This is a genomic window from Wujia sp. (assembly GCF_056872695.1).
The window spans coordinates 1-57,671 of sequence record NZ_DBMFCD010000007.1; the positions used below are offsets into that span (position 1 = coordinate 1).

Sequence of the window (57,671 nt, forward strand, 5' to 3'; positions counted from 1 at the left end):
TTTCTTGGAGCGATGTCAAGGGTGGCGTATGGCGTATACAGCCGTACAATGTAACTGACTATTTTTTTATATTTCGTGTCCAAAATTTGTTGACAAGTGCACCACCAATAAAGATGAGAGATAGTTGGGTAAAAAAGTGGTAATCAGCAAAAGTCACCCAACAGCAGTCAACAATATCCCCAAATTCATACAAAAACCACACTGCAACAGTCATCTATATCAACCAATTCATACAAAAACGTACGACATACGAATAAAAAATAAAAAACATTCGTAAAACCTCTTGACAAACGAGTTAGCCAGAACTAACATATATACGAATAAAATAACAAAAATGTTCGCATATAGCAGGGAGGACGCAGAATGTTTATCGAAGGAAAAAATCTGGTAAAGAAATACGGAAAGGGAGAAGCAACGGTGTTCGCGCTCGATCATGCCGAGTTTGGGGTAGAGAAGGGCGAGATCGTCGTAATCTTAGGTCCGAGTGGAAGTGGTAAAAGTACATTGCTGAATATCCTTGGCGGTCTGGATAAGTTGGCCGAGGGAAGCATGCTGGTAGACGGTACCAATCTGGAGAAGATGTCTGCCAAAGAGCTGGAGCTGTATCGGAGGGAGAAGCTTGGATTCGTATTTCAGTCCTACAATCTGACGCCGGATCTGACTGTGCGTGAGAATATTGAGATGACAGCAGAGCTTGTACGGGAACCTCTCAGCACTGACACACTGATCGAGGAACTGGGACTGAAGAAGTATGAAACACATTTCCCAAAGGAGCTTTCCGGTGGTCAGCAGCAGCGTGTCGCCATCGCGCGGGCAATGGTGAAGAAGCCGGATATCCTTCTCTGTGACGAGTTAACCGGTGCGCTTGATACAAAGTCATCAAAGGATGTATTGCAGCGTGTACAGAAAATGAATGATACATATAAGACGACAGTCGTGATTATTACACACAACCTGAATATCGCCGGAATGGCAGACCGGATCATCAAGATCACGGATGGCAAGGTTGTATCCAATCAGAAGAATGCAGATAAGAAACGAGTAGAGGAGATGGAGTTGTAATATGACGATCAATAAGAGAGCTGGGCGCAGCATAAAGAAAAACATCGCGTTTTATATTATCAGTATCATTCTTACGATGCTGACATCTATGGTGATTGTCGCCGCGGTGTCAACCGGACACACACTGACAAAGGTTGTGGATGATTTTGTTAAGGACTATAAGGCGGAGGATGCGGAGTTTGTCACTTATCAGCCGTTGTCCGATGCAGATATGGAGAAGCTCGAACAGGAATATGATGTGATACTGGAACACAGCCGGTATAAGGATGTAAATGTGGAAAGTGGGGATTTAAAAGGTGCTACGATCCGTGTATTCCCGATGCCGGAGAAGCTGAATCTCTGTGAGGTGCGGGATGGACACGAACCGGGCGACGGGGAAGCACTTCTGACACAGGATTTTGCAGATATGCATGACATCCGGGTTGGAGATACGATTTCCCTTGGGGAGTATGCTTATAAAGTATCTGCCTACACGACGAAGGTAGATTATATCTACATGCTTGAGAAGCTGTCCGGCTATATTGACAGTGAGAAATTCGCACTTGCCGTGGTCGATTGCAAGGAATATGACAAGATTGATGCAGATGAGACAAGCTATTATTCTATCAAATACAACAAGGATAATTCCATGGAAGTGCGTGAGAAGTTAAATGAGGATTATGTGATTGCAAGCTATATGGCGGCAACCACGAACACACGAATCTCCATGCCGGTCAATGAGGGCCATGCCGTTACGAATATGGCGACCATGTATGCGCCGGTTATGTTCATCATTATTATCACACTCGTCGTTATGGTACTTGGAAGAAATATCAGACAGGAACAGTATCTGCTTGGAACATTTCTGGCACTCGGATTTTCCAAGAAGCAGATCATAAGACATTATATGCGGTATGGGGTACTGCCGGGCTTCATCGGAAGTGTGCTTGGAGTGATTGTGTCCGTTCCGCTGACAGGAGTACTGTGCAGATTCTATATCGAATATGATTTTGAAAAGCTTACGTATACACCGACCTACGACGTACCATCGATCGTCGCAGCGCTGGTGGTACCGACCATCCTTTATTGTGCGGCTATCGCAATCCAGGCGGCAAAGCTCTTGAAGAAGTCACCGGTCGATCTCTTAAGAAACACAGGAAAAGATACGAAGACAGTTGGCGTGATGAAGAAGAGTCATGCAAAGACACAGACAAAGATGCGGGTGCGGAGCGTGATCGGACATCCGGGAAGAAGCATTGTAACGGCATTTGGTGTGGCTGTCGCTGCATTCTGTATTCTGACAGGATTTATTATGAAAGACAGTCTGGATACGCTGATGCATGGAGGACTTACAAGCTCTATCAAGTACGAATATCTGTACCGGCTGAATTCGTTAGAGGAAGGCACGCCGGAGCAGGGCGAGGCGTTGTTCCAGAATTACTATGAGGTAGAGGGAAACACAGTACAGCTTTCTGCACAGGGAATCAGCAAGGATTCGAAATATTTCCCGGACAAGACGGACGGTGGTGACGCGCTTGATCTGGACAAATATTATCTGACAAGTGCGGCTGCACAGACCTATGGTATAAAGACAGGTGATACGCTTACCTTCAGCAATATTGCAGATCTGAAAGAACATAAGGTAACAATCAGTGGTATCGTGACGGACAACACGCATTGCTATCTGTACACAGGAAGAGAAAATGCAACGGCGCTGGCAGGTGTAGACAGTGACGCCTATAACTGCATTATAAGCAAGGATGCATTGTCACTTGACAAAGACCGCGTGGCAAGTGAGACAACCATGACTGTTACGGCAGACACGATGGAAAATATGATGGGACCGATGCATGCAATCATGGTTATATTTGAGATCGTGGGTGTTGTGCTTGGTGTATTTGTGCTGTATCTGATTATCAACATGATCGTGGCAGAAACAGCAACCAATATCTCGGTTATGAAGGTGCTTGGTTTCAGTCAGAAAGAGATTTCAAACCGGGTATTGAATGTCAATCATATTCTGGTATGCATCGGATATCTGATCGGAATCCCGGCTGCATATAGGTTTGTCAAGGTCGGTTATTCAGATACAATCGAGAATTATGGTATGCTGTTGTCACCGGTTCTCACAGCCAGAACGTTGGTGATCGGTTTCGTACTTACATGGGTAGTCTATGAGATTTCCCTTCTTCTCCAGAAGAAAAAAATGTCAAGGATTGACATGGTGGAAGCTTTGAAGGAAAATAACAGAAACGAGTAGATTTCTTCAGAAGCTTTTTGGGAGGATACAGATGGCAAAACGGGTATTTACGGAGGAAGAACGGGCAGAGTATAGAGAGAAAATGCTGGATGCAGGGTTTGATTTGTTGAAGCAGTATGGAATGACACATATGTCGGTTGCCAAGATCACCGAGGCAGCCGGCATCGGTGTAAGTACGTTTTATAATTTCTTCTCGTCGAAGGAAGAATATGTGTATGAGGTTCTGCAATACCGGAGAAGAAAGATTCCGGAGCTGATCCGGATTGCATTAAATGGCAAGGAAAAGGCTGGTCCGGCAGAGACGCGCACATATCTGAAGATGATGATCGACGAGCGGTACAGTGTATTTCCAAGTCTGACACCGGAGGATGAGAAGCGTCTACTGGAGATGCTTCCGGAACAGGCAAGACCGGATTTGCTGAAAGAGACCGAGACAAGTATTCAATTCTTCCAGTATATGGAAGGTATCCGCCCTGATGTGAATATTCCGCTTGTGGCGAATTTGATCAAGGTCTATGTGCTTGCCGCAGAGGGAAAAGAGATGCTGCACCAGACGGTGTACGAAGTGACGATGGATCGCATGCGGGATCTGATCTTGTATGAGATATTCGGAAGAACGGAATAAAGTTATGAAAAAGGAGCGATGAGCTCCTTTTTTTATGCCCTGAAAATAAGACTGACTTTTCCAGTTTCCCGGTTGTTATATATGAATGACAAAGGAATGAAAGGAAAGGTGCAGTATGAAGAAACAGGCAAGACACAAAAAGAAACAGAGCTACAAAGCGGTAGCGCGTGTACTCGTGACTTTGCTAATATTGATCACTGGTCTGATCGCATACTATTCAATCCGTGGTGGAGATCGCACATTGCTCATGGTATTTCATTCGGAAAAGCAGGTGGCAGATACTTCAGGCGCATGGAATCTAATTCTTGTTGATCGGGATCATTACATTCCTGCCAATTATCAGGTGGAACTGACCGAATTATCCAATGGGGAAAAGGTGGATTCAAGGATCTATCCGGAGCTACAGCAGATGTTTGATGATGCAAGAGCGGCGGGACTTGCGCTGTTTGTGCGGGAAGGGTATCGGACAACAAAGGAGCAGCAACAGATCATGGACGATCGAATCAAAGAATATGAAAATCAGGGCTGCTCGAAGAAAGAGGCGAAGAAGAAAGCGGAGGAGTATGTTGCGATTCCGGGAACGAGCGAGCATCAGTTAGGACTCAGTGTGGATATCAACGCGGATACATCCAAATGTTCATCGGATGCTGTCTATCAGTGGCTGGATGAAAATGCATATAAGTACGGATTTGTGAAACGCTATCCAGAAGATAAGACAGACATTACATCCATCAACAACGAACCGTGGCATTACCGGTATGTGGGAAAGGATGCAGCAAGAACGATGAAGCAGGAAAATCTGTGTCTGGAAGAATATCTGATAAAATATAAATAAAACTGACTTTTCTGACGCGTATGTTGTTATAGTAAGTGGGGATAGAAAAGAGGTGAGAGCGAGAATGGAGTCTACAAGCGATTTTCTGCTGGTGCACTGGGCGAGAGCCGGGGATGAGGAAGCATGTGAGAGACTGGTCAGGAAATATTATCCAAGCATTTATCAGTACTGTTTGCTACATATATATGACACGTATGAAGCGGAGGATCTGACACAGGAAGTGTTTGCCAGAGCCTTTGCAAGCTTAGATCGATACAGGGAATATGGCAAAGTAAAAAATTATCTGTACACAATCGCCGGAAATGTAGTGAAAAATTATTATAAGAAGAAAAAGGATATTCCGCTAGAAGAACTGCCAGAGGCGGAATCCGAAAATCGTGTGGACACGGTTGGTATCCGGCTGGATATCGAACAGGCGGTGCGGAAGCTGCCGGAGGAGCTGCGGGAAGTTGCGATTCTGTCGTTTTTTCAGGAGCTGAAGCAGAGGGAAATCGCAGAACTGCTCCAAATCAAGCTCTCACTGGTGAAATACCGGATTGGACGGGCGAAGGAGCTTTTGATCAAAGAATTGGAGGTGGAAGAATGAAAGCTTACAGACAACGGATACAGGAATATAGAGATTTCGTACAGCAGACATGTATACGGGAAGAAGCGGGGGCATGCACGATAAAGGTGTGTCAGGATATTCTGACAGAACAGGCACTCCAGATGAAATCAAAGAAGACATCGTATTTTGAATTCTTATATGAGCAGTCACGGTTCATCAAAAAAAGATGGTGGGTGTTGCAGGGCGGAGTGCTTCTGTATCTATGGCTGTGGCTGAGCAACAATGCCAACGACATGAAAGAGACAATGCGACTTATGGGAATTTTCGCAACGATGTTTGTGATTTTGATCGTTCCGGAAGTCTGGAAAAACCGAAGAAACGGTGCCGTCGAGGTGGAACAGGCATCGTATTATACGCTTCGCCGGATCTGTGCGGCGAGAGTCCTGTTGTTTGCAGCAGTGGACTTCTTGATTGTCATGATATTTTTGGCGGTAGCATATCGGACAACGGCACTTACCCTGAACAATCTGGTTGTGAACTTCTTACTTCCGGTCAATGTGTCCTGTTGCATCTGCTTCCGCGTGTTGTATAGCAGATGGGAACGGTCAGAATATGTTGCCGTGATGCTATGTCTGCTATGGGTGGCAGTCTGGACGATGATTGTTGTAAATGATGCGGTCTATCAGAGGATTGCATCTCCGGTCTGGAAAGCGATGCTGTTGCTGACATTTGTATATGTTGTGTATTGTGTTCGGAAGTCATTGACTTTCGATGAGAAAATGTTGGAGGATTACACCAATGAAATTAGAATTTAAGCATGTAACAAAACAATATGGAGAGGTAGCCGCCGTCCGGAAAGTAAACTGTGTTATGGAGCAGGGCATCTACGGATTGCTCGGAGTCAATGGAGCCGGAAAAACAACATTGATGCGGATGCTCTGTACGATTATCCAGCCGTCGGAAGGAGAGATTCTGTGGGATGGCAACGAGATCTGGAAACTTGGCAGTGCTTACCGGGAGGTACTTGGGTATCTGCCGCAGGAGTTTGGGTATTATCCCGATCTGAGTGTGTATGATTATATGATGTATATTTCTTCGATAAAAGGACTAAAGCCGGCACTTGCCAACAGGAGAATAAAACAGCTTTTGGAGCAGGTAGGTATGTGGAAGTTCAGAAAACGGAAGATGAAGCATCTGTCTGGCGGCATGGTTCGGCGCGTGGGGATTGCGCAGGCAATGTTGAACGATCCAAAGATTTTAGTGTTAGATGAGCCGACAGCAGGACTTGATCCGAACGAGCGGATACGGTTCCGCAACCTGATCAGTGAGCTGTCCGAGAACCGTCTTGTATTGTTATCTACCCATATCGTGTCGGACATTGAATATATTGCAAATGAAATCATGCTGATGAAGGATGGAATGCTTTGCTATACAGGAACCGCGGAAGAGTTGCTTGCATCCATGCAGGAGCGCGTATGGCTGTGTCAGGTGCCGAGAAATATGGTCGAGAACTATATGCGGAAATATCTGGTCGGAAATATCAAAACATCCGAAAATGGTGCAGAGCTTCGGATCATATCGAAGGAGAAGCCGATGGCGGAAGCTGTGCTGACAGAGAAGAATCTGGAAGATGCATTTTTGCTTTATTTCGGGGAAAAATCGGAGGAACGATAGGATGCTTAAATTAGAGTTGAAACGGATTTTTTCAAAGAAGTTAAATGTGCTTGCCGTTGGACTGATGGTGATATTGGCAGCAGTGTTTAGTGGATTTGCTGCGACTAGCAACCGGTATGTGGATGCACATGGAACGGTCAGCACAGGAATGCTTGCACCGAGAAAGCTTGTAGAAAATAAACAGGAGTATGCAGGTCCCCTGACGGAAGCAGAACTCACGAAGATTGTTGCACAGTATAAAGCGGTGATGGCACAATCCCAAGAGGAGCAGGATGCAAATTATGGGACACTATATCAGCCAATCGATGATATCCTGAATTTCATGATATCCGTGCTGACACCAGATGAGGGATACGATGAGACAGTTTTGGATTCGGTGACGGAGGATTCCGTACAGGATTTCTATACGTGGTATCGGGGAAATATGAAATGGATGGCAGATCAGTATGGAAAGACTCCTGAACAGAAAGATTATCTGGAGAAGAAATACAGTGAGATTATATTGCCGCTCCAATACGAATCCTATGGTGCATGGGATACGATGATTATGTATGCGGAGACATATTCGATCGTGCTGGCAATTCTGGTTGGATTTATCTGTGCAGGAATATTTGCAGATGATTTTCAGACAAAGGCGGATGCGGTATTTTTTGCTTCGAAGTATGGAAGATCCAAAGCAATTAAAAACAAGATACTGGCAGGCGTCGTTGCGACAACGATGATCTACTGGACAGGAATTGTCCTGTTAAGTGCAATTAGCTTTGGCATTATGGGAACCAGTGGCATGCATACACCGTACCAGATGTCGGAAGCATATAGCATCTACATCATGACATATGGACAATATTACGCACTGACAGTAGCATGCGGTTACATTGCAAGTCTGCTTGCAGCGTCTTTAGCCATGCTGGTAGCGGCGAAAATGCATACAATCAGTGTTGCCGTCTGCATTCCGTTTTTCCTGTATTGCTTATTGCCATTTATTGGGCGGGCGTTATCTGGCTATACAGAGGTATTCAACCTGATTCCGACGATCCTTACAAATGTGGAAGCAAGCGTCAGGGTGCCGTTGTTGTATCAGATTGGAACGCATGTGATCCGGCAGGTTCCGCTTGTGATGGTGATGTATACTGTTCTTTCTATCATATTATTGCCGCTCATTTACCGGTGCTCCCGTCGGTATGGGAGAGTGTGAAGGTTACAACGGCATAATGAGTGGAACATCGATATGACGCGAGTATTTTTGATATAAAACAAATGAGAACAGTGAAATTTTCGTTTGACTTTTTCAAAAACAACAAATATAATAATCCCCGAACGAGTAGCAGACCTGCGTAAATCCAGTTTTGCTGCTCGTTTTTATTTTTATATGCCATTAAAAAGTGTGTAGCTGATCAGCGTAAGTCCAACTTACTTAGATAGTTACGCATTATTTTTTTTGCGGAAGAAGCATCAGAAAAAGGAGGATTTAGAAAAATGGCAGAAAGTAACAAGATGAAGGACATGCCGGTCAATAAGCTCATGATCCGGATAGGTATTCCGATGATTTTATCCATGGCATTGCAGGCTGTCTATAATATTGTAGATAGTGCGTTTGTTGGAAATATGAAGGTGGGTAGCGAAGCTGCGCTGAATGCGCTGACGCTGGTATTTCCGGTGCAGATGCTCATGGTTGCAGTTGCAATCGGCACCGGTGTTGGCACGAATGCACTTCTGGCGAGGACGCTTGGACAGGAGAATCCACAGAAAGCGGCGAAGGTAGCGGGAAACAGTTTGTTTCTTGGAGTAATTATCTATGCAGTCTGCCTGTTGTTCGGCGTGTTTGGTGTGAAAGCATACATTTCGTCGCAGACGGTTGATCCACAGGTAATCTCTATGGGAACCGGCTACCTGCGTATCTGCTGTGTGTGTTCGTTCGGAATTATTATCTTTTCGTTATTTGAGAAGCTGCTGCAGGCAACGGGACGTTCCCTTTACTCCACGATTGGTCAGGTCGTAGGTGCTGTGGTAAATATCATTCTTGATCCGGTCATGATCTATGGAATCGGACCGGTTCCGGAAATGGGAGTCGAGGGTGCTGCTTATGCAACGGTGATCGGACAGGTTGCATCGGCAGTGCTATTATTGATCTTCCATAGGAAATTCAACAAGGAATTTGAACATGGAGTATCCTATATGAAGCCGGAGGGCAGGATTATCCGTGAGATTTATTCCATCGGACTTCCGGCGATCATCGCACAGGCACTTATGTCTATTATGGTGTATGTGATGAACCTGATCCTAAAATTCAACGCGGCGGCCCAGACAGCCTATGGTCTCTTCTATAAAGTACAGCAGTTTGTGCTCTTCCTGGCATTTGGGCTTCGTGACGCAATCACGCCGATCATTGCATTTGCTTACGGAAGAGGAAATAAGAAGCGGATCAATGATGGAATTAAGTACGGTCTGATATACACAATCGTTCTGATGGCTGTCGGAATTTTGATTACGGAGCTTTTCCCGGAATTATTTGCCGGATTATTCAATGCAGGGCAGTCGAGGGAATATTTTATTCAGGCGATGCACGTTATCTCGATCAGCTTCCTTTTTGCGGGCATCAACGTCGCATATCAGGGCATCTATCAGGCATTAAACGGCGGTATCGAATCACTCGTGATCTCGCTGCTCCGACAGCTTGTAATCATCCTGCCGCTTGCAAGGGTGTTCTCTATCTTCGTCCGAAATGGGCAGATGGGCGTGTCACTTATCTGGTGGGCATTCCCGATCACAGAGCTTCTTTCATGTCTGGTCGGGTATGTGCTTTTGAAGCGGATTAAGAAAAACAGGGTTGGGGAGATTGCAGGTGAGAAAAGGGGGTAAAATTATAATGCAAATCCCCCCTTTAACTTGATGTAAACGTAATTACATAGTATAGTTATGTCCAAATACAAATGACAGCTATGGTAATTGGAGATAGTTTTGAGCGTGATGGAAGCAGATATTTTATTATGGATTCAAAATAATATACGAAATGATGTGTTGACACCAATATTCAGGTTTATTACGACACTTGGAAATGCGGGGGTGATCTGGATTGTCCTCTCTGTGGGATTGCTGATCCCGAAGAAGACGAGGCGCGTTGGCGTGCTGGCGTTAGTTTCTCTTCTCTTCTCAGCGTTGATCGATAATGTGATCTTAAAGAATGTAGTCGCGCGGACAAGACCGTATGAGGTAATAGATGGACTAACCAGTCTGGTCGGTGCACAGAAGGATTATTCATTCCCATCCGGGCATACCGGTAGTGCCTTTGCAGCGGCGGTTGTGATGTTTCGGGGACTGCCGAAGAAGTATGGCATACCGATTTTAGTTTTTGCCTGTCTGATGGGATTATCCCGGTTGTATGTCGGTGTGCATTATCCATCGGATGTGCTGGGTGGAGCATTGATTGGGACTGGCATCGCGCTGTTCACATATTGGTTCGGCACAGTCCGGATAGAACAAAAGGCATAAAACGAAAGAAGGAATAACGATGTGGATTGCATTTGCATTCGGCTCTGCGCTGTTCGCAGGACTGACCGCAATTCTTGCAAAATGTGGAATTAAAAATACAGATTCCAACGTCGCAACGGCACTTCGGACAATTATAGTCCTGTTTTTTTCATGGATCATGGTATTTGTCGTAGGCGCACAGAACGGGATTACGACATTGACGGGGAAGACGATTGTCTTTCTTATGCTTTCCGGTTTGTCGACCGGTGCGTCGTGGCTTTGTTATTACCGGGCATTGCAGCTTGGAGATGTAAACAAGGTGGCTCCGATTGATAAATCCAGTACGATCCTTACGATGTTGCTTGCGTTTATCTTTTTGAGGGAAAATCTGTCGGTACTGAAAGTGATTGCGATGGTGGCGATTGGAGTGGGTACCTATCTGATGATTCAGAAAAAAGAAGTGGATAAAACGGAAGAAGCATCCGGGAAGAAATGGCTGTTTTACGCACTTGCCTCTGCGGTATTTGCAAGTCTGACGTCGATTCTTGGGAAGGTTGGCATGCAGGACATCAATTCCAACCTCGGTACAGCCATCCGGACGATTGTGGTACTCATCATGGCATGGGTGGTTGTATTCGTGACCGGAAGGCAACATACCGTAAAGCAGATCGACAAATCAAGCTGGTTATTCTTAGTATTATCCGGAGTTGCAACGGGTGCTTCGTGGCTTTGCTATTACCGGGCGCTACAGACCGGACCGGCAAGCGTCGTTGTACCGATCGATAAATTGAGTATATTGGTTACGATTGCATTTTCCTATGTCGTATTTGATGAGAAATTAACGGCAAAGGCGGGTATCGGTCTAGTGTTGATTGTTGCCGGAACGCTGCTGTTGTTGCTCTGGCGAGCTTAATCTTCAGGATATGAAGAAGGCTGCCGAGTTCAGGGGAGTCCAAGACTTATTCTTGATAAAAAGGTAGAATCTGTTTCCATGCGGGGGAATAATCTGTTGGTTGCAGGTGTTTTGTCAGTTTAAATATTTTTTGCGATAGTCACTCGGCGACATGGAGACGTATTTCCGGAAAACACGGGAAAAATGCCCTGGGGAGGAAAAGCCGAGATCCAGACTGATGGCAGTCAAAGGTTTATCTGTGTAGCGGAGGAGGTGTTTTGCCTCCTCTGTTTTCCGGTTAAGTATAAAATCTGTCAGCGTGATATTACTTTCTGCCTTAAAACGTTTTGAGAGATATGATCTGCTCATATAAAATTCTTTTGCCATGGCTTCCACCGTAATCGTTTCTGACATATGATGGTCAATATAGTTTGCTACATCTGAAACAAGCTGTGATTTTGCCCCTGCTTCCTGTAACTGGTTTACACGCCTGGCAAAGTCTATGAGCATACGATAACGAAGATTGATAATCCTTGAATAATCATTTGATGATTCGCATTTCTGTATGTAGCTGTCACTCAGTGTGAATGCATCATCGGGATTCATGCCACCGTGGATAGCCGAACGTGAAACAAGCGTAGTTGTAGCGATAAAGGTATCCTTTAATTGACGAAGCTGATTGTCGGACATCGTACCAATCTTCAGAGCTGTAGATTTCTCAATCACTCCTGTTAAGGCCATATAATCGCCTTTTCGAACCATATTCATCACATTCTGTTCGAGATCATAAGTGTTATGGAGCACTATGCTTTGATTTGTGTCATTGGAGATAAACATTTTAGCTTCATGCTTGTTCATTGATTCTATAAACTGCTTTTGTATGGCATCGTCAATGAAAACATCATGAAGGAAGCGTTTTTCATCGTTCAGTATATAATTTAAAAGACACAGAATCTGCATAAGACTTTCTAATGGTATATGGGTGATATCCTGCATGGCGATTATAAAATCATCGGTATCGTCTCCCGGTATGTCTAATTGCATGGCAAGATCCCGTAGTGTTGGCGTGGAGTTGGGAACCTGACTTGCCGGTCCAATTACAATTTTATAATTATCGGAATTAACAATGCCATAGTAACAAAAATGTGCAGTCATAAAATAACTGATCCGGTCAGTGATTTCTAAAATGTCCGCCTGGTAGATGGACACAGGATCCTTAATTAGATTGACCGTGGAGTAATAAAAAATAAGTGTATTGTTTTTATAAATACGTGTCGGAATCCCGAACACACTGCCGATTATAGTACCAATATAATTGTAATCAATGGATTGCATGGCGAGTTCCTCCTCATGAATATGACACAATTATACTATTGTGAACACATATGTGCAAGAAATACGAAAAAAATAGTGCTAAAATCCAGAAAGATAAAAATATAAGAAAGGAACCTATGAATTATGTACACAAAAAATACAAAAAAGAAAATTGAAAACATGCCATTACAGGAACGAATAGCCTATGGCTACAAAAAAGTAATTATGCTGATGCTTATTTCAGGGCTGCTTTCCATAATAGCGATAGGAGTATTGCTTGCCAACCTTTTGAATTATGTGCAGAAAATCAATGCTTCAGACATAGCAGTGAAAATGTGCAGAGTGAATGTAAATGCTGCTGCAAGAAATATAAGGGAAATGGCATTGGATGACGATGAAGCTTCTTATGATGACTATGAAAAGACAATAACAAAGCTGCTTGCAGATGTTGATGCCCAGCTAAAAATAATAAAAGAAACCGGGGTTGTCTCAGAAGAAAATTATACAGAATATGCTACAGCATTATCGGATTGGGAAGACATAAGCACATCCATTATAGAGGAAATACGACAGGGACAAAACCAAAAAGGCGTAGAGGATATCCTTACCAAATGTACACCTGCGCTGAACAAATTAGTAGATATTGCTTTGAAATTAGATGATATTACAGACACAGCCAGTGATAAGGCAGTCAGAAATACCGTATTATGTGCTGTTTTCGGTGTTGCTTTTATTATATTCTTTATAAGTCTGGCGTGGATAAATTCAAAAAAAACCAGCAAAAAAGTACTTTCGAGCATTTTGGAGCCATTGCATGCCATCGAAGATGTTGCAAAGGAGCTGACAGAAGGAAACTTACACAGCATGTTGGAGTATCGTTCGGAAGATGAAATCGGACGATTGGCACATAGCATGCGTAAATCTATCCGGATCCTGGGCTCTTATGTAGATGATATAGACCGCGCAATGAAGCTGTTTTCAGAGGGGAATTTTGATGTGCAGCCGAATGTGGAGTGGAAGGGAGATTTTGTTGGAATCCTGAATTCCTTTATGGCATTTGAAGAAAGTATGGCGGCTATGGTAAAGGGAATACAGACGGTTTCGGATCAAGTGTCTGGTGGTGCAGAACAGGTGTCATCCGGGGCAACTGAGCTGGCAGATGGAGCAACGAACCAGGCAGCAGCGGTAGAGGAACTGACGGCAACGGTAGAGAATGTTTCGGAACAGGTTCAACAAAACTCACAGGCTGCAAGTAAGATAAGTACAAAGGTAGTGGCACTTGGAGACGATATTTTGGAAAACAATGCCAAGATGCGTGAGATGGTAAAGTCTATGCTTGAAATTAAAGACGCATCCATACAGATAGAAAAAATTATTGAAACCATCAATGATATTGCATCACAGACAAATCTTCTTGCATTAAATGCGTCTATTGAGGCAGCGAGAGCCGGAGAAGCGGGGAAAGGATTTGCGGTTGTTGCCAATCAGGTAAACCAGCTTGCAGATCAGAGTGCACAGGCAGTAAAGGAATCGGCTGCTTTGATCAAAACATCTGTGAATGCGGTCGGAAAAGGGGTTTCATTTGCCGAGGAGACTGCACAGCAGCTGGAGATAATTGCACAAAACTCTAAGATTATTACCGGAGAGGTATCCGATATTGCGGATACGCTTGCAAATCAGACAGTTGAAATACAGCAGATCAATGAAGGAATAGAGCAGATCAATGATGTTGTACAGAGTAATTCTGCAACGTCGGAAGAGTGCGCTGCGGCGAGCATGGAGATGAACGACGAAGCAGATCATTTACGGAATATGATACAGGAAATCAAAGTGGCTGAATTTAATAAATAGGCAGAAGCATGCGTAATATTATATTTAAAGGATAGTTATGCTATGGGAGAATATAAAGATGGAATGCTTTCAAACGTTGATTTTAATAATATAATAGAAATAATCGAAGCATCTAGCCATTCCTTTTGTTTCGTGATAGAATAAGACATTCAATGAAATCGGAGGAATAGATATGAGTAACGAAAGCAAGCGCTGTAAGGTGCACTATACAGGAACATTCAATGATGGAACAAAGTTTGATTCATCTTATGATCGCGGCGAGCCACTCGAGTTTGTATGTGGTGCAGGCATGATGATCAAAGGATTCGATGAAGCAGTGAAGAATATGAATATCGGTGAGATCATCGATATACATCTGATGCCGGAAGAAGCTTACGGTATGCCGGATCCGGCAAATATCATCACAGTTGCATTTGAAGATATGCCGGGGTCTGAGAATTTGGAGGTCGGCAATCAGGTTTATCTGACAACTCCATACGGACAGCAGTTTCCGGTGAAGGTTGTGGATAAAGACAAGGAGACTATCACCTTTGATGCCAACCATGAGATGGCAGGCAAGGAACTGAATTTTAAGATTGAGCTGCTTTCTGCAGAATAAAGATCATAAAAAGCGTGGACACGAAATGTATCCACGCTTTTTTTATGAAATAACGGGAAAGGTAACGCAAAACGATTGAAAAAGGACGGAAAATATGTTACTGTCATCTCGTTCGCTTTTTGCGTTTACTGTGTGGCCTGACTCGATAGCAGCGTGATGTTTACGATGCCGCCATGTATAGTTGCAAAAGGAAAACGACTATGGAAACAAATATGGAAAGGGTAGAGGTTAGGTTACATGAATAGAAAACATCCAGAGAAGCGGGGGGCTTTTTCCGGCAAGCTTGGCTATGTGCTGTCGGCGGCGGGCGCGTCGGTCGGCCTTGGAAATATATGGAGATTTCCGTATCTTGCTGCAAAATATGGCGGAGGTATCTTTCTGCTTGTCTATATTGTGTTGGCACTGACGTTTGGATATACGATGATCGTTGCGGAGTCCGCACTCGGACGCATGACACAGAAAAGTCCGGTTGGCGCGTTTCGGTTCTTTGGTAAGAAGAAATGGATATCCTTCGGCGGCTGGATTAATGCGATTATACCGATTCTGATCGTGCCATATTATTCGGTCATTGGCGGCTGGGTAATCAAATACTTAGCAGAGTATATCCGTGGAAATGGGGCAAAGCTTGCGGAGGATGGCTATTTTGGCTCATTTATATCAAATGGTGTTTCAACGGAGCTTTGTTTTGTCATCTTCTGCCTTGTGACACTTGCGATTATCTATGCCGGTGTACAAAACGGAATTGAACGTGTATCGAAGCTGATGATGCCGGTTCTCGTATTACTTTCCGTGGTGATTGCCATTTATTCTGTGACAAGACCGGGAGCCATTGCGGGTGTGAAATATTTCCTGGTTCCGAATGTAAAGAACTTTTCGTGGATGACAGTCGTAGCTGCGATGGGGCAGATGTTTTATTCACTGTCGATTGCGATGGGTATTCTGATTACGTTTGGCTCTTATATGAAGAAGGATACATCCATCGAGGGTGCAACCAGAAATGTAGAAGTGTTTGATACGGCGATTGCAATCATGGCAGGACTTATGATTATACCGGCAGTCTTTGCATTTTCCGGCGGAGATCCGGATATGCTGCAGGCAGGGCCTTCGCTCATGTTTATCACGATTCCGAAGGTGTTCGCGAACATGGGACTTGGAACAGGCGTCGGAATTTTGTTCTTCCTGCTGGTGTTGTTTGCTGCACTTACAAGCTCGATTGCCCTTACGGAAAGTGCCGTTGCGACATTTGAGGACGAGCTTGGCTGGGGACGGAAGAAGTCAACGATTGTGATTGGGCTGATTATGCTTGCACTCGGAACATTATCGAGTCTTGGATATGGACCGCTTGGGTTTGTGAAGATCCTCGGAATGCAGTTTTTGGACCTGTTTGATTTCCTGACGAATTCCGTGATGATGCCGATTGCTGCATTTGTGACAAGCCTGCTTGTATCACGCGTGGTTGGAATCGACAAGATCGAAGAGGAGATTCGCCATGGAGAAAGTAAGTTCCAAAGAAAGAAGATATTCGTCGTGATGATAAAATATCTGTGCCCGATTTTCGCACTGATCATTTTGCTTAGTTCCGTTGCAAATGCATTTGGCTGGATATCAATGTAAAAAGAAAATACAATGATGAACGTAGCCAAATAGATGATTGCAGAACATGTTTTCGGGTAAATCAGAGGTAATCGGATATGGAACCAAAACAGGAGCAAAAAATGATATCCCGTGCAGATATCCTGCTGATCGTCGGAATTCTGATTCTGGCGATGGCAGGACTTTTTGCGTGGAAGAAGCTGGAAAAGCCAGGTGCGTATGTTGATATCATGATTGATGGTAATTCTGTGAAGACATTGCGGCTTGATCAGGATGCAAGCTACGAGGTAAAGCAGCAGGCGGGGGTTAATACGGTTGTTGTGCAGGATGGCAACGTGACTGTGCAAGATGCAGACTGTCCGGACAAGATCTGTGAGAAGCACCGGGCAATCAACCGAACCGGAGAGACGATTATCTGCCTGCCACATAAGTTGGTTGTAGAAATTAAAGAGTAGATGGATATAGATGGAAAGAGACAGATATCATTGAAGAAAAAAGACAGACCAACCAATGACTATCCACAATTAAACAATAACCATAAGATCGCACTTTGCGGTGTGCTGATTGCGCTTGCCATGATCTTATCGTATCTGGAGAGTCTTGTGCCGATCCATATGGCGGTACCCGGGGTGAAGCTTGGCCTTGCCAATCTGGTTACGATCATCGCACTGCAGAGATTGGATCTGAAATCGACGATTGTAATCTCGACCGGACGTATCATCCTGTCGAACGTTTTGTTCGGAAATATGGCGGTGTTACTATACAGTCTGGCCGGTGCGGCATGCAGCATCCTGATCATGACGGTGCTAAAAAAATGCCGGGTATTCGGTCTTGTGGGAATCAGTGTTGCTGGCGCAGTCTTCCACAATCTGGGACAGATACTGGTCGCAGTCTGTGTGATGGAGAATGTCCGTATCTTTTATTATATGCTTGTTCTTCTGATCACCGGAACAGTAGCAGGCGTGGCAATCGGACTGCTGGCATCGTTTCTGCTCAAAAATATACGGTTTCAGGCATAAAAGTTGTGAAATTAAGAACACATTTGTTGATAAAAATCCCTACTTGTATTAAAATAATAGTAAATATTTTTTAGAGTGGGGTCAGTACGATGAAACTAACTTTTAAAGGAGGCATCCATCCATACGAAGGGAAAGAACTTACGATGGATAAGGATGTAATTGAATATGTCCCAAAGGGAGATATGGTATATCCACTGAGCCAGCATATCGGTGCACCTGCGAAGGCGGTTGTCAAAAAGGGTGACCGTGTTTTGGTAGGGCAGCTGATTGCAGAAGCCGGTGGATTTGTTTCTGCAAACATTCATTCTTCTGTATCCGGAACAGTCAAGGCCGTGGAACCTAGACTGACTGCATCCGGTTCTAAGGTCAATTCGATCGTGATCGAAAATGACAATCAGTTTGAAGAAATTGAATATGTGAAAAATGACAAACCGCTTGCGGAGCTTAACAGGGAGGAAATCCTTGAAGCAATCAAGAACGCAGGTGTTGTCGGTATGGGTGGCGCCGGATTCCCGACGAATGTCAAGCTCTCACCGAAGAATGCTGACGAGATCGATTACATTATCGTGAATGCATCCGAGTGTGAGCCGTATCTGACATCGGATTACCGTCGTCTGCTTGATGAGACGGACAAGGTGATCGAGGGCTTGCGTCTTGCACTTGCAATCTTCCCGAAAGCAAAGGGAATCATCGCGGTCGAGGATAACAAGCCAAAGGCAATCCGGAAGTTGAAGGAAGTGCTTGGAAATGATCCGGACATCAAGGTTAATTCCATGAAGACCAAGTATCCGGAGGGAGCAGAACGCCAGCTCATCTATGCGAATACCGGACGCTATATCAATTCGAAGATGCTTCCGGCAGATGCCGGCTGTATCGTACATAATGTAGACACGGTGTATTCTATCTGTGAAGCTGTGCGGCAGGGCAAACCATTGATTCAGAGATTGGTGACTGTGACCGGTGATGCGATCACAGAACCATGCAACTATCTTGTACGGATAGGTACAAACTTTGCGGAGCTGATCGAGGCAGCAGGTGGATTCCTGCAGGATCCGGAGAAGATCATTGCCGGTGGCCCGATGATGGGAAAAGCCATCTATGATCTGAATATTCCGGTTACGAAGTCCGCATCGGCAATTCTATGTATGACGAAGGATGAGGTCTCGGAATATGAGCCGAGTAACTGTATCCGCTGTGGCAGATGTGTGGAGGTTTGTCCGGGCAGAGTGATGCCGAACAAGCTTGCGACACTGGCAGAACAAGGCGATCTGGAGGAGTTCCAGAAGTTAAATGGTATGGAATGCTGTGAGTGTGGCTGTTGTTCGTATGTATGTCCGGCGAAGCGTCATCTGACACAGACGATTGCAGGCACAAGAAAAGCCATCTTGGCGAATCGCAAGAAATAGGAGGTGCGAGAAAGTGGAACAGGAAAATTTGAAATTAAAGGTCTCTGCTTCCCCGCATGTGAGAAGCAAGGCAACGACATCGGATATCATGTTCGATGTTGTGATTGCGTTAGTTCCGGCAACGGCATTCGGTCTGTACATATTTGGCTGGTATGCGGCATTGCTGGTTGCAGTCTGTATCGGAAGCTGTGTTGGGTTTGAAGCATTATATCAGAAGTGTATGGGCAAGAAGGTAACGGTTGGAGATTTCTCCGCCGTGGTAACCGGATTGCTGCTTGCGCTGAATCTGCCACCAAACCTTCCAATCTGGATGGCGGTTGCAGGCTCCGCATTTGCAATCATTATCGTAAAGCAGCTTTTTGGCGGACTGGGACAGAATTTTATGAACCCGGCACTTGGAGCGAGATGCTTCCTGCTGCTGTCGTTCTCCCGTTATATGACGAATTTTGTATACGATGGTGTGGCAACTGCGACACCGCTTGCAACATTGAAGCTTACCGGCATGGTGAACTTAAGAAGTATGTTCCTTGGATATACCGCAGGAACGATCGGTGAGACATCCGTGGTTGCTCTGCTGATTGGTGCGGTCTATCTGCTTTGCAAGAAGGTGATTAGTCCGAGGATTCCATTGATTTATATCGGAACATTTACAATCGCAGTTGCAATCTATGCTATGACACAGGATTACAATGTTCCTGTTTATGTGGCTGCACATTTGTGTGGTGGCGGACTGATGCTTGGTGCATGGTTCATGGCAACGGATTATGTGACAAGTCCGATTACTTCCTCAGGAAAGGTAATTTATGCAATTGGACTAGGACTTTTGACATTTGTACTCCGTATCTTCGGCAGCAGTACCGAGGGTGTATCTTATTCGATCATCATTATGAACCTGTTAGTTCCTCTGATTGAGCGAGTAACCGTACCGAAGGCATTTGGTGAGGGAGCCGAGATCAAGGATAAGAAGCAGGCGAAGCTTGCCGAAAAAGAGGCAAAGAAGGAAGCAAAGGAAGCTGCGAAGACAGAGGATGCTTTGGACGGGGATGACAAGGAACCTAAGAAGAACAAGATGGATGTCAAAGGTATCGTGGTTGCAATTGTTGCAATCTGCGTGATCACGGTTGTAATGGGTGCAGCGCTTGGCGGAGTCTATAGTGTCACAAAGGATCCGATTGAGAAGGCACAGGAGCAGGCGAAGAACGATGCCTATGCGGAGGTGCTTCCGGAAGCAACACGTATTATGAGTGTGGAAGAAGATGGAGATGTTGTTAAGCAGATCAATCCATTGCTTGAATCGTATGGATTTGAGGATGTTCATATCGACGATATCTGTGTCGGCGGCGATGATGAGAAGAATGAACTGGTTGGTTATGTAATTCTCATCACAAGTACGGCGGGCTATGGCGGAGATATTCAGATGGCAATCGGTATCAATACAGAATATCGGATTACAGGTATTTCCTTCCTGACATTGAACGAGACAGCAGGTCTTGGTATGGAAGCAGATACAGACGAGTTTAAGGAGCAGTTTATCAATAAGACCGTCAATAAGTTTGAATATACAAAGACGGGTTCAACAAAGGACAGTGAGATCGATGCATTGTCTGGCGCGACGATTACCACATCTGCAGTGACAAATTCAGTCAATGCGGCACTTCGTACAATTCGATTCCTGACAACAGGAGGTGCTAAGTAATATGGGAAAGATAACAGAACGTTTAAAGAACGGTATTATCACAGAGAACCCGACCTTCGTCCAGATGCTTGGTATGTGTCCAACACTTGCGGTTACATCCTCAGCAATCAATGGACTTGGCATGGGACTTACAACGATGGTGATTCTGACGATGAGCAACTTTATGATTTCCCTGCTCCGGAAGCTGATTCCGGACAAGGTGCGTATTCCGGCTTACATCGTTATCATCGCTTCCTTTGTAACAATCGTACAGTTTTTGCTGCAGGCATATATTCCAAGCCTGAACGACAGTCTGGGAATCTTTATTCCACTGATTGTTGTAAACTGTATTATTTTAGGTAGAGCAGAGAGCTATGCTTCAAAGAATCCGGTGATCCCATCCATCTTTGATGGTATCGGTATGGGACTTGGATTTACAGTCGGACTTACGACAATCGGTATCATCCGTGAGATTCTTGGTTCCGGCAGTATCTTTGGATTCAGCTTTGTAAAGGCAATTGAATCCTTTGCTGAAGGTCATGCAAGTGAGAAGGTCTTCCAGATTTTATCTGATCAGGGACTGTTCCAACCGGCAAGTATTTTTGTATCGGCACCGGGCGCATTCCTTGTACTGGCATTTATTATTGCCTTTATCAACCGTCGTCATATCAAGAAGGCAAAGAAGACAGGCGGGAAGGCAGAGACATGCAGACTGGCAGATTGCGCAAGCTGTGCAAATGCCATGTGTGCAGGCAAGGGAAAGGAGGAGTAGGATATGAACATTATTTTATTAGCGATATCCGCTGCTCTTGTGAATAACGTTATCCTGAGCCAGTTTATGGGTATCTGTCCGTTTTTAGGAGTATCAAAGAAGGTAAGCACCGCAGCCGGTATGGGTGGTGCGGTTATCTTCGTTATGACGATTGCTTCGGCAGTGACAAGTGTGATCTATCATTTTGTGCTTGTGCCGCTTAAACTATCGTATCTGAACACGATCGTGTTTATCTTAGTCATTGCAGCACTTGTACAGTTTGTGGAGATGTTCTTAAAGAAGACGATTCCATCGCTGTATGAAGCGCTCGGTGTATACCTGCCACTGATCACAACGAACTGTGCTGTGCTTGGTATCGCACTGAAAAATGTGCAGGATGATTTAAACATCGGAGAATCTATCATCAACGGTATGTTCTCCGCAGTCGGATTTGCAATTGCGATTATAGTAATGGCAGGTATTCGGGAGAAGATTGATAAAAACGATATACCGGAAAGCTTTAAAGGAGCGCCAATCGTGCTGATTACAGCTGGTCTTATGGCAATCGCTTTCCTTGGACTGAATGGTTTGATTTAGAGGAGGCGAAGAAATGGGAGCATCGATTTTGTACGCGGCTGCAGTCATTGGGATTGTCGGAATTTTAGCCGGAATCCTCTTAGGTGTAGCGAGCGAGAAGTTTAAAGTAAAAGTAGACGAGAAGGAAATCAAAGTACGTGAGGCATTGCCGGGCAACAACTGTGGAGGCTGTGGATATCCGGGTTGTGATGGTCTTGCGGCAGCAATCGCAAAGGGCGAAGCAAAGCCGGATGCCTGTCCGGTCGGTGGTGAAGCCGTAGCAAAGAAGATTGTAGAGATTGTCGGTGGGGAGATCGACAGTGTCAGACATGTGGCACATGTGAAATGTGCCGGAACCTGTGAGAAGGCAAAGGACGCTTACGACTATGTAGGCCCTGAGGATTGTCAGATTGCAGCAAATGCACCGGGTGGCGGACCAAAGGGCTGTAGCTTCGGTTGCCTCGGTTATGGTTCGTGTAAGCGTGCCTGCCAGTTTGATGCAATTTCCATCGTAGATGGTGTGGCAGTCGTAGACAAGGACAAATGTAAGTCGTGCGGACAGTGTGTACTTGCCTGTCCGAGACATATCATTGAGATGGTACCGGAAGATGCAGGTGCCATTGTCGAGTGTAACTCGAAGGAATTCGGCAAAGATGTAAAGGCAGTCTGCAGCGCAGGCTGTATCGGCTGTGGTCTGTGCCAGAGAAACTGTCCACAGGGAGCAATTACCGTGAAAGATCACCTCGCAGTTGTCGACTACGAGAAATGTACCGGCTGTGGCACATGCAAGGAAAAATGTCCAGTAAAGATTATACGATAGAACATATGGTATTAAAATATTAAAGCGATAGAGTGTATCAAGTTGTACATAATTACAATTCTAACACAGACCGTTGAAGCACGCTGGTACTTAATGAATGGCAAACTTGTTTGCCGTGAATTTAGTACCATTGCGTGATGAACCGAGCGGGAGCGCGTCTGTGTGGAATTCGTAATTATGTACAACTTGTATACCACAGCGTGAATACAATGGGAGAGAATATGGAAAGAGATTACGTTATTATCACAGATTCATCGAATGACCTGCCTGTCGGTTATGCCGAGGAACAGGGCGTTGTGATCATCCCGATCAGCTTTGAGATCGGAGATGAGGTATTCGATGGAAGAGAAAAGACGCTGACAAATAAAGAATTCTATGATCGCATGCGTGCGGGAGAGGGAACAAAGACGGCAGCTCCCAACATCAACGATATCGAAGAGGAGTTTGAAAAGGCCTTAGCTGCAGGAAAAGACGTATTATTCACCTGTCTTTCATCCGGCATCAGCAGTACAATCAATAATGCATTTATATGCAGGGAAGAGATGCAGGAGAAATATCCGGATGCGGATATCTGTGTATTTGATTCAATCTGTGCCTGCGGTGGACATGGTATGCTGATCTATCATGCGATCGAGAACAAGAAGAAGGGCATGTCAGCAAAGGAGAATATGCAGGCACTGGAAGCATTAAAACATCACATTGTTCATAAGTTTACTGTGGATGATCTGACTTATCTGCAGCGAGGAGGACGTATCTCTAAGACGGCTGCGATGATCGGAGGTATGATTCAGTTAAAACCGGTATTGCATGTGGATATAGAGGGCAGGCTTGCTGCAGAAAGCAAGGTACGTGGACGTAAGAAAGCATTAAACCAGCTTGTGTCTGAGATGGAAAACTGTGTGGGAAGTTATGCAGATAAACAGGATATGGTATTGATCTGCCATGCAGATTGCCTGGAAGATGCAGAATATGTTCAGGCGAAGGTAGAGGAAAAATTTCATCCGGACAAGATTATAATCAGTGAGGTTGGACCAATTATTGGGGCTCATGTAGGCCCCGGAACAATGACATTGTTCTTTTTGGGTGACAAGCGGTAATCCGGTGCATATACTAACTATAAAAAGCGAAGGTATTCGATGCGCTTTTTAGAATTAAAAGAAAAAGAAGTTATAAACTGCAAGGATTGCAGACGGCTCGGCTATGTTGCCGACGTTGAGTTTGATTGTGAGACAGGGAAGATACTTGCAATCATCGTACCGGGACCGGGCAAATTATTTTCGTGCTTTGGTTCGGGAACAGAATATTACATCCGGTATTGTAACATTGTGCGTATCGGACCGGACATCGTCCTGGTTGATATCGATGCCTGCGATATACGGAAAATTCAGGGAGGAAAGGAATAAACATATGAAGTGCCCATTTTGCGGAGATGATAATACGCGTGTGATTGACTCAAGACCAGCAGATGACAATGAGGCAATCCGTAGAAGAAGACAGTGTGATGAGTGTGGAAAACGTTTTACCACGTATGAGAAGGTGGAGACGATACCTTTGATTGTCATCAAGCGTGACAAGAATCGTGAGACATATGACCGTTCCAAGATTGAGTCCGGTGTTGTACGTTCCTGTCATAAACGTCCGGTATCCGTAGATCAGATCGAAGCATGCGTCGACGAAATCGAGAACAAGATTTTCAATCTCGGCGTGCGGGAGATCGAGAGTGAGAAGATCGGTGAGATTGTGATGGATCAGATTCGAGATCTGGATCAGGTTGCGTATGTGCGTTTTGCATCCGTTTACCGTCAGTTCAAGGATGCTGATACCTTTATGAGTGAGCTGAAGAAGCTTCTGGACACAAAGTAAGGGAAACGGAAAGGCATGCTATGGACTATATCAAACTGATCGAGGGTGCAGAGGGCGAGATTGTTGAGAAGAAATCCCGTTTTATAGCCCAGGTTGCCCCAGTTGAGACAGAAGAAGAGGCGTATGCTTTTATCGAGAAGATCAAGAAGAAGCATTACGATGCAAGGCATAACTGTTTTGCATTTTCTGTGGGCGCAGAAATGCCGTTGCTTCGTTTTTCGGATGATGGAGAACCGCAGGGAACCGCAGGAAAGCCGATGCTGGAGCTGATTCAGAATTCCGGAATCCATGATATCTGTGTGGTAGTGACACGGTATTTCGGAGGTACATTACTTGGTACGGGCGGACTTGTCCGTGCATACACGCAGGCAACGAAGGAAGCCTTGGAAGCGTGCACGACGAAGTTAATGCAGCAATTACTTCCGGTTTTCATCCGGACGAATTACACGGATATGGGAAAAATACAATATATCCTGAATACGAGACAGGTTGCGATTATCAACACGGAATTTGCAGAGGATGTGGTTTTTACGGTACATATTCCGGTCGGTGATGCAAAAGCAATCTTAAAAGAGATAACCGATGCTACGAATGCAAGAGTGCAGATTGAAGAACAGGACGAGATCTTTGGATGATCCCGTCCTGTTCTTCGTTTGTATCATATTAAATTTATGTTTCAACTATCTGAAAATACGATATCATAGAATATAATTCACGAAGAAATACGCGATGGCAATTAGTAAAAACACCGGAATCCATCTGGCGAGTGCCCGGCTTTTTCTGATGAACACCGAAAGCACAAGCGATAGAAGACAGGCGAGCAGGCTGACAAGTGTTACCTGCAATAGCGTTGCAGTTCCATAGGTAATTATGTTGCACAGCATGCCGATTCCGTAGATTGGAAGGATACCAGCCAGAAGCCCTGCGCATAAAATACTATATCTGCGTCTGCCGGAAAGTGCAATGTAGATGCCACGCTCCTGATCCTGTAAGAACAGCATCAGACTGAATAATGAGGCAAACAGGATGAGCAGACAGGTACATTCGAAGATTGGAAGCTGGATACGGTAGGTATTTTCCTTATAATCATAAGCACCATCTGTGACGGACGACATACGGAAGATCGTATCGCTGTCCATGTATGTCTGCATACGGCTTTTTAAATCTTCGGATAACGCTGCATCGTCAATCGTGTCAACTAAGATCTGTGGGGAAGCAACCTTGAAGATATAATGGAAGAATGTCTCGCTGATGGCAGAGGAAAGTGTGCTTGCGCTTGTCTCGTACAAGGAAATCTTCGGTTCTCCGGAACCATCAATATAGCCGGAGAAAAATCCGTCTGGCAGGACGAAGCCGCATTCCGCATCGCCCGCCTGGACATCCTGGATCACTTCGTTGGACGTGTCAACATAATAAAACTGATAGAGCGAAGCGCTGGCATTTAATTCGTTTTTGAAATGCGTTGTATATGCACTGGTATCCTCCAGATATACGGCAACACGGATCTCTGTGGACCGGCTCTTCGCCGGAAGCAATGCGTAGATTCCGGTTAAAATGAGCAGGACGCCCAGCATGCACCAGTATAATTTTCGGTGTAAAATTCGTTTCCATGCGACAATCAGTCGATTCATAACATAACTCCCAAATGTTTAATAAAGTGCGTGGCAGAAAAGCTGCATTACATACGTTCCCGGCAGATATGGACGGATCTGCTGTATCACCTTTGGCAGCAGGACATCCGGCAGAAGTCCGCCACCACAGTAGGCGAGCACCAGTACGACAAAAAGCAGACAGATATTTGCGGAAAAGGTACTTCTGGAAAAGGTTGCGATTCCGGCGATCAGCAGTGCAATCAAAAGCAGTGCCGGGATGATTGTTAAAAGCCCGGTCGCATTTGCGTGTCCCATCCAGACAGAGATGCCGATATAGCACGGCAGAAACAGGATATACAGAGCAAAAAATGTATGGATCGTGTTTGCTGCCAGTATATGTCCTCGGTTTAGATGATACAGCTTCATGCATTCACGGATGCCATTTCCGGTGCCCTGTAAATAGGGAATCAGAAGAAACGCCAGAAAACAGAGGCTTAATATAATTGCAAATGCGGCATAGTGCTGTGTGAGTGACACACTTCCTGCATCTTCTGCCGATATTGTTTCCATATAATTTGTTTTGTTCATAACACGGTCAAGGTATACGAAGTTCACGCGGTTGGAAAGCTCGTGTACCTGTTCCGGCGTAAATTCGTGGGCACGTGTCGTGTCAAGTCCGCTGTAAATACCAGCCTGTGCAGTTCCAAGCATTCCGGCGTAGGACATGAATAATTCATTGATAATATAAGCGGAGATGGAGCTGTTATCGTAGACGACGATGTCGAGTGGCACATTTGTGCTGTCCATGATTCCGGAGAAAAACTGTTCCGGAACGATGATCAGATACAGGATTTCGTGTGAAGCAAGCTTGTTGTAGCCTTCCTCGACACTGTTTACCTGAACGAGCTGGACAGTTTCCTCCATTCCTTCTAAATCCTGTAACATACCGATACCAAGCTGGTTTAAATCCAGATTGTCGTCCTGTGGCAGATAGTATCCGATGGAAATCGCGGAAAATACATTCTCTTTATACAGATGTCTGGACAGATAAAATCCTGCGGTTCCGGTCAGGAGAAGTAACAGTAACAGAGAGACAAACATAGACGGGATATAGTGTAACAGCCGTTTGCAGTTGGCACGGATGAAATTAAAAAACATATGGATATAAGACATAAGTTCCTCTTAACTAATTTCGTAACAGATCAATATAATTTGAGCCCTCTGGCAGATGTGAGGCGTCACAAAGTCTGCCATTTTTCAGAAGATAGACTGTGTGGCAGAACTGAAAAACGGCTTCCTCATGGGAGGCAATCACAATGGAATTTCCAAGACTTAAATAATAACGCATGAACTGCATGGCATCCTGCTTGGCTGGCAGATCCAACGCCGCAAATGGCTCATCCATCAACAGAATCTGTGGTGCATCGAGCAGGGCACATGCGAGACTGAGCCGTTTTTTCATACCGCCGGACATATTTTTGACCGGAGTATCCAGAAATGTCTGGATTCCAAGCTGTGCAAGCGGTGGCGTCTGCAACGTATGCAGAATCTCTGCTTTTCGTTTGTTTGTCCACATGCGCAGATTGTCTAAAGGCTTTAATTCATCATAAAGCGGATTTTCCTGTGGCACATAACCAATCCGGATATCTGGGGTGCCTGCGTATTTTTTGGCAATGCAGGATAATAATGTAGATTTCCCTGAGCCATTGATACCTAAGATGCCGATGGCGCACCCTTCCGGAATGGGAAAAGATACATCATTTAATATCTGTTTTTTTCCATATGATTTTGTGATATGTTCAACCTGAAACATAATAGCTCCTTTTTGATCCGGAGATGAACGTGTATTGTCTGTCAATAAAATATCAGTATACATCCGGGTATTCCTGTTCTGACAATAAAGATAGCATTTTTAAGTATAATATACAAGTAGAAAGCATGTATAAGTGGATTTTCTCTATGGACTTTATATTATAAATTTGCTATAATTTTAAACATATATGACATGACGTGTATTTACACGTAACGGAAATTTGGTAGAACGAAAGATATGGGGTACATACATTATGAATGGAACGAGATTAGCAAAGAAAAATGATCTGGCGATGAAGTTGATGGTTGCCTTTGCAATCGCGAAGATTGCAGTATTGATTATCAATTATAAAACACAGAAGGGATTTGTGCCGCTGCTGGTATTATTCTCATTGTTTGCGGTTGGAAATGTTGTGTTCCAGTTGATCAATGACCGCAGCGAACTGATGAAATTCACATCCGTTACAGCATTTTCTGTATTGGTGCTTGTGTCAGCATTTGTGTCAGGATCGGTGATGGATGCACTTCCGATCTTCATTGCGATGGGCATGTGTATTATCTACATGGATACATTTCATATACGTGTAACCTGTGGTGCATCAACACTTGGTATTCTGGTTGAGACGATCATCCAGATTGTAAAGCATGGATTTGCTCCATCCGTTACATGGATTGAGATTCTGCTTCTGGCAGTTATTTTCACATTTGGTATTCTGATGGCATGCAGCATTACCCTGCGTGAGCAGGAAACCGATCGTCAGGAGATCGAGTACCATGTTGCATATCAGGAAGAAATCACAGAGAACATGGTAAAGGTTGTAGATAACGGAAATGCACATATTGAACAGCTCCAGTCAAAGCTCGATAACTTCCAGGCGGCGACAGCGGAGGTTACCAAATCTGTGGATGCGATTTCAACCGGCGTTACAGACACCGCAGAGAATATGGAAGTATCGACAACGATGACACAGCAGATTCAGGAGATCATCGACAATCTGATCGATGTCAAGGACAACACTGTACAGTCAACGCACCGTGCAATCGAATCTGTAAAGTCCGGTTTAGATATTATTGAAAGCCTGAAAGACAAATCAGATGATATCAATGTAGCCAATGAAGATGTAACCCGTGTATCGGAAGAACTCTGTGAGAAGATCCAGTCTGCAGAGGAGATTACACAGATTATCTATCAGATTTCCAGCCAGACAAACCTCCTTGCATTAAATGCAAGTATCGAGGCAGCACGTGCAGGAGAGCAGGGACGTGGATTTGCGGTTGTTGCAGATGAAATCCGTAAATTAGCGGATGATACAAGAAGCTCAATCGACAGTATCACACAGCTTCTGAAGGGTGTGACAGATCTTGCCAATCATACATCGGATCTGGTCCGCAGAAGTGTAGAGGCAGTATCGGAGCAGGCAAAATACATCGAGGCGGCAGATGGAAGCTTCCAGACAATTGCCGGGGCTGTGGAAAAGTTATCCGGTGATATGAAGCAGCTTGATAAGTTGTCCGGTAATCTGGATGCATCGAACAATTCTATCATTGACGGATTGGCAAACCAGCAGGCAGCCAGTGAAGAGATTGCAGCAAATGCGCAGTCATCCGCGAATCTGTGTGAGACAAACTTGAATGAATTAAACGGTGTGATTGATGAGTTAAATGAGATTGCAAAGATTATCGGAAGTCTGCGCGCAGCGGATTTAGAAGAGATCAATAAGATGTTAGATGAGACGACCGTTCAGACTGTATCTCGTGATACAACCGATTATTCAGATTATTTTTCAGAGGATGATGGACAGGAAGCAGAGGCTCCTGCGAGTGCATCCGCAGAGGAGTCCGAATCCGAAGAGACAGAACCGATGGAGGCAGAGCTAACCGAAGGTGTGTCGGAGGAAACCTGCGAAGATTCTGAGGATACACAGGCTGGGATAGATGAAGCATCTGAATCCTGGGAAGATGCAGAAGACAGCGGAGAAAACAGTGGAATAGAAGAAAACCGGGATGAAGAAGCAGAAGAAGATGAAGAGATAAGTGAAGATCCCGAACCGGAAGATGATACAGCATATGATGCAGATACAGACGAAGAGGACTCTGATCAGGAATAATCAGTAGTCCTCCTCGATGACCTGAAAGTCAAGATAATCAAAATCAATGGATTCAATGAAATTATCCTGCGTGAACCGGGTTCTTGCATGACGGATAAAATCCTGCTGGTTTGATTTCAACCAGATAGGCTTTGCCAGATCAAAGGTGTAGCATAGCTCGTCAAGGGCGGCATACACCTTTTTTGTACGCGTCAAGGTGTAGTCCTCAATGCAGACAGTATGGTCTTTGACGAGACGGTTATCTTTCATTATTTTTCCCCAGATGCGAAACATAGTATCACCTGCCTTGCTTATATAGTTATTGAAGTGGATCGTTCTATAATTATATCGGTCATAGGACAAAAAAACAAGTAAAATAGCAAACGATTTATAAAGGAGCAACAGCATGAGTTACAAATTGATTACCAAAGATGGAAGCGCCAAGCGTGGCGAATTTACGACACCGCATGGCGTAATCCAGACGCCGGTCTTTATGAATGTCGGCACAGCAGCTGCAATCAAGGGTGCAGTTTCAACCGAGGATCTGCAGACAATCGGAACACAGGTTGAACTGTCGAACACCTATCATCTGCATGTAAGACCAGGTGATGAGGTTGTGAAAAAACTTGGCGGACTGCACAAGTTTATGGTGTGGGACAAGCCAATCCTGACAGATTCCGGTGGATTTCAGGTGTTCTCACTTGCCGGACTCAGAAAGATTAAAGAAGAAGGTGTGACATTTCATTCGCATGTCGATGGACGTCTCATATTTATGGGACCAGAGGAGAGCATGCAGATTCAATCGAATCTTGCATCTACGATTGCAATGGCATTTGATGAATGTGCACCGGCAAAGGCAGACCGGTCCTACATCCAGCCATCGGTAGACCGTACAACACGCTGGTTAGAGCGGTGCAAGCGGGAGATGCAGAGGCTGAATAGCCTGGAGGATACAATCAACAAACAACAGATGTTATTCGGCATCAATCAGGGTGGTGTTATAGATGATATCCGCATCGAGCATGCGAAGCGGATTGCAGACATGGATTTAGATGGTTATGCAATCGGCGGACTGGCAGTTGGAGAGACACATGCAGAGATGTATCGGATTATCGAGTCGGTTATTCCGTATCTGCCGGAGAACAAGCCAACCTATCTGATGGGCGTTGGTACACCGGCGAATATACTGGAGGCTGTAGAGCGTGGGGTTGATTTCTTTGATTGTGTATATCCATCCCGGAATGGCAGACATGGTCATGTCTATACAAACCATGGTAAGCTGAATCTGTTCAATGCAAAATATGAACTGGATGAGCGTCCGATCGAGGAAGGCTGTGGATGCCCGGCGTGCAAGAAGTATTCGAGAGCCTATATCCGCCATCTGCTCAAAGCAAAGGAAATGCTTGGAATGAGATTTTGCGTCTTGCATAATTTATATTTTTATAATAATATGATGAGTGAGATTCGGGAGGCAATCGAAGAACATCGTTATAGTGAATATAAACGACAGAAATTAGAAGGCTTTCAAAATCAAGAATAAAAAAAAGGAGTTTTAAGACATGTTATTAACATTACTGGAATCAACAGCAACAACTGCAAAGCAGCCAAGTGGACTGTTCTGGGTCATCTACATTGTAATCTTAGTCGGATTCATGTGGTTACTGATCATCCGCCCACAGAAGAAGCAGAAGAAACAGATGGAAGATCTGCACAAGGCAATGGAACCGGGCGATAACATCATGACCACCGGTGGTTTCTATGGTACAATCCTTGATATTGTGGATGATACAACGGTTATCGTAGAGTTCGGTAACAATAAGAACTGCCGTATTCCAATGCATAAGAATGCAATCGCTGAGATTGAAAAAGCAGGTTCTGCAGTCGTAAAGGATGAGGAAGATGATACACCGGTAAAGGACGAGAAAAAGGAAGACAAAAAAGCAGATAAGAAGCTTGGAAAGACAAAGGAATAATCCTGTTTTGCCGCGGGAAATGCAGGCGCTAGCCATGTTTGCATATTCTACAAAAAAAGACAAAAAAGGTGTAGACGAAATTATGACTTTGTGAGAAAATGTAGTTGATGGTGTTTTGTATGTAAGAAACATCTCTCTATAAAATTTTAATATTGAAAGGAGTTCCACAATGATTTACACGAAGGAAGTTGAAAACATGTGCCCAGTAGCCAAGGGCGCAAAGCATGAGCCAGCTCCTATTCCTGAAGAAGGAAAGTGGGTACACTCAAAGAAGATTGAAGATATCTCTGGTTTTACACATGGTGTTGGCTGGTGCGCACCACAGCAGGGTGCTTGTAAACTTTCACTGAACGTTAAGGATGGCGTAATTGAAGAGGCTTTGGTTGAGACAATCGGTTGTTCCGGTATGACACATTCTGCAGCTATGGCAGCAGAGGTTCTGCAGGGTAAGACAATCCTTGAGGCTCTGAACACAGACCTTGTATGTGATGCTATCAATACAGCTATGAGAGAGCTGTTCCTTCAGATTGTTTATGGTCGTACACAGAGTGCTTTCTCTGATGACGGTCTTGCAGTTGGAGCAGGTCTTGAGGATCTTGGTAAGGGTCTTCGTTCTCAGGTTGGTACAATGTACGCAACAAAGGAGAAGGGTGTTCGTTACCTTGAGATGGCTGAGGGCTATGTAACAGGTATTGCACTTGATGCAGACAACGAAGTAATCGGATACCAGTTCGTTTCTCTTGGAAAGATGACAGACTTCATTAAGAAGGGTGATGATCCGAACACAGCATGGGAGAAGGCAAAGGGTCAGTATGGCCGTGTTGCTGATGCAGTGAAGATTATCGATCCTAGACAGGAATAAGAGGAAAGGAGAAACGACAATGGCTTTATTTGAATCATATGAAAGAAGAATTGACCAGATTAACGCTGTATTGAACAGCTATGGTATCAGCTCTATTGAAGAAGCTGAGAAGATTACAAAGGACGCTGGACTTGATGTTTACGATCAGGTTAAGAAGATTCAGCCAATTTGTTTTGAGAATGCTTGCTGGGCTTACACAGTTGGTGCAGCAATCGCAATTAAGAAGGGTTGCAGAAGAGCAGCAGATGCTGCAGCAGCAATCGGTGAAGGACTTCAGTCTTTCTGTATCCCGGGTTCTGTTGCTGATCACCGTAAGGTAGGTCTTGGACATGGTAACCTTGGTAAGATGCTCCTTGAGGAAGAAACAGAGTGCTTCTGTTTCCTTGCAGGACATGAGTCATTCGCAGCTGCTGAGGGTGCAATCGGTATCGCAGAGAAGGCTAACAAGGTACGTCAGAAGCCACTTCGTGTTATCTTGAATGGTCTTGGTAAGGATGCAGCTCAGATTATCTCACGTATCAATGGATTTACATTTGTTGAGACAAAGTACGATTATAAGGCAGCTAAACTGAACGTAGTATATGAGAAGCCATACTCAACAGGTCTTCGTGCAACTGTTAAGTGTTATGGTGCTGATGATGTTCAGGAAGGTGTTGCAATCATGCATCATGAGAATGTTGGTGTATCTATCACAGGTAACTCAACAAACCCAACACGTTTTCAGCATCCGGTAGCAGGTACATACAAGAAGGAATGTATCGAGCAGGGTAAGAAGTACTTCTCCGTAGCATCCGGTGGTGGTACAGGTCGTACACTTCACCCAGATAACATGGCAGCAGGTCCTGCTTCTTATGGTATGACAGATACTATGGGACGTATGCACAGTGATGCACAGTTCGCAGGTTCTTCATCTGTACCAGCTCACGTAGAGATGATGGGTCTGATCGGTATGGGTAACAACCCTATGGTTGGTGCTACTGTTGCAGTCGCAGTTTCTGTTGAAGAAGCAGCAAAGGCTGGTAAGTTCTAAGAAAATGGCGTAAATGCTAGATTTTTAGAAGTAGTCAAAAGTGATAAAAAGTGGTAAAATGTACATCGTTTGACACCTATTTGACACTTAATTGACACATCAACTTGACACACAAATAGTCAAATATATGGGAACCTTTCTTAAATGATTGGTTCCCTTTTTATTGCATTTTTTCTAAGTCTTTTCTAAGCCATTCCACATCTCTCTCTGTATAAGTGGATTCGGTTATATCTTGTATATTATTTTCCACAAAATGTAAATCTGGGCTCGCGGGAGAGAAATTAAGCGGAAAAACCCACGGTGTGGGCGTAGACAGAGAAAAGCAAGCAGAAAACCCCAAACCGGAAACTAATCGGAAAGATACGGAGATGAAACTGGGTGTGAGGGAGAGAAATTAAGGGGAAAAACCCACGGCGTGGGCGTAGACAGAGAAAAGCAAGCAGAAAACCCAAACAGGAAATTAATATAGTAAATATCTGGAAATCAGGGTTGAAATCATATCCATGACAGAAGAAAATTACACATTGTTATTTCCATATATGTATGATAATGTTAAAATGAATGAAAGAATTTTGCAACAATCCTTTGTATATTTGTGAGGAGGAAAAATATGTCATTAAAGTTAAAAGATGAGGATTCCACAAAACGCATGAAAGACCTACAGGAAGAATTAAAAGATTCTTCACTGGGGGAATTCAGCGATTTAGAACAGGATCCATATGTGATTGAAACAACAAGGACAACTCCGATTGAACGTCCGGAGTATTATACGGATAGAAAATCTGTATATGAGCCTGCAGGAAATCCATATATTTTGTCAGAGGAAAAACAAGCGCGGATCTTTGGAGAAGATTTAGGAGACAAAGAAATAAGAAAAAAGTCTGTCCGTAAGGAAGTGATGATAGTTATGTTTGTCGGACTGGCTTTGCTGTTTGCGGGACTTGCGGCATATGTACATAATGATCTGTTTTTAAGAAAAGCTGAGACCGTACCAGGTATTGTAACAGAAAAACGTATGCATAGAAATCATGCAACTTGCACCATCTTTGTGGATTATGAAGTAGATGGAAAAACATATAATGAGATATATGTGGGTGATGGACATGATATGCAGATAGGGCAGAAGGTAACGGTATATTATAATCCGGAGAAACCAACCAAAATAACGGATGGAAGGAAAATCCCGACATGGTCTGTCTATCTTGTTATAATAGGAGGGGCTTTGTTCCTGATAGGCGGCTATCTTGTATTCTGGATGAACCAGAATCCTGACAAGGGAATTGAGATTTATAACAGGATGTTCAAGAAGCGTGACAAATAAACAGAATCTGTGTGTAATAGATGAATTTTTGTAAAACATTAAACTATAAGTACATAGATAAAGAAAAATCTGATGTGGATATCCGGGAAATTGTGCTGAATACAAAACCGGACATCCTGCTTGGAAATGATTTTGATGCTGTGGTGGATGTACCGACAGATACAACGATTTATTCATTTAATAAGATGCTACAGCTGCTTTCTTCGAACAATCGATTCCTTAATGAATATTGCATAATTGTATAGAAAATGTACCAAAAATGCAGAAAAATGTAATAGTGATTTTCAGACATACATGGTACAATATTGAGTGGATGCAGGAATGTGAATTTTGCACCAAAGAAAATATGCGATTGGAGTCGCATAGCAATCAATTAACTTGTTGTTAGGGAGGGTTTACGTATGAATGGTTCAACAATTGCAATTATTATTATCATTGTGGCATTATTGGTAATCCTATTTACCAGTTATGTCAAATCACCACCGGATAAGGCGTATATTATTTCCGGTTTAAGAAAGACACCGAAGATTCTGATTGGTAAAGCTGGTTTGAAGCTTCCGTTCTTCGAGCGGAAGGATGAGCTTCTGATCAAGCAGATCAGTATCGATATCAAGACGGGCGATTATGTTCCGACACTGGATTTCATCGGTGTGAACATTGATGCGGTTGCGAAGGTTAAGATCCGTACGGATGAAGAAGGTATCCAGCTTGCCATGAAGAACTTTCTGAACATGAAGGAACCACAGATTATGGAAGCACTGGTGGATTCTCTGCAGGGTAATATGCGTGAGATCATCGGTACGATCAGTCTGAAGGATTTGTGTAACGATCGTAAGTCCTTCGGTGATCAGGTGCAGGAGAAGGCACAGGTGGATATGAACCGTCTGGGTATTGAGATTATTTCCTGCAACATCCAGCAAGTAGAGGATCAGAATGACCTGATTATCGCACTTGGTCAGGATAATATGGCAGCGATTCAGAAGAATGCAAGTATCGCCAAGGCAAACGCGGACCGTGATGTAGCGATCGCACAGGCGCAGGCGAGAAAAGAAGCGAACGATGCGAAGGTATTATCCGATACGGAAATTGCTGTTAAGCAGAATGAGCTGTCAATCAAGAAGGCAGAATTAAAGACAATCGAAGATACGAAGAATGCGGAAGCAGATGCAGCTTACGAGATTCAGAAGGAAGCACAGCGTAAGACAATCGAGGTTACAAAGACCGAGGCAGATATCGCACGTCAGGAGAAGGAAGTTGACCTGAAGAAGAAGGAAGCTGAGGTTATGGAGCAGTCTCTGGATGCGGATATCCGTAAGAAAGCGGAGGCAGACAAGTTCGCAAGACAGCAGCAGGCAGATGCAGAGCTCTATAAGCGTCAGAGAAATGCTGAGGCAGATAAGTTCGAGAAGCAGCAGGAAGCCGAAGCGAAGAAGGCACAGGCAGAAGCAGAGCTTTTCGCAAAGCAGCAGGAGGCGGAAGGTATCCGTGCTGTCGGCGAGGCAGAGGCGAAGGCAATTGAGGCAAAGGGCCTTGCAGAGGCAGAAGCCTTAGAGAAGAAAGCTGAAGCGATGAAGAAATATGGACAGGCAGCCATGATGGAAATGATCGTGAAGGCATTGCCGGAGATGGCAAAGGCAATCGCAGAGCCGCTCTCTACGATCGACAAGGTAACGATCATTGACGGCAACGGCGAGGGTTCCGGTGTTGGTTCGATGGGATCGTATGTGCCACAGGTACTTGCAAAGACAATGGAGTCTGTGAAGGAAGTTACCGGTATCGATATCGCAGATATCATGCGTGCAAATACATACGATGCGAAGGTTAACAAGAATGTGAACATCACAGGCTTGGATGGTATCAAGGTAGAAGCTCCAGTAGAGGCGGGAACTTCCGTAGATACAACTGTGGAGTAAGATATTGTGTAAAACAGAAAACTTTTAAGATAAAAGGAAAGGCACCTTAACTGGTGCCTTTCCTTTTATCAATAATATTTCATTCACTGTGAAAGTGAATGAAACTTGATTCACGAAACCTTGCAGTTCTATCACGTAAAAAAGCAGGTAACGGGAATCGAACCCGCCTATCCAGCTTGGGAAGCTGGTGTTCTACCAATGAACTATACCTGCAATAAAATAAATATAGTACAGACAGGCACGAAAGTCAAGCATCGTATTGTCCGGAAGAATGCATGATTGTACCGGATTTTTAAGGAAATGCAGCGAAGGAAATGCGGCAAAAAAAGGGTTATTGTAAATCGCGGAATCCTATATTATAATATTCTATTATGCTGAAATCAGATCTGGAAGGAGTAAGGTTAGAAATGTCTTTTAACAATAATACAAAGACAGATATTCAGATAAGAAGATTCACATTTCGGATCGTCATTGTGTTTTTGCTTGCCATTACAGTTGCAACAGGAACCATCACTTTGATTCTGACAAGAAAATCCTCCCGGGAAATGAAATCAAAGGTTGTAAACCTGATACAGGCAAACACCCAATTGCAGATATCAAATCTCAATCAGTATCTGGGAAGAATCGAAGATACCGCAGCATTGCTGTTCTCGGATGATATCTATTGTGAGTATGATGCAACGAAAGAGGGGCAGGATGCATTCGAGAAGATACAGCAGGAAACGGCGATTGAAAAACGTTTGCAGGATATCAATATTCTTCAGAATTTCTCTGATTTTGGAATTGTATACGCAGATGACTCATCGCTTGGTGCAATATCGAATACGACGCTCGGGTTGTTCCCGGATGGTGGTCTATATGCGTATCTGCAAGGGCATATTACAGACGAGAGGAAGGAATCCGGCTGGTTTTTCGATTATGAGAGGTGCTATGACCGGCTGTATTACGTAAAAAGACTGAATGCGCATGCAATTATTGTGGCAGCATTTTATAGCCGGGAACTGAGCCAGTCTTTTACAGATATGGAGGATGTGCCGGGGATGCAGAGCTATCTTGTGGATTCGGCGCATTCAATCGTCTATGCTGAATCAGGAGAGATACTTGGGCGGAATGCAGAAGAAGTCTGGAACAATCTGCCGGATGGATATAGCAATTACTGGATTATAGGCGACAAGGAAGTTGTAGTAGTTGGAACCTGCAAGAACGACTGGCAGGTAATATGTGTGGCTCCGGAGAACGTGTTATTTGCAGAACAGGTCAGAATCAACCGGTTTGCCATAATTGTATATATTATTATGCTTGTGGTTGCTATGTCGGCAGCAGGAATTCTGTATTCACAGGTGTCGGTAAAGGATGGCGTGCTTTCGCAGATCAGGCAGAAAGCAGATTACGATCAGCTGACAAATGTGTTGAATAAGCAATCATTCCGTGATCTGGTAGATACAAAGCTTGCACATGCAGGGGAAGGAACAAAGCATATCTGCATGATGCTGGATATGGATAATTTTAAGATGGTAAATGATACATATGGGCATCAGGAAGGGGATAAATTTCTTAAGAAATCCGTAGTAATCTTCCGGGAAACTCTTGGAACACAGGCAATCATCGGGCGTATGGGCGGAGATGAGTTTGCGGTGTACATTCCATTTGAGCATGAGGAAGAGACCGTTATACGGGAGGAGGTTGCCCGGAGGCTGGATGCACTTTTGGATGCATTTCATAAGCAGTTTGATACACACTATGAATCGTGTAAAGTCTCACTTTCAGCAGGAATCTGTCTGAGAATTGCGGGAGATGGAATAAAACTTGGATTCGAGGAATCTTATCAGATGGCGGACCGTGCGTTATATGTATCAAAAGAAAACGGAAAACATCAATACAATTGGTATGAGGATTGATTGGCAGATATGAGGTACATGGGAAAAATGAAAAATAAATATCGTGGAATCAGCATCTGTCTCATTGCATGTCTGATTTTCTTATCCGGGTGTTCCGGAAATAGCAAACCGGTAGTCTATGAATCCACGACGGAGATTTCCTACTCCTGGTGGGGAAATGATGACCGGCATCGGTACACACTACAGGCATTGGATATATTTACAGAACAAAACCAGGGACAGATAGAGGTGCAGGCAAACTATGGAAGTTGGGGAGGATACGAGAACAAAATGCATATTTATATGCGCTCCCACAATGCACCGGATGTGATGCAGATTAATTATGCGTGGCTGTCGGAATATGCAGACGAAGAAAATGGCTTTTATAACTTGTATGATCTGAAAGACATCATTCATCTGGAGAATTACACTCCGGAGGAGCTTGCTTATGGGGAAATGGACGGAAAACTGTATGCCGTTCCGATTTCATTTAATACACCAATGTTTTATTATAACAAGACGATTTACGCATCGTATGGCCTGGAGATCCCGAAGACGTGGGATGATCTTTTTGCAGCGGCTAAGGTTATGAGCCGGGATGGAATCTACCCGCTTGGAACGACAAAAAAACAACTCTTTCTGATGCTGGTTGCATATCTTGAACAAATAACGGGAAAGGAGTCCGTGAAAGCAGATGGGTCATTACAGCTGACGAAAGCGGATATTGCATTTATGCTTGATTTCTACAAGCGTCTGATTGATGAAGGTGTGCTGATGCCAATCGACTCCTTTAATCGAAATGCTTTTTCGACAGGAAAAGCAGCGGGAACGCTTGCGTGGATCAGTGATGCAGCAAATTATTGCACACCATTGGAAAAGAACGGCTCAGAGGTTATTGTAGGCGATTATCTGCAGGATGCAGCTGCGAAGAAATTCGGATGGTGTGTAAAACCGGCTACGATGTATGCCATCAGTGCAACAACGGAGTATCCGGAGGAAGCAGCAAAGCTTCTGGAGTTTCTGCTCAATAGCAGGGATATGGCACAGCTGCAGGGAACCGAAAAAGGCATTCCAATCAGTGACGCGGCAAAGGCAGCATTGCAGGAAACACAAAAACTCAGCGGCTATGAGAAACAGGCAGATGACATGCGTGAAAATTACGCAGACCGGCTGGAGATATTGCAGCCGGTATTGGAGAACGAAAGTGTCTATGATGGTTTTAAGGTCAATGCGGACTATTATATCTATGATAAGCTTTCCGAAGATGAAGTCGTAGAAAAATTATATGAAGCAATTTACTGATATCGGGAAATCAATCCAGCGTAATTTCATGGATTGATACAGAAGAATGCAGAGAAGGAAGGATGAACAAAGTGGCATATAAAAGCGTAGATGAGTTAGAGCATTTCCGGTTTGACGACTGTCAGATCGATACATTTGCAGTGACAGAAAATGGTGTGGAGCTTATGGTAGAAGCACTGATTGTGAGAGCGGACAACAGCCAGAATACAAATTATACAGAAAGCTATGCCGGTATGACGAAGATCCGGATAACAGATGGAAAACTGATCCGGTGTGTGCGTGATGGCTACAAGTATTATGATGCAAATGATGTGCTGCAGTCCGAGGTTCCTGACTACGAGCTTTCCGTGGTGGAGACAGCAGAATTTCCAAAGAGTTGCGCCGGGGCATATCTCTTTGAGATGAAGCGGGATGCGGATGGATACGTGCTTGGAATCGAATTTGTGGATCCGGAAGATCAGACTGTCGGTAATTCCTATCAGGTTTATGTGACAGGCACGCAGGTTACGGTGTTGTGGGAACAATATATGAACCGGGTGCAGTCATAACGGAGGCGGGAATGACAGCGGGATGAATATTATAGATAAAACTATCGTGCAGGTAAGTCGTTTCTGGTATTGAAAATGTAGAAATTTTTGCGGCTATTTCAGAAAAATGTAGCAAAATTCATAATTGACAATTAAAAAGGTATAAGTATAATATTGGTAGTACCAAAGTGGTGCTACCAATTTGCTTTTTATAGGAGTTAGAGAATCATTATGAAATACTTACGACAGTTTCTGTTAATCTTGTTTATCTCCTTTTTAGGAGAGTTGTTAAAATACTTCCTGCCATTGCCGATTCCGGCAAGCATCTACGGCATGGTGATTTTATTTATCGGATTGCTCAGTGGAATCATTAAGCTGGATGCAGTTAAGGATGTCGGGAAATTCCTGATCGAGATCATGCCAGTCATGTTCATCCCCGCAGGGGTTGGTCTGATGGCATCGTGGGGCACATTGAAGCCAGTGTTAGTGCCGGTTAGTGTGATTACGGTTGTGGCACTTATAGCAGTTATGGGTGCGACCGGACGCGTATCCCAATGTGTGATCAAGAGAGCCAAAGCAAAAGAAAAGGCAAAGGAGCAGAAGGCATGAAAGAGTTATTTCAGACGTCCATGTTCGCAGGTGTGACACTCAGTCTGCTTGCGTATCTGGCGGGTTCATTATTAAAGAAAAAGTTTAAGCTTGGAATCTTCAATCCATTGCTTATCTCGATGATCCTGACGATCATCGTGCTTGTGTGTGCGCATATTGATTACGATACGTACAACAAGGGTGCCGTGTACTTAAGCTGGTTTCTGACACCAGCTACGGTCTGCCTGGCGATTCCGCTGTATGAGCAGTGGCAGTTATTAAAGCGGAATGTCAAAGCCGTAATGCTTGGAATCACGGCAGGTGTACTTACGAGTCTGACGACGGTATTTGTACTGTCGAAGCTCATGGGACTCACCCATCAGGAATATGTGACAATGCTTCCGAAGTCTATTACGACAGCAATCGGTATGGGAGTATCGGAAGAACTTGGAGGCTATGTGACAATCACAGTTGCAGTCATCGTAGTAACAGGTGTGATTGGCAACATCTTAGGCGAGTTCATATGTAAGCTCTTCCGTATTACGGAACCAATCTCCAAGGGACTTGCACTTGGGTCTTCATCCCATGCAATCGGTACAGCTAAGGCAATCGAGATGGGCGAAGTGGAAGGTGCGATGAGCAGTCTGGCAATCGCCGTCACCGGAATCCTGACCGTTGTACTCGCATCCGTCTACGCGAATTTCATGTAAGGAAGGTAAAGAATATAATTGATAATTGCACATCAAGGATTATGAATGTGAAATGCATATATTTTAATATTAATTCGTGAAATATGCATATGTTTGAAACTTAGAAGTTCTTAGTGTTCTGTGAGTTATTCAGCAATGTTTGAACACGATGTTCAAACAAGCCGCCATTGAGCCATGGATGGCGAATTGGCGGCGGTTGCGTGAGAAAATGATGTGTATATCAGAACAGTTAGAACTTCTTGGTTTCAATACATCGCATATGAAATGAAATAATATTAAAATATATGCATCACAACATATGCAATTAGAATTAGGAGGTGTTCGTTATGATTATTACAATTGGTAGAAAATGTGGCTGCTGTGGCGACGAAATCGGTCATGCGTTGGAACAGATCTATCATATTCCATTTTATGATCGGTCGGTCATCTCAGAGCTTGCAAAAGGGTATGGGATGTATGACCGGTATCCGGATTTCTATGGGGAAACCCCGATGGATACACTGATGTACACGATATCCCAGGCAGAGAGCGAAAGCGTGTTTTATGAGACACCGAAGAAAGCATTGACCGGAATTCTGGAAGGAAAAAACTGTATTATTTTAGGTCGATGTGGTGATTATGTATTTAAGGACCGGAAGGATAAGCTTGCAATCTTCCTGACCGGGGATGATGCGATGCGGATCGAGTCGATTGCGAAGAAGCATGGAATCCCGGAGCGCCAGGCGAAGAAACTTGTACAGGCAACCGATGAACGCCGGGCGGCATACCACAAATATTATACCGGGGAGACATGGGGCATGGCAGAAAATTATGACCTGTGCCTGAATGTCTCGAAGCTTGGTACGGCAGGTACGATCGCAATGATTGAGCAATATATCAGACAGACTGGGTTAGAGTAGGTGATGAGAAAATGGAGAAACAGACAACACAGGAATATGAAAAAGCAATCGCCTATATCATAGACCGGATCAAGGAAGGTTCCCTGCAGCTAGGCAGCAAGCTTCCGCCGGAACGAAGGATTGCCGAGGAGCTTGGCATCGGCAGAAATTCCATCCGGGAAGCAATCAGTATCCTACATGGCATGGGACTGATCGAACGGGTACAGGGCTCCGGCAATTATGTGTCAAAGCATGTCGGCGAGTCTATCCGCCAGTCGCTTACTGTGATGCTGGCACTCGGAACGATTACGAAAGAGGAAATATTTGAATTCCGGCGGGTGATGGAGAAGGCAGTCTGCTCGAATCTGATTGCGAAAGGACTGTCCTATGAATATGCGTCAATCTTAGAGACAAAGCTGGAAGAGATGAAATTGTTCGATGGCAAAGATCTGACCGATGTGGACAAGGAGTTTCATGACACCCTGATTCAGGCAACCGGAAATCACCTGTGGGCGGTTTTGATGGAGGCCGTGACCGAAGCATACCGGGATTGGATCAACTACGTGATCGAGCTTGCCGATGAACCGGTGCGGGCGAAGCTGCTGCAATGCCATGCGGACATTTACCAAAATCTCGTACAGAAAAATGAGCCAGCCATGCTTTTGGCGATTGACAGGCATTATGATTTGATAGAACAGATGGTTTAATTATGTTAAAAATGCTAAAATAACAATCTGTTTGGGTTGTTTTTTTATAGAAAAATACGTTTTACTTTCGACAAAAAAAGGTATACACTTTTCCTTGGGTAGAAAGGATAAAACGAGAAAAGGAGATGGTTTTTTTGGAAGATCTTGCAAAAGACCTGATGGAAGAACTGAACTGTGAGACCGTCTTCACGATTCCAATCTTCGGTGGTATCGACGTATCGGAATCTGTGGTCGTAACATGGATTATCATGGCAGTGCTAGTTCTTGTGGCAATCATCCTGACAAGAAACATGAAGATTGATCACATCAGCAAACGTCAGGCAATCGCAGAGACGATTGTTACAAAGCTGACCGGTATGGTGGAGGATATGATCGGACCGGAAGGAAAAGCGTATGTCCCATATCTGACAACTGTATTGTTGTATATTGGTGTATCAAACATCATTGGATTGTTTGGATTCAAGTCCCCAACCAAAGATTTAAATGTCACGATCGCACTTGCGGTTATGAGCATCGTCTTAGTTGAGGCGGCAGGTATTTACCATCTGGGTGTGAAGAAGTGGCTGCATAAGTTCGTAGAACCGATTGCAATCGTTACGCCGATCAATATCTTAGAGGTATTTACACGTCCATTGTCACTGTGCATGCGACTTTTTGGTAACGTGCTTGGTGCATTTGTAATTATGGAACTGATCAAGATGGTTGTTCCGGTTGTTCTGCCGGCAGTCTTTTCTTTGTATTTTGATCTGTTTGATGGATTGTTGCAGGCATATGTATTTGTATTTTTGACATCACTGTATATCAGTGAAGAGATTGAACAATAAACGAAAAGGAGATAATTAGTATGGGTACAATAATCGCAATTGGTGCAGGTATTGCAGTTTTAGGAGCGCTTGGCGCAGGTATTGGTATCGGTATTGCAACCGGTAAGGCAGCAGAGGCAATCGCAAGACAGCCGGAGGCAGAAGGTAAGATCAACAAGACATTGATTCTTGGTTGTGCACTTGCAGAGGCAACCGCTATTTACGGTTTCGTTATCGCACTTATGATCATAGTAATGTTGAAGTAATCACAGGAAAGGCAGGGTGGTAACATGCTCCGAGTAGATTGGAATTTATTACTTACCATAATCAATCTGCTGCTTTTGTTCGTGTTGATGCGGATTTTCCTGTTTAAGCCGGTACAGAAGATCATTGCTGCGCGTCAGGAGGAAGCGGACAGACAGTTCAAGGAAGCGGACGAGAGCAAGCAGGCGGCAGAGGAAGCAAGAAAGCAGTATGAGGCAAGTCTTGCAAATGCGGAGGAAACCAAGAAGCAGGTGCTTCAGGAGGCAAGACAGACCGCAGATGCAGAATATAAGCGGATTGTATCAGATGCTGAAAAGACCGCAAAGCAGGTAAAGGAAGATGCAATCACAGATGCAGAGAACCAGAAGGCACAGATACTGAAGAAAGCAGAAAAAGATATTGCCGATATGGTTGTCGATGCAACGGTCAAGATTGTTGGAGAGAAAAAAGGTGCAGACGTGGATAACGCGCTGTACGACAAATTTTTAGATAAAGCAGGTGATGAAACGTGATTCGAGCAGCGAAGGACTATGCAGCGGATTTGAAGCTCGTTGAAAACGCGAAGTCAAATCTGCAGAGCGTAAAGGATATTTTAGAAGCAGTTCCACAGATCGGTGTGGAGTTTGACGATCCAACCGTGTCGTTAGAGAAGAAGCATCTGGTAATTGACCGGGTGTTCCCGAAGGAAATCCGGAATTTCTTAAAGGTGTTGTGTGACAATGGCGATTTCGGATTGTTAGATGAGATCGAGCAGGCATATATGGAGCTGACGAAGACACCGGAGAAGGTGGAGGCACAGGCAGAACTCACATATGTGACACCACCGACACCGGAGCAGATGGAACGGATCCGGTTGTTCCTTGCGAAGGAATGCAACAATCCGGACATCAAGATCGTTGGCAGGGAAGATGCATCCATCAAGAGTGGATTCATCATCCGTGTTGGAAACAAAGAGTACGACTGGAGCGAGCAGGGACGTATCGACCAGTTGCAGAAGCATATCAACCAGTCATTAGCAGGCAAGAAGCTGGCAACCGTCAGTGAGGAGAGCATCATTTCCATCCTGCGTGCCGATATCGCAGATTTTGAGCTGGCAGCAAAGGATAAGGAAATCGGTGTTGTAAACTGGGTTGGTGATGGTATCGCGAATGTCGATGGTATCGACCATGCATTTTACGGTGAGATCGTTCTCTTTGACTGTGGTGTCAAGGGCATGGTACAGGACGTAAGACGGGATGAGATCGGTGTTATTCTGTTTGGCCGTGATACAGAGATCAAGGAAGGCAGCCGTGTCGTTCGTACCGGTAAGATGGCCGGTATCCCGGTCGGAGATGCATTCCTTGGAAGAATCGTCGATGCACTTGGTGCACCAATCGACGGACAGGGCGACATCGCGCAGGATGGTTACCGTCCGATCGAGAACCCGGCACCAAGTATTGTAGATCGTAAATCCGTATCGGTTCCAATGGAGACCGGTATTCTGTCAATCGATTCGATGTTCCCAATCGGTCGTGGACAGCGTGAGCTGATCATCGGTGACAGACAGACCGGTAAGACATCCATCGCGATGGATACGATCTTAAACCAGAAGGGCAAGGATGTTGTCTGTGTCTATGTGGCAATCGGACAGAAGGCATCGACAATTGCAAAGTTAGTGAATACATTGAAGAAAAATGATGCGTTGGATTATACGATCGTCGTTGCAGCAACGGCATCCGATCCGGCACCGTTGCAGTATATTGCACCATATGCAGGTACAGCACTTGCAGAGTATTTTATGTATCAGGGCAAGGATGTTCTGATCGTCTATGATGATCTGTCCAAGCATGCGGTTGCCTACCGTGCAATCTCACTTTTGCTGGAGCGTTCACCGGGACGTGAGGCATATCCGGGTGATGTATTCTATCTGCATTCAAGATTGCTGGAGCGTTCTTCCCGTGTGACAGCCGAGGCTGGCGGCGGAAGTATTACCGCACTTCCAATCATTGAGACACAGGCAGGCGATGTGTCTGCATACATCCCGACAAATGTTATTTCTATCACAGATGGACAGATCTATTTGGAAAGTGAGTTGTTCTTCGCAGGTCAGCGTCCGGCCGTCAATGTCGGACTTTCCGTATCCCGTGTCGGTGGTGCGGCGCAGACAAAGGCGATGAAGAAGGCAGCCGGAAGTATCCGTATCGATCTGGCACAGTATCGTGAGATGGAAGTGTTCACACAGTTTTCTTCCGATCTGGATGAGAACACGAAGAAACAGCTGGCACATGGACGTGCGTTGATGGAGCTTTTGAAGCAGCCACTTGGCCGTCCTTTTACAATGGCAGAGCAGGTTATCACATTGGTTGCTGCCAATGCACATGTATTCAGTGATCTTCCGGTTGAGAAGATCAAGGCATTCCGTCTTGGACTGCTGGATGATTTTGCAAAGAATCATGCAGATATTATCGGACGTCTGGATTCATCGAAGGATCTGGCAGACGATGTGAAGGATGCCATTATACAGGCGGCGAATGAATATAAGCAGAGGAGTCTGGAAGACGAAAACGGAGGGAATTAAATGGCGAATGCAAGAGAAATTTCCACACGTATCAAAAGTATCCAGGACACGATGAAAATCACGAAGGCGATGTATATGATGTCTTCCATGAAGCTTCGGAAAGCAAGACAGAAGCTGGAGAGTACAGAACCTTACTTCTATGGATTGCAGGAGCAGATTGCAGATATTCTGTTACATTTCCCGGATATGCAGCATCTGTTCTTCGATAACCGAGGCAAGGATCTGCAGGAGACATCAAAACGACGTGCATTCATCGTCATAACAGGTGATAAGGGTATGGCAGGTGCATACAACCATAATGTGTTAAAAGAGGCACAGAAGATGGTCGATGAGGCGGATTCTTACCGCTTGTTTGTAGTCGGTGAGCTGGGACGACATTTCTTTTCTTCGCAGGGGTATACGCTCGAAGAGGGATTCTGCTATTCGGCGAACAACCCTTCTATCCATCGCGCGCGTATGATTACAGAGCGCATCGTGGAGTTATATAAAGAGGAAGAATTTGACGAGGTATATGTTGTCTATACGAAGATGGTAAATAGCATGAAGGAAGAGGTTGAAGTGCAGGAGATCCTGCCACTCAAGACGCATGAGTTTATCAAGAAGGAATTGCTTGAAGATTCCCAGAAGGGATTAGGAAACAGTGACCGTGAGGCTGCGGAGCAATCCGATGACTGGTTTTTGATCTATCCATCTCCGAAGAAGGTTTTGGAGAAATTGGTGTATAACTATGTAACAGGTTTTATGTATGGTGTTCTTGTTGAGGGCTCGGCAAGTGAGGAAAATGCCAGAATGATGGCGATGCAGGCGGCAACGGACAATGCACAGGCAATGCTGCATGAACTTTCAATCGAGTTTAACCGTGTGCGCCAGGCAGCAATCACACAGGAAATCACCGAGGTGATCGGTGGAGCCAAGGCACTCAAGAAGAAAAAGAAGAAACAAGCGAGGTGAACGATCGCATGATGGAAAATAAAGGTAAGATCGTACAGGTATCCGGACCGGTTGTCGATGTCGAGTTTGCAGATGGGAACCTTCCTCGGATTAAGGATGCCTTGTATGTGATGAACAATGGAAAGAAATGCGTCATGGAAGTATCCCAGCATATCGGTGACAATGTTGTGCGCTGTATTATGCTTGCTGCGAGTGAGGGCTTGTGCAGAGATATGGAAGTGACAGCAACCGGATCCGGTATTCAGGTTCCGGTCGGAGAGCAGACATTAGGACGGCTGTTCAATGTACTTGGTGAGACATTGGATGGAAAGGAAAGTCTGGAGAATGGTGAGCATTGGTGTATCCACCGTGAGCCGCCAACATTTGAAGACCAGAGCCCGGTTGTTGAGATGCTGGAAACCGGTATCAAGGTTATTGATCTGCTTGCCCCATATGCAAAGGGTGGTAAGATCGGTCTGTTCGGTGGTGCCGGTGTTGGTAAGACCGTCCTGATTCAGGAGCTGATCCATAATATCGCAACGGAGAGTGGTGGTTATTCCATCTTCACCGGAGTTGGAGAGCGTTCCCGTGAAGGTAACGACCTGTGGAATGAGATGAAGGAATCCGGCGTTCTTGATAAGACAGCGCTGGTGTTTGGACAGATGAATGAGTCACCGGGTGCCCGTATGCGTGTGGCAGAGACGGGACTTACGATGGCGGAATATTTCCGTGATGTAAAAAAGCAGGATGTGTTGTTATTTATTGATAACATCTTCCGTTTTGTACAGGCAGGTTCAGAGGTGTCCGCATTGCTTGGACGTATGCCTTCTGCCGTTGGATACCAGCCAACTCTGGCAAATGATCTGGGTGAACTGCAGGAGCGTATCGCTTCCACAAAGGATGGTTCTGTAACATCGGTACAGGCGGTATACGTACCAGCCGATGACCTGACAGACCCGGCACCTGCTACAACATTCTCTCATTTGGATGCAACGACTGTATTGTCACGTAAGATCGTAGAGCAGGGTATCTATCCGGCTGTTGATCCACTGGAATCAACCTCCCGTATTCTGGAGGCAGATGTCGTCGGAGAAGAACATTACCGTGTTGCACGTGAGGTGCAGGAGACTTTGCAGAAGTATAAGGAACTGCAGGATATCATCGCAATTCTTGGTATGGAGGAGCTTTCCGACGAGGATAAGCAGACTGTTTACCGTGCGAGAAAGGTACAGCGTTTCCTGTCACAGCCATTCCATGTAGCTGAGAATTTTACGAACGTCAAAGGTGTATTTGTACCGGTCAAGGAGACAATCCGTGGATTCAAGGCAATCTTAGATGGTGAGATGGATGCGTATCCGGAGGCAGCCTTCTTCAATGTCGGTACGATTGAGGATGTAAAGAAGAAAGCAGAAACCCTGTAAAGGATAGAAAGGGGACGGCGTATGAATACATTTTCACTCAAAATCATAGCCTGTGACCGGGTGTTTTATGATGGACCATGTGAGATATTGAAATTCCCCGGCTATGATGGACAGATGGCGATTCTGGCACATCACGAGAAGATGACGACGAATATCGAAGTCGGTGAGCTGCATTTCCGGACACCGGATGGAGAAGAGCACGTGGCAATCTGTTCCGACGGACTTCTGAAGGTAAAGAATAACGAGGTTGTTGTACTTGTCTATTCGGCAGAAAAACCGGAGGAAATCGATGAGTTCCGTGCACAGGCTGCGAAGGAACGTGCCATCGAGCAGATGCAGCAGAAACAGAGTATCATGGAATATCATGTATCCCGTGCTTCGCTTGCGAGAGCAATGGCGAGACTACAGGGACACGACCGGTACGAAGTGAAGTAAATAAAAGGATGAAAAAACACCCAACTGTTCACAGAAACAGTTGGGTGTTTTTGTCTGTATATTTTTGGTGAAGTGGCATTACTCCCGGTTCTTCAGTGCCTCTTCCATAGGAATCTTCCGGATTTTCTTATATTGCAGGAAACTTAATAATCCGTAACATACAATATCCCAGATCACAACCTGAACATAGATAGATGTTCCGATATGAACATTTTCCAGCCAGATATCAAAAGTCCGGAAGAGATAGACAATCATTGTCTTCAGGATGACTGTTGAAAGTGGCAGACTGATTGCTACACTGACGAGCACAGCTATTGCAGTCGAAATAATGTAGATTTTCCCGATTTCTCTGTTGTTGTAACCGAGAATCTTCGTCAGGGAAATCGATTCCGCATTTTTCTCCAACACAATCTTGGAGAGCAGGTAGATAACGATGACGAAGATAATAAGGGAAAGATATTTCATCAAAGGCATCATACGTCCCATCGAATCATTCATCTGGTCACTTAACTTCGAATAGTCTGAAGGCCCCATCGTACTGTAGATGAAACTGTCATCTAAATCATCCAGTGCTTTGTCAGAGAAATATCCTGTGAAATAATCCGCATCCTTCCCGAATGTGTCATTGTAATTATCAATGCTCATAAATACGGAGAAGGCCGCCGGATAATTAAAGCTGCCGGCAATCCGGAAAGAATATTCTTTATCACCATATTTTTCCGCTATTTTAATCGTATCGCCCACTTTATAATCGTTCAGTTTCATGAACGATTTTGAGATGATTATATCACCTTTTTCCACAGGCATAGAAACCTGTGTCAGATACTTTGAATTGTCTGCGATTCCATATACAAGCACTTCTTTTCCGTCATCGTCCGCAAGCGTAGACAGACAGTATTTTTCAGCAGATGAATCGTCAAGCTCTACCGGTGCTTTGAGTGTATATTGATAGTTTGCAATCAGGTGGTTCAGTACATTGTCTGTCTGGTCATTTAAGATTGGAAGCATGCTGGCAGAGAAGATAAACAGGATATTTGCCATCAGGATACCAATCGCCATCGTGATATAGTTGGAGCGGTTCTGCAGGATTGTACGAATCCGGAATCTTGTCAGAAACTTGAAGTCCGGAAGCTTTGTCACATGCTTTTTCTTACGTTTTGACAGGTCGTGCCGCAGGAAGTTAAGCGGTGACAATCCAAGCATTGATCGAAGCGCAAGGTAGTTGATCACTAACAGAATCACAATCGGAATCACAGTCGTAAGCAGAAAGGCGTTTGCATTCCAGACAACCTTGAATACAGGCAGAGAGTAGGAATGGTAATACATGTCCTCCAAGAATTTGCGGAAACAAGTATAGCCACCGATATTTCCGATCACTGCGGCCGCAAGGAACACGTACGTTGGGGCAGCCATGTAATGCCGGATAATTTCGCCTTTTGTATATCCGGAAGCACGCAGGGTTCCGATTGCACCGGCTTCTGCTTCAATCGCGCTGAAAGTCATAAGTGCGAAGATGAATGCAAGCAGTGCTATCATGATATAGAGCATCATGACCGTGCTGTTTGTATCGCCATCCATATCTTCCCTTGTAAATGTGATCGCTTTATTGTTCTGCCGCATCAAAAAATCGGTCAGATAATTTCCCTGTGGAGCGAGCTGTTCGGACAATGTGTTCATCAGGTCTGTGCTTGCGTCATAAGAAGCCCGGTCATCAAGACTTCTGTCCGAGAAACGATAAGCAAAGCTGTAGGTAAGCTTGCTTTCGGAGAATTCCTTGAAATAATCTGCAGTGACAAACCCCATGGTAAATGTTGTTGCGCTGAACATCGAATCAGAGTTTTTTTCGAACAGACAGCTATAATCCGGGACAGCGACTGTTCCACAGATTGTTAAATCCTTTCCATCAAAGGTGAGGGTGTCACCGATTTTGAGATTGTTGTTTTCTGCAAAGAGACGGTCGATGGCAAGTTCTCCGTTCTTCTCCGGTGCATGCCCTTCAAAGACCGAATATGTATTCAACGCCTCACGGTTTTCGTAGAGACGGATGGAATAATCGCTGTTACCATCAAAGGTGTAATCAAAATTATAGAAGTACTGTTTGTAGATGGTTGCTTTTGCTGTGCCTGAATCTGCCTGGTCTGCGATTTTCTGCAGATCAGCGACAGAGATTTCACTGTTTGTAGAGAAATGTCCATCCTCCAATTTATATGTCTCGATACCATCGTCATAGGTGTGCATCATGCTCAGGGAAGTAACCAGCATACCACTGACGATTGCAATCATAAATGTCAGAAACAAAAAGATGGATATGTATTTTCCTTTTTCTTTCCTGATATCCCGAAGGATACGTTTGCGCAGTGGATTTTTGATTGTTTTATCAGCCATATGCATTCACCTACCAATCTAATTCCATCGCCGGTGTCTTTGCTTCGTTTGTATATTCTTTCCGGATCATTCCGTCGCGGAGCTTGATCACACGGTCTGCCATGAGTTTGATGGCATCGTTGTGTGTAACGATGATGATGGTATTTCCATATTTCCGGTTGACATCTTCAATCAATTTCAGAATATCCTTGGAGGTATTGTAATCAAGGGCACCGGTTGGCTCATCGCAGAGCAAAAGATCCGGATTCTTGACGATGGCACGACCAATGGAGGTTCGCTGCTGCTGACCGCCGGAAAGCTGGCTTGGAATCTTATCCTTATGCTCCCACAGACCAAGTGTATGAAGCAGGTCGTCGACATCAAGTGGGTTGCTTCCGAGGTAAGCACCGACCTCGATATTCTCCTTGACTGTCAGGTTCGGAATCAGGTTATAGAACTGGAATACGTAACCTAAGTGTTCACGTCGGTAGAGAGTCATCTGCTTTTCGTTCATGGCAGACATGGCAGAACCGTTGATGATGATCTCTCCCTTATCATAGCTTTCGATGCCGCCGATGATGTTCAACAGGGTAGACTTACCGGAACCGGATGGCCCGAGCAGGACGCAGATCTCGCCTTTCTCGATACCGGTAGAAAGTCCTTTTAAGACTTGGACACGGTTGTCTTTTTCACCGTAGAACTTTTCAAGATTGTTGATTTGTAAGAACATGATTTTCCTCCTTTTAAATCGGAAATATCCATAATAATTGAGAATCCGTATTTTATGTATGTACTACATATAAAGCACGATTCTACGCAGACGCGCTTTCGCTCGGTTCAATACATAGCGGTACTAAATTCACTGCAACAGCACTAGATTGCTGTCACAGCTTATTAAGTACCGATGTATTTCAACGGTCTGCTTAAGAATTCGTGTTTATATGCAGTGTAAATAAAATAAAGCACGATTCTCAATTATTATGTAGTTTCCTGACTATTAAAACTCCAAAATACATTAACCTTTTTTGATCACACACAAACATATGAATATATGTTCATATATAAAATAAACGTGTAATACAGGTTTGTCAAGCGTATTTTCGCTTGATTTGATGGATGTTTTATGTATTTGGTTAATTGCCGTGGTTATTATAACGCAAAAAGTTAGTTAAAACAAACTATTTGCGCAAATTTTTGAGATGTTGGGAAATTTTCTCATTTGTGGGGCTAGTTGGGTAAAAAAGTCCAGAATCAGGAAATTACTCCAATAGGAAGAGTCAGGGAAGCAAGCAGGTTGGGGAGAAAAGCTCGGAAACGGGAAATTACTCCAATGGGAAGAGTGAGAGAAAAAGAAAGTATGGATTGAGAAACAAATCACTCTGTGATACCATAGAAAAGAAAAAGAAAATGGCTCATATCAGGAGGAAATACAAGTGGAACCGAAAGCAGTCGTGAATTTACGAAAAGGAGAAGGCCGAACCATCAAGGCAGGTGGACTCTGGATCTTCGACAACGAGATAGAGCGTGTGATGGGAAGTGTGGAAGATGGCGATATCGTGATCGTACGTGATTTTGATGGATATCCGATGGGACGAGGATTTATCAACCGGAAATCAAAAATCACTGTGCGGATGCTGACCAGAGATGCGGAACAGGATATCAATGAGGCGTTTCTCCGTATGCGGGTGAAGAATGCATGGGAATACAGAAAAGCTGTGATGCAGGGCGATGATCTTGCCTGCTGTCGTGTAATCTTCGGGGAAGCGGATTTCCTGCCGGGGCTTGTGGTTGATCGGTTCTCGGATGTGCTTGTGGTGGAATCCCTCGCACTTGGTATTGATTTATATAAGGAACAGATCGTGGATTTGCTGAAAGAGATTATGGCGCAGGATGGTGTCAAGATCCGCGGCGTATATGAGCGCAGTGACGCGAAGGTGCGTAAGAAGGAAGGACTTGCTCCATATAAAGGATGTATCGGTGCGGAGTTTGATCCGGTTGTTGAGATCGTGGAGAACGGCGTGCATTATAAGGTCGATGTGGCAAATGGACAGAAGACAGGATTCTTCCTTGACCAGAAATACAACCGGCTTGCGATGCAGAGACTGATTAAAGGTCTGACCAGAGGAGAGCAGGAGACACCGTTGCGTGTGCTTGACTGCTTTACACATATGGGAACCTTTGCATTAAATTGCGGTTATGCCGGAGCGAGTGATGTGTTAGGACTTGATATTTCAGAGTTTGCTGTGGAGCAGGCGAGAGAAAATGCGAAGCTCAATCATTTGGAGAAGACTGTACATTTTAAAGAGGCAAATGTATTGGACGAGCTTCCAAAGCTTGCTGAAGCAGGTGAGCAGTTTGATGTCGTAATCTTAGATCCACCGGCGTTTACCAAGTCACGCGAAGCAACTAAGAATGCAATCAAAGGCTACCGTGAGATCAACCGAAAAGGCTTGCAGCTTGTGAAAAACGGCGGGTATTTTGCAACCTGCTCCTGCTCCCATTTCATGACACAGGAATTGTTCACGAAGGTAATCGGTCAGGCTGCAAACAGCGTGCACAAGCGTCTTCGTCAGGTGGAATTCCGGCAGCAGGCACCGGATCATCCGATTTTGTGGGCGGCGGATGAGAGTTATTACTTAAAATTTTACATTTTTCAGGTTGTTGATGAGAGATAGGAGACATGCAAGTGTGTTAAAATATGGAGGTTTGCGATGAATAAACATATAGAGAAAGCAATGGAGCTTCGAAATGAAACTCCGATGGTAAGCAACTGTTCACAGACGATTATGCGTTGTTACGCAGAGGATATGGGGATTTCGGAGGAAACGGCGGCAGGACTTGGCTGTAATTTTGGCGGTGGTATGAAATGCGGCGGTGTCTGTGGCGCAATCACAGGTGGGTTGATGGTGCTTGGTGCAAAAGGTGTTGAGAATCCGGCGAAAGTAAATGAGTTCCGGAGGAAGATTGCCGAGAATCATGATGGTATGGTGAACTGTGTGGATCTGCTTCGTGCAAATGCGGCGAAGGGTGGCAGCAAGAAGGAACATTGTGACAAGATGATTCAGGAAGCAATCACGCTCATAGATGAAATGGTGTAAATTTTCCATGTGGTAAAAAGAATTGCCGCCGGCCCCTGTTTGGAGTCGGCGGCAATGTATTATGAAAATTCAGAAATGTAACATAGATAAAAAATATAAAATAGATGTTGTTAATTCCGAAACTGCACGCAGCGAAGCCTGGGGAACAGGCGGAGCGGGAACCCGCATTTGACCTTGGAGAAGAGGGGAGAATAAGCGGCAGTTTCGGTTTTTTTGATTTCGTGGGATGTGTGATTTTTGGTGCCGTTGAAATCTGCTAGCAGTATACAATATTTGTTGCGGGAATGGGGGAATATTGCGTGAACTATCGAAATTCCTGCGTGAACTTCATTTTTTAGATATATGTATGACAAAAAAGAAAAATAAATAACAAAACGCAATAATGAAAATACCACCATAATGGTGGCATTTTTTATGTTCAAAACATGTTATTCTATATTATGAATTCGGACAGAATGATTGCACGATTGCCATGACGACGATCAATCCGAACACAACGAGGATGTCTAACACAACCACACCGAATATGCGCAACGTTTTTTTCTCGTGTTGGCACAGAGGCATGAGCTGTCGTACATGGAGATAGTCGAAGATGGAAGCCACGATAAAAAGCATCATAATGAGCACAAATACACGCTCCACCCACAGGGCTGCACCGAAGGTATCCCTGACTTTCAGGGATAAGCAAAACCATGCCAGAAATATATATGAAAGCAAAGCAACTGCCATTTTCCAAGGAACTTTGGAACGGAAACCGGGAGGGGCAAACTGCATATGTTTTGCGGAAGTAGCGGAATCGTTCTGTGTTTGAGCATTTGAATGCTTGGAAGATGAACCGGATAAATCTCCGGTGGAGGCTTGACCGGCGTGTGTATAAGGAAAGATTCCCCTATTTGCCAATAACGCCTGACGCAGTTCCCTGATGCTTTGATACCGTTCCGCCGGATTCATCTGCGTGCATTTGGTAATAATTGCATCGATATACGGATTCTGACAATGCGATGCTTCCGCCATTTCTTTCAGAAGAATCCCCATAGAATAAATATCTGTCTGCGGGGAAGATTGTCCAAATCCGTATTGTTCCGGGGCGGCATAGCCCTGTGTGCCAAGGAGGATTGTATCAGAATCTTTCGCCGCTGTATGGTATTTGGCAGCGTTGAAGTCGAGCAGCACAGCACGGTTATAACTGGTGATGATAACATTTGATGGTTTCACATCCCGGTGGATGATAGCCGGATTATGCAGATGCAGCTGTTCGAGGATCGCACACAGGTCAAGCATATATGGAAGCATATCGCTTGGAGCTATGTCTGCATGGCGGATCTTATCCTGCAGGGATGTTCCGGAGATATATTCTTCGATGACAGTAAGTTGTCCTGCTTCTTCGTAATAGTTTATGATCTGCGGTGTACCTGCGACCGGATTGCGGTATAACTCGGCATAGACAGCGGAATTATAGACATCAAGCACCTTTTTGATGGCAATCTTTTTTGTCTCCTGGTGCTGAACTAAGTATACATGATGCGGTTCATTTATGACGGCTATTGGTTTATAATACGAAATAGCGAGATGCTGATCGAGATCCATATGCGTATATCCTTTCTATAGAGCAGGGGTACTGATTATACTTCGTCAATCAATTATCCGGGTTGTTTGATACAGTTTTGGTAATTTGATGGTTTTATTATAACAGATTGGAGGATGAAATGAAGGAGAAAAATACAAAGGAATTAAATGAAATCTTAGGGAAGACACATCTCTCGGACTTTGAGAAATATTGCGCGGAGAATAAAGAAAGTGTAAGCGATAATT

Annotated in this window: 58 protein-coding genes, 1 tRNA gene and 1 pseudogene (1 of these 60 running past the window's edge); 51 read left to right on the top strand and 9 right to left on the bottom strand. The window is 44.5% G+C overall.

Going from position 1 to position 57,671, the window contains the following annotated elements; all coding sequences use genetic code 11:
• The first annotated feature begins 363 nt into the window (after positions 1-363).
• The 11 genes from ACZQK9_RS07815 to ACZQK9_RS07865 all read left to right on the top strand — a co-directional run bounded on the left by ACZQK9_RS07815 (position 364) and on the right by ACZQK9_RS07865 (position 11,363).
• Positions 364-1,062: an ABC transporter ATP-binding protein gene (locus ACZQK9_RS07815; protein ID WP_483270225.1), complete on the top strand. Its 699-nt coding sequence runs from the start codon at positions 364-366 to the stop codon at positions 1,060-1,062.
• 1 nt (position 1,063) lies between these two features.
• Entirely contained in the window at positions 1,064-3,301 is a 2,238-nt protein-coding gene (locus ACZQK9_RS07820) for an ABC transporter permease (RefSeq protein ID WP_483270226.1), read from the top strand.
• Between the two features lie 31 nt (positions 3,302-3,332).
• On the top strand, positions 3,333-3,926 hold the full coding sequence (locus tag ACZQK9_RS07825) for a TetR/AcrR family transcriptional regulator (protein ID WP_483270227.1): 594 nt from the start codon (positions 3,333-3,335) through the stop codon (positions 3,924-3,926).
• A 115-nt stretch (positions 3,927-4,041) separates the two neighbouring features.
• A complete protein-coding gene (locus ACZQK9_RS07830) occupies positions 4,042-4,761 on the top strand; it encodes a M15 family metallopeptidase (RefSeq protein ID WP_118544745.1) in 720 nt (239 codons plus the stop codon).
• A 64-nt stretch (positions 4,762-4,825) separates the two neighbouring features.
• Complete coding sequence (locus ACZQK9_RS07835; protein ID WP_216506171.1) at positions 4,826-5,347, top strand: RNA polymerase sigma factor; 522 nt, start codon at positions 4,826-4,828, stop codon at positions 5,345-5,347.
• The gene (locus ACZQK9_RS07840) at positions 5,344-6,123 is read left to right on the top strand and encodes a hypothetical protein (protein ID WP_483270228.1); all 780 of its coding nucleotides are present in this window, start codon (positions 5,344-5,346) and stop codon (positions 6,121-6,123) included. The genes ACZQK9_RS07835 and ACZQK9_RS07840 overlap by 4 nt, the downstream gene beginning before the upstream one ends.
• Positions 6,107-6,982, top strand: a complete 876-nt coding sequence (locus ACZQK9_RS07845; RefSeq protein ID WP_483270229.1) for an ABC transporter ATP-binding protein — start codon at positions 6,107-6,109, stop codon at positions 6,980-6,982. The genes ACZQK9_RS07840 and ACZQK9_RS07845 overlap by 17 nt, the downstream gene beginning before the upstream one ends.
• A gap of 1 nt (position 6,983) precedes the next feature.
• Positions 6,984-8,177 carry an ABC transporter permease gene (locus tag ACZQK9_RS07850; protein ID WP_483270230.1) on the top strand — a complete coding sequence of 398 codons (1,194 nt, stop codon included), beginning with the start codon at positions 6,984-6,986 and terminating at the stop codon, positions 8,175-8,177.
• 281 nt (positions 8,178-8,458) lie between these two features.
• Positions 8,459-9,841 (top strand): MATE family efflux transporter, encoded by a 1,383-nt coding sequence (locus ACZQK9_RS07855; RefSeq protein ID WP_483270231.1) that lies wholly within the window; start codon positions 8,459-8,461, stop codon positions 9,839-9,841.
• 108 nt (positions 9,842-9,949) lie between these two features.
• Positions 9,950-10,471, top strand: coding sequence for a phosphatase PAP2 family protein (locus ACZQK9_RS07860; RefSeq protein WP_483270319.1), 522 nt, complete (start codon positions 9,950-9,952; stop codon positions 10,469-10,471).
• A 19-nt stretch (positions 10,472-10,490) separates the two neighbouring features.
• Positions 10,491-11,363 carry an EamA family transporter gene (locus tag ACZQK9_RS07865; RefSeq protein WP_483270232.1) on the top strand — a complete coding sequence of 291 codons (873 nt, stop codon included), beginning with the start codon at positions 10,491-10,493 and terminating at the stop codon, positions 11,361-11,363.
• A gap of 114 nt (positions 11,364-11,477) precedes the next feature.
• On the opposite strand, the gene ACZQK9_RS07870 is transcribed toward ACZQK9_RS07865, so the two are convergent.
• Positions 11,478-12,677: a helix-turn-helix domain-containing protein gene (locus ACZQK9_RS07870; RefSeq protein ID WP_483270233.1), complete on the bottom strand. Its 1,200-nt coding sequence runs from the start codon at positions 12,675-12,677 to the stop codon at positions 11,478-11,480.
• Positions 12,678-12,836: 159 nt separating this feature from the next.
• Here ACZQK9_RS07870 and ACZQK9_RS07875 point away from each other — a divergent pair, with 159 nt between their 5' ends.
• The 15 genes and pseudogenes from ACZQK9_RS07875 to ACZQK9_RS07945 all read left to right on the top strand — a co-directional run bounded on the left by ACZQK9_RS07875 (position 12,837) and on the right by ACZQK9_RS07945 (position 25,443).
• Entirely contained in the window at positions 12,837-14,507 is a 1,671-nt protein-coding gene (locus tag ACZQK9_RS07875; protein ID WP_483270234.1) for a methyl-accepting chemotaxis protein, read from the top strand.
• A 172-nt stretch (positions 14,508-14,679) separates the two neighbouring features.
• A complete protein-coding gene (locus ACZQK9_RS07880; protein ID WP_483270235.1) occupies positions 14,680-15,105 on the top strand; it encodes an FKBP-type peptidyl-prolyl cis-trans isomerase in 426 nt (141 codons plus the stop codon).
• A 237-nt stretch (positions 15,106-15,342) separates the two neighbouring features.
• Entirely contained in the window at positions 15,343-16,719 is a 1,377-nt protein-coding gene (locus ACZQK9_RS07885) for a sodium-dependent transporter (RefSeq protein WP_216506189.1), read from the top strand.
• 77 nt (positions 16,720-16,796) lie between these two features.
• Positions 16,797-17,153: a NusG domain II-containing protein gene (locus tag ACZQK9_RS07890; RefSeq protein WP_483270236.1), complete on the top strand. Its 357-nt coding sequence runs from the start codon at positions 16,797-16,799 to the stop codon at positions 17,151-17,153.
• 30 nt (positions 17,154-17,183) lie between these two features.
• Complete coding sequence (locus tag ACZQK9_RS07895; RefSeq protein WP_483270237.1) at positions 17,184-17,717, top strand: Gx transporter family protein; 534 nt, start codon at positions 17,184-17,186, stop codon at positions 17,715-17,717.
• An 89-nt stretch (positions 17,718-17,806) separates the two neighbouring features.
• Positions 17,807-19,123 (top strand): electron transport complex subunit RsxC, encoded by a 1,317-nt coding sequence (rsxC, locus tag ACZQK9_RS07900; protein WP_483270238.1) that lies wholly within the window; start codon positions 17,807-17,809, stop codon positions 19,121-19,123.
• 28 nt (positions 19,124-19,151) lie between these two features.
• Positions 19,152-20,075: pseudogene (locus tag ACZQK9_RS07905) on the top strand (RnfABCDGE type electron transport complex subunit D); the annotation flags it as partial.
• 117 nt (positions 20,076-20,192) lie between these two features.
• Positions 20,193-20,819 carry an RnfABCDGE type electron transport complex subunit G gene (locus tag ACZQK9_RS07910; RefSeq protein ID WP_483270320.1) on the top strand — a complete coding sequence of 209 codons (627 nt, stop codon included), beginning with the start codon at positions 20,193-20,195 and terminating at the stop codon, positions 20,817-20,819.
• Between the two features lies 1 nt (position 20,820).
• Positions 20,821-21,570, top strand: coding sequence for an electron transport complex subunit RsxE (gene rsxE, locus ACZQK9_RS07915; RefSeq protein ID WP_178017955.1), 750 nt, complete (start codon positions 20,821-20,823; stop codon positions 21,568-21,570).
• A gap of 3 nt (positions 21,571-21,573) precedes the next feature.
• On the top strand, positions 21,574-22,146 hold the full coding sequence (locus tag ACZQK9_RS07920) for an electron transport complex protein RnfA (protein WP_117781351.1): 573 nt from the start codon (positions 21,574-21,576) through the stop codon (positions 22,144-22,146).
• Positions 22,147-22,159: 13 nt separating this feature from the next.
• Complete coding sequence (locus ACZQK9_RS07925) at positions 22,160-22,945, top strand: RnfABCDGE type electron transport complex subunit B (RefSeq protein WP_483270239.1); 786 nt, start codon at positions 22,160-22,162, stop codon at positions 22,943-22,945.
• A gap of 221 nt (positions 22,946-23,166) precedes the next feature.
• Complete coding sequence (locus tag ACZQK9_RS07930) at positions 23,167-24,042, top strand: DegV family protein (RefSeq protein ID WP_483270240.1); 876 nt, start codon at positions 23,167-23,169, stop codon at positions 24,040-24,042.
• A gap of 39 nt (positions 24,043-24,081) precedes the next feature.
• Positions 24,082-24,348: a YlmC/YmxH family sporulation protein gene (locus ACZQK9_RS07935; protein WP_021986307.1), complete on the top strand. Its 267-nt coding sequence runs from the start codon at positions 24,082-24,084 to the stop codon at positions 24,346-24,348.
• 4 nt (positions 24,349-24,352) lie between these two features.
• Entirely contained in the window at positions 24,353-24,808 is a 456-nt protein-coding gene (gene nrdR / locus ACZQK9_RS07940; RefSeq protein WP_177969569.1) for a transcriptional regulator NrdR, read from the top strand.
• 20 nt (positions 24,809-24,828) lie between these two features.
• Entirely contained in the window at positions 24,829-25,443 is a 615-nt protein-coding gene (locus ACZQK9_RS07945) for a YigZ family protein (protein WP_216506199.1), read from the top strand.
• 63 nt (positions 25,444-25,506) lie between these two features.
• Here the strand turns inward: ACZQK9_RS07945 and ACZQK9_RS07950 are convergent, their stop codons facing one another.
• The 3 genes from ACZQK9_RS07950 to ACZQK9_RS07960 are packed head-to-tail and all read right to left on the bottom strand — an operon-like array spanning position 25,507 to position 28,213.
• Entirely contained in the window at positions 25,507-26,439 is a 933-nt protein-coding gene (locus ACZQK9_RS07950) for an ABC transporter permease (protein WP_483270241.1), read from the bottom strand.
• Positions 26,440-26,457: 18 nt separating this feature from the next.
• Entirely contained in the window at positions 26,458-27,573 is a 1,116-nt protein-coding gene (locus tag ACZQK9_RS07955; protein WP_483270242.1) for an ABC transporter permease, read from the bottom strand.
• 13 nt (positions 27,574-27,586) lie between these two features.
• A complete protein-coding gene (locus ACZQK9_RS07960; RefSeq protein ID WP_216506204.1) occupies positions 27,587-28,213 on the bottom strand; it encodes an ATP-binding cassette domain-containing protein in 627 nt (208 codons plus the stop codon).
• Positions 28,214-28,466: 253 nt separating this feature from the next.
• Here ACZQK9_RS07960 and ACZQK9_RS07965 point away from each other — a divergent pair, with 253 nt between their 5' ends.
• Complete coding sequence (locus tag ACZQK9_RS07965) at positions 28,467-30,320, top strand: methyl-accepting chemotaxis protein (RefSeq protein ID WP_483270243.1); 1,854 nt, start codon at positions 28,467-28,469, stop codon at positions 30,318-30,320.
• On the opposite strand, the gene ACZQK9_RS07970 is transcribed toward ACZQK9_RS07965, so the two are convergent.
• The gene (locus tag ACZQK9_RS07970; protein ID WP_178017962.1) at positions 30,321-30,593 is read right to left on the bottom strand and encodes a hypothetical protein; all 273 of its coding nucleotides are present in this window, start codon (positions 30,591-30,593) and stop codon (positions 30,321-30,323) included. It abuts the gene before it with no gap.
• 112 nt (positions 30,594-30,705) lie between these two features.
• Here ACZQK9_RS07970 and tgt point away from each other — a divergent pair, with 112 nt between their 5' ends.
• The 7 genes from tgt to ACZQK9_RS08005 all read left to right on the top strand — a co-directional run bounded on the left by tgt (position 30,706) and on the right by ACZQK9_RS08005 (position 37,398).
• On the top strand, positions 30,706-31,839 hold the full coding sequence (gene tgt / locus ACZQK9_RS07975) for a tRNA guanosine(34) transglycosylase Tgt (RefSeq protein WP_177981710.1): 1,134 nt from the start codon (positions 30,706-30,708) through the stop codon (positions 31,837-31,839).
• Between the two features lie 19 nt (positions 31,840-31,858).
• Entirely contained in the window at positions 31,859-32,272 is a 414-nt protein-coding gene (gene yajC, locus ACZQK9_RS07980; protein WP_483270244.1) for a preprotein translocase subunit YajC, read from the top strand.
• A 169-nt stretch (positions 32,273-32,441) separates the two neighbouring features.
• Positions 32,442-33,134, top strand: coding sequence for an iron-sulfur cluster assembly scaffold protein (locus ACZQK9_RS07985; RefSeq protein WP_118374127.1), 693 nt, complete (start codon positions 32,442-32,444; stop codon positions 33,132-33,134).
• A 19-nt stretch (positions 33,135-33,153) separates the two neighbouring features.
• The gene (locus tag ACZQK9_RS07990; protein WP_118374126.1) at positions 33,154-34,164 is read left to right on the top strand and encodes a GGGtGRT protein; all 1,011 of its coding nucleotides are present in this window, start codon (positions 33,154-33,156) and stop codon (positions 34,162-34,164) included.
• Between the two features lie 610 nt (positions 34,165-34,774).
• Positions 34,775-35,485: a DUF3592 domain-containing protein gene (locus ACZQK9_RS07995; RefSeq protein WP_483270245.1), complete on the top strand. Its 711-nt coding sequence runs from the start codon at positions 34,775-34,777 to the stop codon at positions 35,483-35,485.
• Positions 35,486-35,505: 20 nt separating this feature from the next.
• On the top strand, positions 35,506-35,730 hold the full coding sequence (locus ACZQK9_RS08000) for a hypothetical protein (protein ID WP_483270246.1): 225 nt from the start codon (positions 35,506-35,508) through the stop codon (positions 35,728-35,730).
• Positions 35,731-35,886: 156 nt separating this feature from the next.
• Positions 35,887-37,398, top strand: a complete 1,512-nt coding sequence (locus ACZQK9_RS08005) for a flotillin family protein (RefSeq protein ID WP_483270247.1) — start codon at positions 35,887-35,889, stop codon at positions 37,396-37,398.
• A gap of 142 nt (positions 37,399-37,540) precedes the next feature.
• Here ACZQK9_RS08005 and ACZQK9_RS08010 read toward each other — a convergent pair.
• Positions 37,541-37,611: transfer RNA gene (locus tag ACZQK9_RS08010), tRNA-Gly, on the bottom strand.
• Positions 37,612-37,805: 194 nt separating this feature from the next.
• Between ACZQK9_RS08010 and ACZQK9_RS08015 the strand changes: the two genes are divergently transcribed.
• The 14 genes from ACZQK9_RS08015 to atpC all read left to right on the top strand — a co-directional run bounded on the left by ACZQK9_RS08015 (position 37,806) and on the right by atpC (position 50,397).
• Positions 37,806-39,296, top strand: coding sequence for a GGDEF domain-containing protein (locus tag ACZQK9_RS08015; RefSeq protein ID WP_483270248.1), 1,491 nt, complete (start codon positions 37,806-37,808; stop codon positions 39,294-39,296).
• Between the two features lie 27 nt (positions 39,297-39,323).
• A complete protein-coding gene (locus ACZQK9_RS08020; RefSeq protein WP_483270249.1) occupies positions 39,324-40,577 on the top strand; it encodes an ABC transporter substrate-binding protein in 1,254 nt (417 codons plus the stop codon).
• A gap of 71 nt (positions 40,578-40,648) precedes the next feature.
• Entirely contained in the window at positions 40,649-41,125 is a 477-nt protein-coding gene (locus ACZQK9_RS08025) for a hypothetical protein (protein WP_483270250.1), read from the top strand.
• Between the two features lie 210 nt (positions 41,126-41,335).
• Entirely contained in the window at positions 41,336-41,713 is a 378-nt protein-coding gene (locus tag ACZQK9_RS08030; RefSeq protein ID WP_483270251.1) for a CidA/LrgA family protein, read from the top strand.
• Complete coding sequence (locus ACZQK9_RS08035; RefSeq protein WP_483270252.1) at positions 41,710-42,402, top strand: LrgB family protein; 693 nt, start codon at positions 41,710-41,712, stop codon at positions 42,400-42,402. The genes ACZQK9_RS08030 and ACZQK9_RS08035 overlap by 4 nt, the downstream gene beginning before the upstream one ends.
• 326 nt (positions 42,403-42,728) lie before the next feature.
• Entirely contained in the window at positions 42,729-43,301 is a 573-nt protein-coding gene (locus ACZQK9_RS08040; protein WP_483270253.1) for a cytidylate kinase-like family protein, read from the top strand.
• An 11-nt stretch (positions 43,302-43,312) separates the two neighbouring features.
• A complete protein-coding gene (locus tag ACZQK9_RS08045; RefSeq protein ID WP_483270254.1) occupies positions 43,313-43,987 on the top strand; it encodes a FadR/GntR family transcriptional regulator in 675 nt (224 codons plus the stop codon).
• 134 nt (positions 43,988-44,121) lie between these two features.
• A complete protein-coding gene (locus ACZQK9_RS08050) occupies positions 44,122-44,811 on the top strand; it encodes a F0F1 ATP synthase subunit A (RefSeq protein ID WP_021986285.1) in 690 nt (229 codons plus the stop codon).
• Between the two features lie 20 nt (positions 44,812-44,831).
• Positions 44,832-45,056: an ATP synthase F0 subunit C gene (gene atpE, locus ACZQK9_RS08055; RefSeq protein WP_021986284.1), complete on the top strand. Its 225-nt coding sequence runs from the start codon at positions 44,832-44,834 to the stop codon at positions 45,054-45,056.
• A 24-nt stretch (positions 45,057-45,080) separates the two neighbouring features.
• The gene (locus ACZQK9_RS08060) at positions 45,081-45,566 is read left to right on the top strand and encodes a F0F1 ATP synthase subunit B (protein WP_177986496.1); all 486 of its coding nucleotides are present in this window, start codon (positions 45,081-45,083) and stop codon (positions 45,564-45,566) included.
• The gene (atpA, locus tag ACZQK9_RS08065) at positions 45,563-47,611 is read left to right on the top strand and encodes a F0F1 ATP synthase subunit alpha (RefSeq protein WP_483270255.1); all 2,049 of its coding nucleotides are present in this window, start codon (positions 45,563-45,565) and stop codon (positions 47,609-47,611) included. Before ACZQK9_RS08060 ends, atpA begins: the two co-directional genes overlap by 4 nt.
• Positions 47,612-48,562, top strand: coding sequence for an ATP synthase F1 subunit gamma (gene atpG / locus ACZQK9_RS08070; RefSeq protein WP_483270256.1), 951 nt, complete (start codon positions 47,612-47,614; stop codon positions 48,560-48,562).
• A gap of 8 nt (positions 48,563-48,570) precedes the next feature.
• Entirely contained in the window at positions 48,571-49,962 is a 1,392-nt protein-coding gene (gene atpD / locus ACZQK9_RS08075) for a F0F1 ATP synthase subunit beta (RefSeq protein WP_021986280.1), read from the top strand.
• Positions 49,963-49,983: 21 nt separating this feature from the next.
• Positions 49,984-50,397 carry an ATP synthase F1 subunit epsilon gene (gene atpC, locus ACZQK9_RS08080; RefSeq protein ID WP_021986279.1) on the top strand — a complete coding sequence of 138 codons (414 nt, stop codon included), beginning with the start codon at positions 49,984-49,986 and terminating at the stop codon, positions 50,395-50,397.
• A 78-nt stretch (positions 50,398-50,475) separates the two neighbouring features.
• On the opposite strand, the gene ACZQK9_RS08085 is transcribed toward atpC, so the two are convergent.
• Both ACZQK9_RS08085 and ACZQK9_RS08090 read right to left on the bottom strand, forming a co-directional pair.
• Positions 50,476-52,782 carry an ABC transporter permease gene (locus ACZQK9_RS08085; protein ID WP_483270257.1) on the bottom strand — a complete coding sequence of 769 codons (2,307 nt, stop codon included), beginning with the start codon at positions 52,780-52,782 and terminating at the stop codon, positions 50,476-50,478.
• A gap of 10 nt (positions 52,783-52,792) precedes the next feature.
• The gene (locus ACZQK9_RS08090) at positions 52,793-53,491 is read right to left on the bottom strand and encodes an ABC transporter ATP-binding protein (protein ID WP_178017973.1); all 699 of its coding nucleotides are present in this window, start codon (positions 53,489-53,491) and stop codon (positions 52,793-52,795) included.
• 703 nt (positions 53,492-54,194) lie between these two features.
• Between ACZQK9_RS08090 and ACZQK9_RS08095 the strand changes: the two genes are divergently transcribed.
• Both ACZQK9_RS08095 and ACZQK9_RS08100 read left to right on the top strand, forming a co-directional pair.
• Complete coding sequence (locus tag ACZQK9_RS08095; protein WP_483270258.1) at positions 54,195-55,436, top strand: class I SAM-dependent rRNA methyltransferase; 1,242 nt, start codon at positions 54,195-54,197, stop codon at positions 55,434-55,436.
• Positions 55,437-55,472: 36 nt separating this feature from the next.
• A complete protein-coding gene (locus ACZQK9_RS08100) occupies positions 55,473-55,859 on the top strand; it encodes a C-GCAxxG-C-C family protein (RefSeq protein ID WP_483270259.1) in 387 nt (128 codons plus the stop codon).
• A 438-nt stretch (positions 55,860-56,297) separates the two neighbouring features.
• On the opposite strand, the gene ACZQK9_RS08105 is transcribed toward ACZQK9_RS08100, so the two are convergent.
• Positions 56,298-57,446 carry a serine/threonine protein kinase gene (locus tag ACZQK9_RS08105; protein ID WP_483270260.1) on the bottom strand — a complete coding sequence of 383 codons (1,149 nt, stop codon included), beginning with the start codon at positions 57,444-57,446 and terminating at the stop codon, positions 56,298-56,300.
• A 119-nt stretch (positions 57,447-57,565) separates the two neighbouring features.
• Between ACZQK9_RS08105 and ACZQK9_RS08110 the strand changes: the two genes are divergently transcribed.
• A protein-coding gene (locus ACZQK9_RS08110; protein WP_483270261.1) for a hypothetical protein crosses the window boundary here: on the top strand, positions 57,566-57,671 show its start. The gene runs 356 nt beyond the window's last position; 106 of the gene's 462 nt are visible here — the first part of the coding sequence; it begins with the start codon at positions 57,566-57,568; the stop codon falls past the right edge of the window.

What these genes read in the sequence shown, in the direction of transcription:
- ACZQK9_RS07890 (WP_483270236.1), top strand. Translation starts at nt 16,797, where the DNA reads ATGGAACCAAAACAGGAGCAAAAAATGATATCCCGTGCAGATATCCTG.
- ACZQK9_RS08060 (WP_177986496.1), top strand. Translation starts at nt 45,081, where the DNA reads ATGCTCCGAGTAGATTGGAATTTATTACTTACCATAATCAATCTGCTG.
- ACZQK9_RS07880 (WP_483270235.1), top strand. Translation starts at nt 14,680, where the DNA reads ATGAGTAACGAAAGCAAGCGCTGTAAGGTGCACTATACAGGAACATTC.
- nrdR (WP_177969569.1), top strand. Translation starts at nt 24,353, where the DNA reads ATGAAGTGCCCATTTTGCGGAGATGATAATACGCGTGTGATTGACTCA.
- ACZQK9_RS07835 (WP_216506171.1), top strand. Translation starts at nt 4,826, where the DNA reads ATGGAGTCTACAAGCGATTTTCTGCTGGTGCACTGGGCGAGAGCCGGG.
- ACZQK9_RS08100 (WP_483270259.1), top strand. Translation starts at nt 55,473, where the DNA reads ATGAATAAACATATAGAGAAAGCAATGGAGCTTCGAAATGAAACTCCG.
- ACZQK9_RS07820 (WP_483270226.1), top strand. Translation starts at nt 1,064, where the DNA reads ATGACGATCAATAAGAGAGCTGGGCGCAGCATAAAGAAAAACATCGCG.
- atpD (WP_021986280.1), top strand. Translation starts at nt 48,571, where the DNA reads ATGATGGAAAATAAAGGTAAGATCGTACAGGTATCCGGACCGGTTGTC.
- tgt (WP_177981710.1), top strand. Translation starts at nt 30,706, where the DNA reads ATGAGTTACAAATTGATTACCAAAGATGGAAGCGCCAAGCGTGGCGAA.
- ACZQK9_RS07935 (WP_021986307.1), top strand. Translation starts at nt 24,082, where the DNA reads ATGCGCTTTTTAGAATTAAAAGAAAAAGAAGTTATAAACTGCAAGGAT.
- ACZQK9_RS07850 (WP_483270230.1), top strand. Translation starts at nt 6,984, where the DNA reads ATGCTTAAATTAGAGTTGAAACGGATTTTTTCAAAGAAGTTAAATGTG.
- ACZQK9_RS08090 (WP_178017973.1), bottom strand. Translation starts at nt 53,491, where the DNA reads ATGTTCTTACAAATCAACAATCTTGAAAAGTTCTACGGTGAAAAAGAC.
- atpC (WP_021986279.1), top strand. Translation starts at nt 49,984, where the DNA reads ATGAATACATTTTCACTCAAAATCATAGCCTGTGACCGGGTGTTTTAT.
- ACZQK9_RS07945 (WP_216506199.1), top strand. Translation starts at nt 24,829, where the DNA reads ATGGACTATATCAAACTGATCGAGGGTGCAGAGGGCGAGATTGTTGAG.
- rsxC (WP_483270238.1), top strand. Translation starts at nt 17,807, where the DNA reads ATGAAACTAACTTTTAAAGGAGGCATCCATCCATACGAAGGGAAAGAA.
- ACZQK9_RS07920 (WP_117781351.1), top strand. Translation starts at nt 21,574, where the DNA reads ATGAACATTATTTTATTAGCGATATCCGCTGCTCTTGTGAATAACGTT.
- ACZQK9_RS07855 (WP_483270231.1), top strand. Translation starts at nt 8,459, where the DNA reads ATGGCAGAAAGTAACAAGATGAAGGACATGCCGGTCAATAAGCTCATG.
- ACZQK9_RS07950 (WP_483270241.1), bottom strand. Translation starts at nt 26,439, where the DNA reads ATGAATCGACTGATTGTCGCATGGAAACGAATTTTACACCGAAAATTA.
- ACZQK9_RS08105 (WP_483270260.1), bottom strand. Translation starts at nt 57,446, where the DNA reads ATGGATCTCGATCAGCATCTCGCTATTTCGTATTATAAACCAATAGCC.
- ACZQK9_RS07875 (WP_483270234.1), top strand. Translation starts at nt 12,837, where the DNA reads ATGCCATTACAGGAACGAATAGCCTATGGCTACAAAAAAGTAATTATG.
- ACZQK9_RS07865 (WP_483270232.1), top strand. Translation starts at nt 10,491, where the DNA reads ATGTGGATTGCATTTGCATTCGGCTCTGCGCTGTTCGCAGGACTGACC.
- ACZQK9_RS07845 (WP_483270229.1), top strand. Translation starts at nt 6,107, where the DNA reads ATGAAATTAGAATTTAAGCATGTAACAAAACAATATGGAGAGGTAGCC.
- ACZQK9_RS07830 (WP_118544745.1), top strand. Translation starts at nt 4,042, where the DNA reads ATGAAGAAACAGGCAAGACACAAAAAGAAACAGAGCTACAAAGCGGTA.
- ACZQK9_RS08040 (WP_483270253.1), top strand. Translation starts at nt 42,729, where the DNA reads ATGATTATTACAATTGGTAGAAAATGTGGCTGCTGTGGCGACGAAATC.
- ACZQK9_RS07990 (WP_118374126.1), top strand. Translation starts at nt 33,154, where the DNA reads ATGGCTTTATTTGAATCATATGAAAGAAGAATTGACCAGATTAACGCT.
- ACZQK9_RS08045 (WP_483270254.1), top strand. Translation starts at nt 43,313, where the DNA reads ATGGAGAAACAGACAACACAGGAATATGAAAAAGCAATCGCCTATATC.
- ACZQK9_RS07910 (WP_483270320.1), top strand. Translation starts at nt 20,193, where the DNA reads ATGGATGTCAAAGGTATCGTGGTTGCAATTGTTGCAATCTGCGTGATC.
- ACZQK9_RS07885 (WP_216506189.1), top strand. Translation starts at nt 15,343, where the DNA reads ATGAATAGAAAACATCCAGAGAAGCGGGGGGCTTTTTCCGGCAAGCTT.
- ACZQK9_RS07970 (WP_178017962.1), bottom strand. Translation starts at nt 30,593, where the DNA reads ATGTTTCGCATCTGGGGAAAAATAATGAAAGATAACCGTCTCGTCAAA.
- ACZQK9_RS08085 (WP_483270257.1), bottom strand. Translation starts at nt 52,782, where the DNA reads ATGGCTGATAAAACAATCAAAAATCCACTGCGCAAACGTATCCTTCGG.
- ACZQK9_RS08035 (WP_483270252.1), top strand. Translation starts at nt 41,710, where the DNA reads ATGAAAGAGTTATTTCAGACGTCCATGTTCGCAGGTGTGACACTCAGT.
- ACZQK9_RS08015 (WP_483270248.1), top strand. Translation starts at nt 37,806, where the DNA reads ATGTCTTTTAACAATAATACAAAGACAGATATTCAGATAAGAAGATTC.
- ACZQK9_RS07955 (WP_483270242.1), bottom strand. Translation starts at nt 27,573, where the DNA reads ATGTCTTATATCCATATGTTTTTTAATTTCATCCGTGCCAACTGCAAA.
- ACZQK9_RS07825 (WP_483270227.1), top strand. Translation starts at nt 3,333, where the DNA reads ATGGCAAAACGGGTATTTACGGAGGAAGAACGGGCAGAGTATAGAGAG.
- atpE (WP_021986284.1), top strand. Translation starts at nt 44,832, where the DNA reads ATGGGTACAATAATCGCAATTGGTGCAGGTATTGCAGTTTTAGGAGCG.
- atpG (WP_483270256.1), top strand. Translation starts at nt 47,612, where the DNA reads ATGGCGAATGCAAGAGAAATTTCCACACGTATCAAAAGTATCCAGGAC.
- ACZQK9_RS07965 (WP_483270243.1), top strand. Translation starts at nt 28,467, where the DNA reads ATGAATGGAACGAGATTAGCAAAGAAAAATGATCTGGCGATGAAGTTG.
- ACZQK9_RS07985 (WP_118374127.1), top strand. Translation starts at nt 32,442, where the DNA reads ATGATTTACACGAAGGAAGTTGAAAACATGTGCCCAGTAGCCAAGGGC.
- ACZQK9_RS07925 (WP_483270239.1), top strand. Translation starts at nt 22,160, where the DNA reads ATGGGAGCATCGATTTTGTACGCGGCTGCAGTCATTGGGATTGTCGGA.
- ACZQK9_RS07860 (WP_483270319.1), top strand. Translation starts at nt 9,950, where the DNA reads ATGGAAGCAGATATTTTATTATGGATTCAAAATAATATACGAAATGAT.
- ACZQK9_RS08020 (WP_483270249.1), top strand. Translation starts at nt 39,324, where the DNA reads ATGAAAAATAAATATCGTGGAATCAGCATCTGTCTCATTGCATGTCTG.
- ACZQK9_RS08030 (WP_483270251.1), top strand. Translation starts at nt 41,336, where the DNA reads ATGAAATACTTACGACAGTTTCTGTTAATCTTGTTTATCTCCTTTTTA.
- ACZQK9_RS08005 (WP_483270247.1), top strand. Translation starts at nt 35,887, where the DNA reads ATGAATGGTTCAACAATTGCAATTATTATTATCATTGTGGCATTATTG.
- ACZQK9_RS07995 (WP_483270245.1), top strand. Translation starts at nt 34,775, where the DNA reads ATGTCATTAAAGTTAAAAGATGAGGATTCCACAAAACGCATGAAAGAC.
- ACZQK9_RS07815 (WP_483270225.1), top strand. Translation starts at nt 364, where the DNA reads ATGTTTATCGAAGGAAAAAATCTGGTAAAGAAATACGGAAAGGGAGAA.
- ACZQK9_RS07930 (WP_483270240.1), top strand. Translation starts at nt 23,167, where the DNA reads ATGGAAAGAGATTACGTTATTATCACAGATTCATCGAATGACCTGCCT.
- ACZQK9_RS08000 (WP_483270246.1), top strand. Translation starts at nt 35,506, where the DNA reads ATGAATTTTTGTAAAACATTAAACTATAAGTACATAGATAAAGAAAAA.
- rsxE (WP_178017955.1), top strand. Translation starts at nt 20,821, where the DNA reads ATGGGAAAGATAACAGAACGTTTAAAGAACGGTATTATCACAGAGAAC.
- ACZQK9_RS07840 (WP_483270228.1), top strand. Translation starts at nt 5,344, where the DNA reads ATGAAAGCTTACAGACAACGGATACAGGAATATAGAGATTTCGTACAG.
- ACZQK9_RS07960 (WP_216506204.1), bottom strand. Translation starts at nt 28,213, where the DNA reads ATGTTTCAGGTTGAACATATCACAAAATCATATGGAAAAAAACAGATA.
- ACZQK9_RS07870 (WP_483270233.1), bottom strand. Translation starts at nt 12,677, where the DNA reads ATGCAATCCATTGATTACAATTATATTGGTACTATAATCGGCAGTGTG.
- yajC (WP_483270244.1), top strand. Translation starts at nt 31,859, where the DNA reads ATGTTATTAACATTACTGGAATCAACAGCAACAACTGCAAAGCAGCCA.